Source organism: Aeromonas enteropelogenes (genome assembly GCF_000819845.1).
GTDB lineage: Bacteria > Pseudomonadota > Gammaproteobacteria > Enterobacterales > Aeromonadaceae > Aeromonas > Aeromonas enteropelogenes.
Genome location: NZ_CDCG01000018.1, coordinates 1 through 56,028 on the forward strand (window position 1 = coordinate 1; position 56,028 = coordinate 56,028).

General features: G+C 59.1%; 56 protein-coding genes and 6 tRNA genes (1 of these 62 only partly in view). 28 read left to right on the forward strand and 34 right to left on the reverse strand.

What is annotated here, in order from left to right; all coding sequences use genetic code 11:
• The coding region (gene mnmD / locus BN1123_RS20780) for a tRNA (5-methylaminomethyl-2-thiouridine)(34)-methyltransferase MnmC2 (protein ID WP_197064461.1) at window positions 1-603 on the reverse strand (603 nt) is incomplete at its 3' end.
• Between the two features lie 90 nt (window positions 604-693).
• Here mnmD and fabB point away from each other — a divergent pair.
• Window positions 694-1,905: a beta-ketoacyl-ACP synthase I gene (gene fabB, locus BN1123_RS06815; RefSeq protein ID WP_026457872.1), complete on the forward strand. Its 1,212-nt coding sequence runs from the start codon at window positions 694-696 to the stop codon at window positions 1,903-1,905.
• Between the two features lie 41 nt (window positions 1,906-1,946).
• Window positions 1,947-2,102, forward strand: a complete 156-nt coding sequence (locus tag BN1123_RS20785) for a hypothetical protein (protein WP_197064464.1) — start codon at window positions 1,947-1,949, stop codon at window positions 2,100-2,102.
• Window positions 2,103-2,215: 113 nt separating this feature from the next.
• Here BN1123_RS20785 and BN1123_RS06820 read toward each other — a convergent pair whose 3' ends face one another.
• On the reverse strand, window positions 2,216-3,901 hold the full coding sequence (locus BN1123_RS06820; RefSeq protein ID WP_042026458.1) for an aspartate:alanine antiporter: 1,686 nt from the start codon (window positions 3,899-3,901) through the stop codon (window positions 2,216-2,218).
• A gap of 536 nt (window positions 3,902-4,437) precedes the next feature.
• Here BN1123_RS06820 and BN1123_RS06825 point away from each other — a divergent pair.
• A complete protein-coding gene (locus BN1123_RS06825; protein WP_052449247.1) occupies window positions 4,438-4,620 on the forward strand; it encodes a hypothetical protein in 183 nt (60 codons plus the stop codon).
• Between the two features lie 54 nt (window positions 4,621-4,674).
• On the opposite strand, the gene BN1123_RS06830 is transcribed toward BN1123_RS06825, so the two are convergent.
• Window positions 4,675-4,750: transfer RNA gene (locus BN1123_RS06830), tRNA-Asn, on the reverse strand.
• 133 nt (window positions 4,751-4,883) lie between these two features.
• Here BN1123_RS06830 and uvrB point away from each other — a divergent pair.
• From uvrB to BN1123_RS06845, 3 genes are all read left to right on the forward strand, one after another.
• Window positions 4,884-6,896: an excinuclease ABC subunit UvrB gene (gene uvrB, locus BN1123_RS06835; RefSeq protein ID WP_042026038.1), complete on the forward strand. Its 2,013-nt coding sequence runs from the start codon at window positions 4,884-4,886 to the stop codon at window positions 6,894-6,896.
• Entirely contained in the window at window positions 6,893-7,150 is a 258-nt protein-coding gene (locus BN1123_RS06840) for a YkvA family protein (protein WP_042026039.1), read from the forward strand. Before uvrB ends, BN1123_RS06840 begins: the two co-directional genes overlap by 4 nt.
• Before the next feature lie 152 nt (window positions 7,151-7,302).
• Complete coding sequence (locus BN1123_RS06845) at window positions 7,303-7,953, forward strand: DedA family protein (RefSeq protein ID WP_042026040.1); 651 nt, start codon at window positions 7,303-7,305, stop codon at window positions 7,951-7,953.
• 104 nt (window positions 7,954-8,057) lie between these two features.
• Here the strand turns inward: BN1123_RS06845 and dsbB are convergent, their stop codons facing one another.
• Window positions 8,058-8,579, reverse strand: a complete 522-nt coding sequence (gene dsbB / locus BN1123_RS06850; RefSeq protein ID WP_042026041.1) for a disulfide bond formation protein DsbB — start codon at window positions 8,577-8,579, stop codon at window positions 8,058-8,060.
• Between the two features lie 99 nt (window positions 8,580-8,678).
• Window positions 8,679-10,259 carry a sodium/proton antiporter NhaB gene (gene nhaB, locus BN1123_RS06855; protein WP_042026043.1) on the reverse strand — a complete coding sequence of 527 codons (1,581 nt, stop codon included), beginning with the start codon at window positions 10,257-10,259 and terminating at the stop codon, window positions 8,679-8,681.
• Between the two features lie 332 nt (window positions 10,260-10,591).
• On the opposite strand from nhaB, the gene fadR reads away from it, so the two are divergent.
• From fadR to BN1123_RS06875, 5 genes are all read left to right on the forward strand, one after another.
• Entirely contained in the window at window positions 10,592-11,305 is a 714-nt protein-coding gene (gene fadR / locus BN1123_RS06860) for a fatty acid metabolism transcriptional regulator FadR (RefSeq protein ID WP_042026044.1), read from the forward strand.
• Between the two features lie 275 nt (window positions 11,306-11,580).
• The gene (locus tag BN1123_RS20790; protein WP_082037484.1) at window positions 11,581-11,721 is read left to right on the forward strand and encodes a TIGR02808 family protein; all 141 of its coding nucleotides are present in this window, start codon (window positions 11,581-11,583) and stop codon (window positions 11,719-11,721) included.
• Between the two features lie 179 nt (window positions 11,722-11,900).
• The gene (locus BN1123_RS06865) at window positions 11,901-12,458 is read left to right on the forward strand and encodes a YaeQ family protein (protein ID WP_042026046.1); all 558 of its coding nucleotides are present in this window, start codon (window positions 11,901-11,903) and stop codon (window positions 12,456-12,458) included.
• 12 nt (window positions 12,459-12,470) lie between these two features.
• On the forward strand, window positions 12,471-13,355 hold the full coding sequence (locus BN1123_RS06870) for an AEC family transporter (RefSeq protein WP_042026047.1): 885 nt from the start codon (window positions 12,471-12,473) through the stop codon (window positions 13,353-13,355).
• 180 nt (window positions 13,356-13,535) lie between these two features.
• Entirely contained in the window at window positions 13,536-15,368 is a 1,833-nt protein-coding gene (locus tag BN1123_RS06875) for a sigma 54-interacting transcriptional regulator (RefSeq protein ID WP_042026048.1), read from the forward strand.
• Between the two features lie 130 nt (window positions 15,369-15,498).
• On the opposite strand, the gene BN1123_RS06880 is transcribed toward BN1123_RS06875, so the two are convergent.
• From BN1123_RS06880 to BN1123_RS06910, 7 genes are all read right to left on the reverse strand, one after another.
• Window positions 15,499-15,575: transfer RNA gene (locus BN1123_RS06880), tRNA-Val, on the reverse strand.
• A 31-nt stretch (window positions 15,576-15,606) separates the two neighbouring features.
• Window positions 15,607-15,683: transfer RNA gene (locus BN1123_RS06885), tRNA-Val, on the reverse strand.
• Window positions 15,684-15,715: 32 nt separating this feature from the next.
• Window positions 15,716-15,792 (reverse strand) — tRNA-Val (locus BN1123_RS06890).
• Between the two features lie 17 nt (window positions 15,793-15,809).
• Window positions 15,810-15,886: transfer RNA gene (locus BN1123_RS06895), tRNA-Val, on the reverse strand.
• Between the two features lie 11 nt (window positions 15,887-15,897).
• Window positions 15,898-15,974 (reverse strand) — tRNA-Val (locus BN1123_RS06900).
• 171 nt (window positions 15,975-16,145) lie between these two features.
• Window positions 16,146-17,525: an MATE family efflux transporter gene (locus BN1123_RS06905; protein ID WP_042026050.1), complete on the reverse strand. Its 1,380-nt coding sequence runs from the start codon at window positions 17,523-17,525 to the stop codon at window positions 16,146-16,148.
• 154 nt (window positions 17,526-17,679) lie between these two features.
• Window positions 17,680-17,886, reverse strand: coding sequence for a YaeP family protein (locus tag BN1123_RS06910; protein WP_026457486.1), 207 nt, complete (start codon window positions 17,884-17,886; stop codon window positions 17,680-17,682).
• 132 nt (window positions 17,887-18,018) lie between these two features.
• Here BN1123_RS06910 and BN1123_RS06915 point away from each other — a divergent pair, with 132 nt between their 5' ends.
• A complete protein-coding gene (locus BN1123_RS06915) occupies window positions 18,019-18,636 on the forward strand; it encodes a riboflavin synthase (protein WP_042026051.1) in 618 nt (205 codons plus the stop codon).
• A 144-nt stretch (window positions 18,637-18,780) separates the two neighbouring features.
• Here the strand turns inward: BN1123_RS06915 and BN1123_RS06920 are convergent, their stop codons facing one another.
• From BN1123_RS06920 to BN1123_RS06935, 4 genes are all read right to left on the reverse strand, one after another.
• On the reverse strand, window positions 18,781-18,984 hold the full coding sequence (locus BN1123_RS06920; protein WP_026457488.1) for a CPXCG motif-containing cysteine-rich protein: 204 nt from the start codon (window positions 18,982-18,984) through the stop codon (window positions 18,781-18,783).
• A 241-nt stretch (window positions 18,985-19,225) separates the two neighbouring features.
• Complete coding sequence (gene hxpB / locus BN1123_RS06925) at window positions 19,226-19,885, reverse strand: hexitol phosphatase HxpB (protein ID WP_042026053.1); 660 nt, start codon at window positions 19,883-19,885, stop codon at window positions 19,226-19,228.
• A 127-nt stretch (window positions 19,886-20,012) separates the two neighbouring features.
• Window positions 20,013-21,191, reverse strand: coding sequence for a formate-dependent phosphoribosylglycinamide formyltransferase (gene purT, locus BN1123_RS06930; protein ID WP_042026054.1), 1,179 nt, complete (start codon window positions 21,189-21,191; stop codon window positions 20,013-20,015).
• A gap of 88 nt (window positions 21,192-21,279) precedes the next feature.
• A complete protein-coding gene (locus tag BN1123_RS06935; protein WP_042026459.1) occupies window positions 21,280-22,167 on the reverse strand; it encodes a DMT family transporter in 888 nt (295 codons plus the stop codon).
• Window positions 22,168-22,392: 225 nt separating this feature from the next.
• On the opposite strand from BN1123_RS06935, the gene BN1123_RS06940 reads away from it, so the two are divergent.
• On the forward strand, window positions 22,393-22,980 hold the full coding sequence (locus BN1123_RS06940; RefSeq protein WP_042026056.1) for an FMN-dependent NADH-azoreductase: 588 nt from the start codon (window positions 22,393-22,395) through the stop codon (window positions 22,978-22,980).
• Between the two features lie 138 nt (window positions 22,981-23,118).
• Here the strand turns inward: BN1123_RS06940 and BN1123_RS21655 are convergent, their stop codons facing one another.
• From BN1123_RS21655 to BN1123_RS06955, 4 genes are all read right to left on the reverse strand, one after another.
• Complete coding sequence (locus BN1123_RS21655; protein WP_167335313.1) at window positions 23,119-23,292, reverse strand: hypothetical protein; 174 nt, start codon at window positions 23,290-23,292, stop codon at window positions 23,119-23,121.
• A gap of 169 nt (window positions 23,293-23,461) precedes the next feature.
• The gene (locus tag BN1123_RS06945; protein WP_042026057.1) at window positions 23,462-23,650 is read right to left on the reverse strand and encodes a DUF4250 domain-containing protein; all 189 of its coding nucleotides are present in this window, start codon (window positions 23,648-23,650) and stop codon (window positions 23,462-23,464) included.
• A 2-nt stretch (window positions 23,651-23,652) separates the two neighbouring features.
• Window positions 23,653-24,117, reverse strand: coding sequence for a MarR family winged helix-turn-helix transcriptional regulator (locus BN1123_RS06950; protein ID WP_026458376.1), 465 nt, complete (start codon window positions 24,115-24,117; stop codon window positions 23,653-23,655).
• Between the two features lie 170 nt (window positions 24,118-24,287).
• Window positions 24,288-25,502 carry a UPF0149 family protein gene (locus tag BN1123_RS06955; RefSeq protein WP_042026058.1) on the reverse strand — a complete coding sequence of 405 codons (1,215 nt, stop codon included), beginning with the start codon at window positions 25,500-25,502 and terminating at the stop codon, window positions 24,288-24,290.
• A 231-nt stretch (window positions 25,503-25,733) separates the two neighbouring features.
• Here BN1123_RS06955 and BN1123_RS06960 point away from each other — a divergent pair, with 231 nt between their 5' ends.
• Together BN1123_RS06960 and BN1123_RS06965 are read left to right on the forward strand one after the other, a co-directional pair.
• Entirely contained in the window at window positions 25,734-26,588 is an 855-nt protein-coding gene (locus BN1123_RS06960; RefSeq protein WP_042026059.1) for a CvfB family protein, read from the forward strand.
• Complete coding sequence (locus BN1123_RS06965) at window positions 26,589-26,900, forward strand: DUF1289 domain-containing protein (RefSeq protein ID WP_042026060.1); 312 nt, start codon at window positions 26,589-26,591, stop codon at window positions 26,898-26,900.
• Between the two features lie 48 nt (window positions 26,901-26,948).
• Here the strand turns inward: BN1123_RS06965 and BN1123_RS06970 are convergent, their stop codons facing one another.
• From BN1123_RS06970 to minC, 6 genes are all read right to left on the reverse strand, one after another.
• Window positions 26,949-27,272 (reverse strand): HI1450 family dsDNA-mimic protein, encoded by a 324-nt coding sequence (locus tag BN1123_RS06970; RefSeq protein ID WP_026457797.1) that lies wholly within the window; start codon window positions 27,270-27,272, stop codon window positions 26,949-26,951.
• 278 nt (window positions 27,273-27,550) lie between these two features.
• Window positions 27,551-28,327, reverse strand: coding sequence for a monofunctional biosynthetic peptidoglycan transglycosylase (mtgA, locus tag BN1123_RS06975; RefSeq protein ID WP_042026062.1), 777 nt, complete (start codon window positions 28,325-28,327; stop codon window positions 27,551-27,553).
• A complete protein-coding gene (locus BN1123_RS06980) occupies window positions 28,312-28,638 on the reverse strand; it encodes an HI1450 family dsDNA-mimic protein (protein ID WP_042026064.1) in 327 nt (108 codons plus the stop codon). The genes mtgA and BN1123_RS06980 overlap by 16 nt, the downstream gene beginning before the upstream one ends.
• Before the next feature lie 193 nt (window positions 28,639-28,831).
• Window positions 28,832-29,098, reverse strand: a complete 267-nt coding sequence (gene minE / locus BN1123_RS06985; RefSeq protein ID WP_042012553.1) for a cell division topological specificity factor MinE — start codon at window positions 29,096-29,098, stop codon at window positions 28,832-28,834.
• Window positions 29,099-29,100: 2 nt separating this feature from the next.
• Window positions 29,101-29,913 carry a septum site-determining protein MinD gene (gene minD, locus BN1123_RS06990; RefSeq protein WP_042026066.1) on the reverse strand — a complete coding sequence of 271 codons (813 nt, stop codon included), beginning with the start codon at window positions 29,911-29,913 and terminating at the stop codon, window positions 29,101-29,103.
• A gap of 18 nt (window positions 29,914-29,931) precedes the next feature.
• On the reverse strand, window positions 29,932-30,639 hold the full coding sequence (gene minC, locus BN1123_RS06995) for a septum site-determining protein MinC (RefSeq protein ID WP_042026068.1): 708 nt from the start codon (window positions 30,637-30,639) through the stop codon (window positions 29,932-29,934).
• A 107-nt stretch (window positions 30,640-30,746) separates the two neighbouring features.
• On the opposite strand from minC, the gene BN1123_RS07000 reads away from it, so the two are divergent.
• Window positions 30,747-31,025 (forward strand): YcgL domain-containing protein, encoded by a 279-nt coding sequence (locus BN1123_RS07000; RefSeq protein WP_042026070.1) that lies wholly within the window; start codon window positions 30,747-30,749, stop codon window positions 31,023-31,025.
• A 614-nt stretch (window positions 31,026-31,639) separates the two neighbouring features.
• On the opposite strand, the gene BN1123_RS07005 is transcribed toward BN1123_RS07000, so the two are convergent.
• From BN1123_RS07005 to ppnP, 3 genes are all read right to left on the reverse strand, one after another.
• Window positions 31,640-33,010 (reverse strand): L-serine ammonia-lyase, encoded by a 1,371-nt coding sequence (locus BN1123_RS07005; protein WP_042026072.1) that lies wholly within the window; start codon window positions 33,008-33,010, stop codon window positions 31,640-31,642.
• A 274-nt stretch (window positions 33,011-33,284) separates the two neighbouring features.
• Complete coding sequence (locus BN1123_RS07010) at window positions 33,285-34,670, reverse strand: L-serine ammonia-lyase (RefSeq protein WP_042026074.1); 1,386 nt, start codon at window positions 34,668-34,670, stop codon at window positions 33,285-33,287.
• Between the two features lie 150 nt (window positions 34,671-34,820).
• Window positions 34,821-35,105: a pyrimidine/purine nucleoside phosphorylase gene (ppnP, locus tag BN1123_RS07015; protein WP_042026075.1), complete on the reverse strand. Its 285-nt coding sequence runs from the start codon at window positions 35,103-35,105 to the stop codon at window positions 34,821-34,823.
• Window positions 35,106-35,376: 271 nt separating this feature from the next.
• On the opposite strand from ppnP, the gene BN1123_RS07020 reads away from it, so the two are divergent.
• Entirely contained in the window at window positions 35,377-36,618 is a 1,242-nt protein-coding gene (locus BN1123_RS07020; protein WP_042026077.1) for a dicarboxylate/amino acid:cation symporter, read from the forward strand.
• A gap of 431 nt (window positions 36,619-37,049) precedes the next feature.
• Here BN1123_RS07020 and BN1123_RS07025 read toward each other — a convergent pair whose 3' ends face one another.
• From BN1123_RS07025 to elyC, 4 genes are all read right to left on the reverse strand, one after another.
• Entirely contained in the window at window positions 37,050-37,337 is a 288-nt protein-coding gene (locus tag BN1123_RS07025) for a hypothetical protein (RefSeq protein ID WP_042026078.1), read from the reverse strand.
• A 719-nt stretch (window positions 37,338-38,056) separates the two neighbouring features.
• The gene (pfkA, locus tag BN1123_RS07030; RefSeq protein WP_026457843.1) at window positions 38,057-39,028 is read right to left on the reverse strand and encodes a 6-phosphofructokinase; all 972 of its coding nucleotides are present in this window, start codon (window positions 39,026-39,028) and stop codon (window positions 38,057-38,059) included.
• 147 nt (window positions 39,029-39,175) lie between these two features.
• A complete protein-coding gene (gene tpiA / locus BN1123_RS07035; RefSeq protein ID WP_026457842.1) occupies window positions 39,176-39,931 on the reverse strand; it encodes a triose-phosphate isomerase in 756 nt (251 codons plus the stop codon).
• 135 nt (window positions 39,932-40,066) lie between these two features.
• A complete protein-coding gene (gene elyC / locus BN1123_RS07040; RefSeq protein WP_082037486.1) occupies window positions 40,067-40,852 on the reverse strand; it encodes an envelope biogenesis factor ElyC in 786 nt (261 codons plus the stop codon).
• Window positions 40,853-40,936: 84 nt separating this feature from the next.
• On the opposite strand from elyC, the gene cmoM reads away from it, so the two are divergent.
• The 6 genes from cmoM (at window position 40,937) to BN1123_RS07070 (ending at window position 49,432) form a co-directional block, all read left to right on the forward strand.
• Window positions 40,937-41,713, forward strand: coding sequence for a tRNA uridine 5-oxyacetic acid(34) methyltransferase CmoM (cmoM, locus tag BN1123_RS07045; RefSeq protein WP_042026081.1), 777 nt, complete (start codon window positions 40,937-40,939; stop codon window positions 41,711-41,713).
• A gap of 76 nt (window positions 41,714-41,789) precedes the next feature.
• Window positions 41,790-43,109 carry a chromosome partition protein MukF gene (mukF, locus tag BN1123_RS07050; RefSeq protein ID WP_042026082.1) on the forward strand — a complete coding sequence of 440 codons (1,320 nt, stop codon included), beginning with the start codon at window positions 41,790-41,792 and terminating at the stop codon, window positions 43,107-43,109.
• The gene (mukE, locus tag BN1123_RS07055) at window positions 43,090-43,809 is read left to right on the forward strand and encodes a chromosome partition protein MukE (RefSeq protein WP_042026083.1); all 720 of its coding nucleotides are present in this window, start codon (window positions 43,090-43,092) and stop codon (window positions 43,807-43,809) included. Before mukF ends, mukE begins: the two co-directional genes overlap by 20 nt.
• A gap of 3 nt (window positions 43,810-43,812) precedes the next feature.
• Complete coding sequence (gene mukB / locus BN1123_RS07060; protein ID WP_042026085.1) at window positions 43,813-48,240, forward strand: chromosome partition protein MukB; 4,428 nt, start codon at window positions 43,813-43,815, stop codon at window positions 48,238-48,240.
• A 156-nt stretch (window positions 48,241-48,396) separates the two neighbouring features.
• Window positions 48,397-48,786, forward strand: a complete 390-nt coding sequence (locus BN1123_RS07065; RefSeq protein ID WP_042026087.1) for a septal ring lytic transglycosylase RlpA family protein — start codon at window positions 48,397-48,399, stop codon at window positions 48,784-48,786.
• A gap of 199 nt (window positions 48,787-48,985) precedes the next feature.
• On the forward strand, window positions 48,986-49,432 hold the full coding sequence (locus tag BN1123_RS07070; protein WP_042026090.1) for a GNAT family N-acetyltransferase: 447 nt from the start codon (window positions 48,986-48,988) through the stop codon (window positions 49,430-49,432).
• A 363-nt stretch (window positions 49,433-49,795) separates the two neighbouring features.
• Here BN1123_RS07070 and BN1123_RS07075 read toward each other — a convergent pair whose 3' ends face one another.
• The gene (locus BN1123_RS07075) at window positions 49,796-49,999 is read right to left on the reverse strand and encodes a hypothetical protein (RefSeq protein WP_026457241.1); all 204 of its coding nucleotides are present in this window, start codon (window positions 49,997-49,999) and stop codon (window positions 49,796-49,798) included.
• A gap of 619 nt (window positions 50,000-50,618) precedes the next feature.
• Between BN1123_RS07075 and BN1123_RS07080 the strand changes: the two genes are divergently transcribed.
• From BN1123_RS07080 to hydA, 5 genes are all read left to right on the forward strand, one after another.
• Window positions 50,619-51,611, forward strand: a complete 993-nt coding sequence (locus BN1123_RS07080; RefSeq protein WP_042026091.1) for a Wadjet anti-phage system protein JetD domain-containing protein — start codon at window positions 50,619-50,621, stop codon at window positions 51,609-51,611.
• 370 nt (window positions 51,612-51,981) lie between these two features.
• On the forward strand, window positions 51,982-53,169 hold the full coding sequence (ygeW, locus tag BN1123_RS07085) for a knotted carbamoyltransferase YgeW (RefSeq protein ID WP_042026092.1): 1,188 nt from the start codon (window positions 51,982-51,984) through the stop codon (window positions 53,167-53,169).
• Between the two features lie 128 nt (window positions 53,170-53,297).
• Window positions 53,298-54,497, forward strand: coding sequence for a diaminopropionate ammonia-lyase (gene dpaL / locus BN1123_RS07090; protein ID WP_042026094.1), 1,200 nt, complete (start codon window positions 53,298-53,300; stop codon window positions 54,495-54,497).
• A 116-nt stretch (window positions 54,498-54,613) separates the two neighbouring features.
• Window positions 54,614-55,831 (forward strand): YgeY family selenium metabolism-linked hydrolase, encoded by a 1,218-nt coding sequence (locus BN1123_RS07095; protein ID WP_016350809.1) that lies wholly within the window; start codon window positions 54,614-54,616, stop codon window positions 55,829-55,831.
• A 98-nt stretch (window positions 55,832-55,929) separates the two neighbouring features.
• Window positions 55,930-56,028, forward strand: the 5' portion of a protein-coding gene (gene hydA / locus BN1123_RS07100) for a dihydropyrimidinase (RefSeq protein WP_042026096.1). It continues 1,314 nt past the right edge of the window; 99 of the gene's 1,413 nt are visible here — the first part of the coding sequence; its start codon is at window positions 55,930-55,932; its stop codon lies off the right edge, out of view.

A 56,028-nucleotide genomic window follows, 5' to 3' on the forward strand; every position in this document is an offset into this window, starting at 1 on the left:
GCCGTCGAACAGCTCCTGGGTCCACATTTCCGGATTTTTGGCCGGCGAGAAGCCGTCCAGATACCAGGCATCCACCAGACCGTCAGCCTGATGGGGCACCTGCGGCAACATGTCCTTGATATCGCCGAACCAGAGATCGAGACGGATGCGGCCGCTGGCAAAGTGCAGGCGGTGGCAGCCGGATACCGGTAGGGGCCACTGTTTGACGAGATCCTGGCTGAAGTGTGCCAGCTCGGGCCAGGCATCCAGGGCCTTGCGCAGATCGTCCCGGGTCAGGGGGTATTTTTCGAAACTGATGAAGTGAAGACGCAGGGCGTTACCGGATTGGGACGTCTGTTCCAGGAAGGCTTTCATTGTCGCCAGAAAGTTAAGACCTGTACCGAAACCTGTTTCACCGATCACGAAAGTGTCACCATCATGGTGCGAAAATCGCGCTGGCAGCTGATTTTGCTGCAAAAAGACGTAGCGGGTTTCACTTAGACCGTTATCATTGGAAAAGTACACATCCCCGAAGTCACTGGAGACTGGAGTACCCGCCTCGTTCCAGTCCAATCGGGCATGATGTAAGGATGTTTGACTCACGTTTTCCTCGGCTCGCGTCACAAAATCGCGGGCATTCTACGTGAAAGCAGACCAGTTTGGCAGCCGAAAGCGGGTAGACTTGGCGCCAGTTTTTCCAGACGAGATGAATTAATGAGAAGAGCAGTGATCACCGGTATCGGCGTCATCTCCAGTATCGGCAACAACAAGGAAGAAGTGCTGGCCTCCCTGAAAGCAGGCAAATCCGGCATCACCTATTCCGAGCAGTTCGAGCAACACAACCTGCGCAGCCGTGTCTGGGGTAACATCAAACTCGATCCGTCTGAACTGATCGACCGTAAAGTCATGCGTTTCATGGGTGACGCTGCGGCCTATGCCTATCTCTCCATGCAGCAGGCCATCGCAGATGCCGGCCTGCCGGAAGATCAGGTCTCCAACGAGCGCACCGGCATCGTGACCGGCTCCGGCGGCGCCTCCGGCAAGAACACCTCCGAGTCTTGCGACATCGCCCGCGAGAAAGGGGTCAAGCGCGTGGGTCCCTACATGGTGCCGCGCACCATGTCCTCCACCACCTCCGCTTGCCTGGCTACGCCGTTCAAGATCAAGGGTGTCAACTACACCATCAGCTCCGCCTGCGCGACCTCTGCCCACTGCATCGGCCACGCTCTGGAACTGATCCAGCTCGGCAAACAGGACATCGTCTTCGCCGGTGGCGGCGAGGAGCTGGACTGGTCCTCCACCATCCAGTTTGACGCCATGGGCGCGCTGTCTACCAAATACAACGACTCCCCGGAAAAAGCGTCCCGTACCTATGATGCGGATCGCGACGGTTTCGTCATCTCCGGTGGCGGCGGCATCCTGGTGGTCGAGGAGCTGGAACACGCCCTGGCCCGTGGTGCCCACATCTATGCCGAGATCACCGGTTATGGTGCGACCTCCGATGGTTACGACATGGTGGCCCCGAGCGGCGAAGGCGCCGTGCGTTGCATGAAGATGGCGATGCAGAGTGTCGGCAAGGTGGACTATATCAACACCCACGGTACCTCTACCCCGGTCGGTGACACCAAGGAGCTGGAAGCCATCCAGACCCTGTTTGGCAGCAACGCGCCCAAGCTTTCCGCCACCAAGGCGATGACCGGCCATGCGCTGGGTGCCGCCGGTGTGCACGAGGCCGTCTACTCCCTGCTGATGCTGCAACATGGCTTTATCGCCCCCAGCATCAACATCGAGAACCTGGACGAGAAGGCCGAAGGGCTGCCCATCGTGCGCGAGTACGAAGAGGCTGACCTCGACACAGTGATGTCCAACAGCTTCGGCTTTGGCGGTACCAACGCCTCCCTGGTGTTCAGCAAGTTCAAAGCCTGATCATCCGGTTGATATAAAAAAAGCGCCTCAGGGCGCTTTTTTTGTGGCTGCGATTTGTTTGGCTGTTGCAGAGCAAGCAGAGCAAGCAGAGCAAGCAGAGCAAGCAGAGCAAGCAGAGCAAGCAGAGCAAGCAGAGCAAGCAGAGCAAGCAGAGCAAGCAGAGCTTGTCATATGCCGAGCTGGGCGGGGAGTTGTGAGTGGTCCTGCTCAGGCGGCATCACCCCACAGTGCTAAGGGGAGACGATGACAAGAAGGGGACCACTGGCTCCCCTTCTTACGCTAATTGGTTGCAATGACAAGATAAGGGCGGCTAGAACCAGAAGCCGATGATAAAGGAGCCCGCCAGGGTCAGCATCACGTTGGCCACCGCATAGGTGCCGGCGTAGCCGAGCGCCGGAATGGAGCTGTTGGCCGCTTCGTTGACCACATCCATGGCCGGGGCGCAGGTGCGGGCCCCTGTGATTGCGCCGAGCAGCAGCGCCGGGTTCATCTTCAGCACCCAGACCCCGAACAGATAGCCCACCAGCACCGGGAGGGTGGTCACCAGCATGCCGGATAAGAGCACCACGCCACCGACTTCGCTCAGGTGGTCCAGAATGCCGCCACCGGCCTTGAGACCCGTGCTCACCATAAAGACGGCGAGGCCGAGATCCTTGGCCAGACGCAGGGCGCCCGGCGGCACATAGCCGACCGTGGGGTGGTTGGCCCGCAGATAACCCATCAGGATCCCGGCCAGCAGCAGGCCGACGGCGTTGCCGAGGCCAAACTCGATCTGGCCGAACACCAGTGAAACGGAGCCGATCAGCAGGCCGAGGACGAAGAAAGTGGTGAAGGCCACCAGATCCGTGGTCTGACTGTGGATGCTGATAAAGCCGATCTTGTTGGCCAAGAGCTTGACCCGCTGCTTCTCGCCGCTGATCTGCAGCACGTCGCCTTTTTGCAGCATGATGTTGCGATCGAACGGCATCTCGATCTGGGAGCGCACCACCCGGTTGAGGAAGCACCCCTTTTCGGTGAGATTCAGCTCCACCAGATGGCGACCCACCACGGCGTCGTTCTTCACCACTATCTCTTCGGTGACGATTTGGAGATCAAGCAGGTTGCGGTCAAACACCTCCTTGCCGTTGCGGTAGTTGACGTCGAGCTTCTCGTGGCTTTCGGGGTAGCCCACCAGGGCGATCTCGTCCCCTTCCTGGATGACGGCGTCACCGTCGGGACTGGCCAGAATACCGTTGCGGCGGATCCGCTCCACATAGCAACCGGTATGGGGATAGATGCCGGTCTCGCGCAGGGTGCGCCCCCCGATCCAGGCGGCGAGCTCGGGGCCGACCCGGTAGGCGCGAATGATGGGCAGATAGGTCTTGCGATTGTCGCTGTCGGAGAGGCCCCGCTCGCGGGCAATCTTTTGCGCCTCGGTATTGAGGTCGAGGCGTGCCAGCGAGGGGAGATAGCGCACCACCAGCATCAGGCCCACCAGTCCCACCAGATAGGTCAGGGCGTAGCCGATGCCCATGTTGTCGAGCACCGACTGCATGTCGGTCTGGTGAGGGAGGTTGAGCAGGCCGCTGCGTAGGGCATCCTGGGCACCGACCAGCGCCGGGGTCGAGGTGAGCGAGCCCGCCAGGATGCCGGCGGCCATGCCTGGCCCCAGATTGAAGAATTTGGCCAGCCCCACGGTCAGCAGCAGGGCGCTCAGCAAGATCACCAGGGTCAGGGTGATGTAGTGGATGCCGTCGCGCAGGAAGACGCTGAAGAAGTGGGGTCCGGCCTCGATACCCACACAGAAGATGAACAGCATGAAGCCGACGTTTTCGGTGGAGGTGGAGAACTGGAAGCCCATCTGGCCAAACAGCAGGGCGGTGAAGAGCACCCCAATGGTGTTGCCAATCTGGAAGTTGCCGAGGCGCACCTTGCCCAGCAGCAGGCCGAAGGCCAGCACCACGAACAGGAGCAGGGAGTCGCTTTGATGTAGCAGTGTCACGAAATCTATGGTCATGCCCGGAAAAACCGAGGAAAAAAGTGGGGCGGACATTGTGCCGGATCTGTCACCAATAAAGAAGCGCAAGGAACCGATTAATCAACAGTTACGAGGGGCTGTGACGGCTTGCCAGAGAGGGATCGGGAGCGTATCGGTGCAAAGGTGGCGATTTTTGCTGTTCAGACCCGTGTCAATGAGTGAAAAATGCTGACGCAAGGGGGAGCTGGACAGTGAAGAGGATAACTTTAGATTCTGCTGTTGGCCCGCTTTGGAAGGAGCGGTTTCAGCAGATTCAACCGGTAGCGAAACAGGGTGACCTGGGAAGCAAACGACCATCATGTTGGCTGCTCGCCCAGCACTGCTGGGGTAGACAAAAGATATCTGCAAAAAGGAACAAAAGTGTCGTTTGGGCAGGGGAGATAGGGGCATGTACAAAACAGCATAAAATCAGGTTGCCCCTCGGAGCATGGCCCGAAAAGCCGTGATAACGGGTGAACCCGCATCGGGACAGGGTTTGCTGCAGTTACCCACAGAATCTGTGGATAACCCTGTTTATGAATCCTGTTCATCGGCCCGAAAGCCGCGCCAATACTGGGCTGCAAGGGCTGTACAAAAAATACCGCATGAAAAATGTTTACATTAAAATCAAATACTTAGATGCAACAGAAGAAAACTCTGAAGAGCTGTGCGCGGTGAAAAAGGGGATCGTCAGCAGCAAGAAGGATCTTGTGCATTAAAATTGGCAGAAGAGAGCACTAAAGTGGATAACTTGCACCGAGATGGTGAGGAATTGGCTCCCCCGACTGGACTCGAACCAGTGACATACGGATTAACAGTCCGCCGTTCTACCGACTGAACTACGGGGGAACATCAGGCAAGGAGGAGCATCATACAGAAGGTGTCTTCACCGGTCAAGCCACCGACGGCATCATGGTGCGGGTGTACCGGTGCGGATCACTCGGTTACACTGCTCTCTTGCTGTTTCGTGTCGGGAGTCTCCATGAGCAAGTTGTTCAAATTAGCCAGCCAGTTTCAACCCGCCGGGGATCAACCCAAGGCCATTGCCCAGTTGCTCGACGGTATCGAGTCCGGCCTTGCCCATCAGACCTTGCTCGGGGTGACCGGTTCGGGCAAGACCTTCACCATGGCCAATGTCATCGCGACTCTCAACCGCCCGACCATGATCCTGGCTCCCAACAAGACTCTGGCGGCCCAGCTCTACGGCGAGATGAAGGAGTTCTTCCCCGACAATGCGGTGGAGTATTTCGTCTCCTACTACGACTACTACCAGCCCGAGGCCTATGTGCCGACCACCGACACCTTCATCGAGAAGGATGCCTCCATCAACGATCACATCGAGCAGATGCGGCTGTCGGCCACCAAGGCCTTGCTGGAGCGGCGTGACGTGGTGATTGTCGCCTCGGTGTCTGCCATCTATGGTCTGGGAGATCCGCAGGCCTACCTCAGCATGATGCTGCACCTCAAAGTGGGGGATGTGATCAACCAGCGGGACATCCTACGCCGTCTTGCCGAGCTGCAATACACCCGTAACGACATGGCCTTCCAGCGCGGCACTTTCCGGGTAAGGGGGGAGGTGATCGACATCTACCCCGCCGAATCGGACAAGCTGTCCCTGCGAGTGGAGCTGTTTGACGAGGAGGTGGAGCGCCTCTCCCTGTTCGACCCCCTGACCGGCGCCATCGAGCAGACGGTAGTGCGCTACACCATCTACCCCAAGACCCACTACGCCACTCCGCGCGAAACCATCCTCGGTGCCATTGAACATATCAAGGAGGAGCTTAAAAGCCGTCGTGAGCAGCTGTTGTCGCTCAACAAGCTGGTGGAGGAGCAACGGATCAGCCAGCGCACCCAGTTCGACATGGAGATGATGCAGGAGCTGGGCTACTGCTCCGGCATCGAGAACTACAGCCGCTACCTCTCCGGTCGTGCGCCGGGGGAGCCACCGCCCACCCTGTTTGACTACCTGCCGGGGGATGGTCTGCTCATCATCGACGAATCCCACGTCACGGTGCCGCAGATCGGCGCCATGTTCAAAGGGGACAGATCCCGTAAGGAGACCCTGGTGGAGTACGGTTTCCGGCTCCCTTCCGCGCTCGACAACCGCCCCCTCAAGTTCGATGAATTCGAGGCGCTGATGCCGCAGACGGTGTTTGTCTCGGCAACCCCCGGTCCCTACGAGCTGGAGAAATCCGGCGGTGATGTAGTGCAGCAGGTGGTGCGTCCTACCGGTCTGCTCGATCCCGAAGTGGAAGTACGCCCGGTGACCACCCAGGTGGACGACCTGCTCTCCGAGATCCGCCAGCGGGTAGCGGTGGAGGAGCGGGTGCTGGTGACGACGCTCACCAAACGGATGGCCGAAGATCTGACCGAATATCTGGCGGAGCACGGCGTCAAGGTACGTTACCTACACTCGGACATCGACACCGTGGAGCGGGTGGAGATCATTCGCGATCTGCGCCTGGGTACCTTCGATGTGCTGGTGGGGATCAACCTGCTGCGCGAAGGCCTCGACATGCCAGAGGTGTCCCTGGCGGCCATCCTGGACGCGGACAAGGAGGGTTTCCTGCGCTCCACTCGCTCCCTGATCCAGACCATAGGGCGTGCGGCCCGCAACCTCAACGGTAAGGTCATTCTCTACGGGGATACCATCACCAACTCCATGAAGGTGGCCATCGAAGAGACCGAGCGGCGCCGCGCCCTGCAGCACGCCTACAACCTCGAGCACGGCATCACCCCCAAGGGGCTCAACAAGGCCATCGGCGATGTGATGGACATGGGAGGCAGCCGCAGCGCTGGCAAGGGCGGCAAGGGAAGTCGCAAGGCGGCCGAACCGCAAGGGGAGTACCATGCCCGCTCCGCCAGCGAGATCGCCAAGGAGATCAAGCGGATGGAAGAGCAGATGTTCCAGCATGCGCGGGATCTGGAGTTCGAACAGGCGGCGGCACTGCGGGATCAGATCCAGCAACTGCGCAGCGAGCTGATCGAATCATGAGTACTCGACGCTGGCTCATCTGGCGGCGCGTGCGCCGCCTCTATCTCGGTTTTCGCCACCCCGCAACTCCCTTGTGGGCCAGGGGGTTGGTGATCCTCATCCTGCTCTATGGCTTGAGTCCGGTGGATCTGGTGCCGGATCTGGTACCGCTGGTTGGCTGGCTCGACGATGCGACCCTGCTGCTGCTCCTGTTGTGGGGCTGGGAACGCTGCTTGCCGGCCTCGGTACGTGATGGTCTGGAGGAGGGCTCCTGAGGGGCTTGTAACCCGCATCAACGCGGCTTGGGAGCCGAAAACGGTTTTGTCTGGCTTTTTTGCGGAAGGGGAAGAATGAGACCTGTCTCGTGATTGTGACCCTGCATGGGTTGGCGTAGACTCCACGCCGTTCACCTCACGAGTATCAAAAAATGGATCTGATCCTGTTTGCTATCGACTTTATCCTGCACGTCGACGTTCATCTGAAAGAGCTGTTTGAAAACTATGGCATCTGGGTATATGCCATCCTGTTCCTGATCATCTTCGGTGAAACCGGACTGGTGGTCACCCCTTTCCTGCCGGGGGATTCCCTGCTGTTTGCCGCCGGAGCCCTCACCGTCGACAGCGTGCTGGATGTGCATACCCTAGCCGGTGTGCTGACTCTCGCCGCTGTGCTCGGCAATGTGGTCAACTACACCATTGGTCACTTCTTCGGCGAGCAGCTGTTTCGCAAGCCTGATTCGAAAATCTTCAGGCGCGACTATCTGGAGAAAACCCGGGGCTTCTATGCCAAACATGGCGGCAAGACCATCATCATCACTCGTTTCCTGCCGATTGTGCGTACCTTTGCTCCCTTCGTGGCAGGCATGGGGGCCATGACTTATCCGCGCTTCCTGGCATTCAATCTGGTGGGCGGACTGCTGTGGGTGTTGTCGTTTGTCTATGCGGGCCACCTCTTTGGCAACCTGCCGCTGGTGCGTCACAACTTTACCCTGCTGATCTTCGGCATCATAGGCATCTCCCTGCTGCCCATGGTGGTCGGGGTGATCCGCGCGAAAATGAGCCCGGTGCAGGCGAGCTGAGTCGCCTCATCATAGTGCCTGGGCCAGAAAGACAAACAAAATAGGGGAGCCATAAAGGCTCCCCTACTTCTGTGGTACTTGTTCTGGCGTGCAGGCCGGATGCCTCAACTACAGCAGCGACCCTTCACCAGATTGCCGATGGCCACTACGGTAAACACCAGCAGGTAGGCGGCGAAGATGGCCACCAGCCACTGGGGCATGGAGAAGCTCAAGAACTGCCAGGTGATCTCGCCGCAATCCCCATCCGGGAAGAAGAGCCAGGGGATCCATTGATCGAGCGGCGCCCAGCTCGGGAAGTCGGCATAAGGGCTGCAGACGTTGAACGGGGAGGGGTTGACCTGATAGTCGACATGTTGCAGCGCCAGCTGGAGACCGCGAAAAGCGCTGTAACCCCATAGCAGCATGGCGCTCCAGCGCAGGTACCACTTCTCGGGGGCAATCATGCCGAGCAGGCCGGCGCAAAGGACACCCAGTGTCGCAAGCCGTTCGTAGACACACATCACGCAGGGATGCAGTCCAAGTATGTGCTGGAAGAACAGCGCACACAGTTCGAGGAACAGGGCGGAGGCCGCCAGCAGTCCCCAGGCCAGGCGGTTGCTGGCCAAGCGGCGGAGAAACGCGATCATCTCATTGATCTCACAGAAGAAACAGTGGCTGAATTAGAGCAGAGCAGGGGACAAAAGAAAAGGGCCCTGGCGGGCCCTTGTCATTGGAGTACGACAGGATCAGTGTAGCGCCGGGGCGACTACGGCAGCCCCCTGCGGAACAATCAGCCAGCCCTGCTGGTAAAACCACTCGGTCAGGGGCGCCAACACGGTTTCCACTGCGGCGAAACCGACCAGACCCAGCACCAGGGTGTAGGGCAATGCCATCCACACCATGCGGCCATAGGAGAGGCGAAGCAGGGGGGCCAGCGCCGAAGTCAGCATGAACAGGAAAGCAGCCTGACCGTTCGGGGTGGCCACAGATGGCAGGTTGGTGCCCGTGTTGATAGCCACCGCCAGCAGATCGAACTGTTCGCGGCTGATGGCTCCATTGAGCAGGGCCGTTTTCACTTCGTTGATGTAGACGGTGCCGACGAAGACGTTGTCACTGACCATGGAGAGCAGGCCGTTGGCCATATAGAAGAGCGCCAGCTGGTGATCCGGATCTGCCGAGAGCACCCACTGGATCACCGGCTTGAACAGCTCCTGATCGATGATCACGGCCACTATGCTGAAGAAGACGGCGAGCAGGGCGGTGAAGGGGAGCGCCTCTTCAAACGCCTTGCCGAGGGCATGCTCTTCGGTGATGCCGGTCAGGGAAGTGGCCAGCACGATGACGGTGAGACCGATAAGGCCCACGGCCGCCAGGTGGAGCGCCAGACCGACGATCAGCCAGACAGCGATCACCGTCTGGGCGATGAGCTTGGCTCTGTCCTGTTGGCTGCGTTTTGCCTCTTCATAACGGTTGTACTCCTCCATGATCTTGCGCACGTTGACGGGCAGGCGGGTGCCGTAGCCAAACAGGCGGAAGTGCTCGACCAGCACACAGGTGAGCAGACCACAGATGAAGACCGGCAGCGATACCGGCGCCATGCGGATGGCAAATTCGCCGAAGTGCCAGCCGGCCTGTTCGCCGATGATGAGGTTCTGCGGCTCACCCACCAGGGTGCAGACGCCCCCCAGTGCCGTACCGACGGCGGCATGCATCATCAGGCTGCGCAGGAAGGCGCGAAAATCGTCGAGATCCTGGCGGTTGAGTTCAGCCACTTCCTGATCATCGGTATGGTCGTGATGATGACCAAACTCCTTGCCGGAGGAGACCTTGTGATAGATGGCGTAGAAACCGGTGGCCACGCTGATCACCACGGCAATGACCGTCAGGGCGTCGAGGAAAGCGGAGAGGAAGGCAGATACCAGGCAGAAGGAGAGGGAGAGCAGTATCTTGGAGCGCACACCGATCAGCAGCTTGGTAAACACGTAGAGCAGCAACTGTTTCATGAAGTAGATGCCCGCTACCATGAATACCAGCAGCAGCAGTACCTCTATGTTCGCGACCAGCTCATGCTTGACCTGGTCGGCTGATGTCATGCCGATCAGCACGGCCTCGATGGCCAGCAGACCGCCCGGTTGCAGGGGATAACACTTGAGGGCCATGGCCAGGGTGAAGATGAACTCGACAACCAGCAACCAGCCTGCCATGAAGGGGTCGAAATGGAAGGCGATGGGGTTGATGATCAGAAACAGCAGGATGGCTTGTTTATACCACTGTGGCGCATTGCCCAAGAAGTTCTTGGCAAATGCCTGCCCTAGGCTTATTGGCATGATGATGGGTCTCAGGGTTGTTGTTAGGATCTGCGTCTATGCAGTCAAGGGTACTTGACCTGTACGTCCGGATGTTGGCCCGTATCTATATAATTACACGTGATTTTAATCAAAAAGCGGAACGATTATATACAAAGGTTGGGCCAAGATCTTGGAAGTGATGGTTTTATCACCACATAACCAGCGCTGACTGGCACCGCTATCGATTTTTAACACAAATTAATAACATTTTCTTTGCCATATGTGAGCAGAGGACTGACCTTCTGCTTGCCAGCCTTCCTTGCTTTGATATGATTCGTGGGCCTTTTTACGTATTACAACAGAGTCATTTCATGGTCATAAAAGCGCAGAGCCCTGCAGGGTTTGCCGAGGAATACATCATCGAGTCCATCTGGAACAATCGCTTTCCTCCCGGATCCATTCTGCCTGCAGAGCGTGAATTGTCCGAGCTGATCGGGGTGACACGCACAACCCTGCGGGAAGTGTTGCAGCGTCTGGCCCGTGACGGCTGGTTGACCATACAGCATGGCAAACCGACCAAGGTAAACAACTTCTGGGAAACCTCCGGCCTCAATATTCTGGAGACCCTGGCCCGTCTGGATCAGGACAAGGTGCCGGATCTGGTCGCCCAGTTGCTGTCGGCACGCACCAACATCTGCACCATCTTCATCCGTGGTGCCATCCGTAACAATCCGGAGCAAGCCGCCGAGATCCTGCGCGGCGCCGCCGAAGTGGAGAACACGGCCGAGGCTTATGCCGAGTTCGACTACCGTCTCCATCACCAGCTGTCGTTTGCCTCCGGCAATCCCATCTATGCCCTGATCCTCAACGGATTCAAGGGGCTGTATAGCCGGGTAGGGCGTTACTACTTCTCCGACAAGCAGGCGCGCGAAACTGCGGACACCTATTACAAGACCTTGCTAAACCTGGCCGAGACCCACGATCACGAAGCAGTCTTCATGACGGTTCGCCAGTACGGCATCGAATCCGGCAAGCTCTGGACGCGCCTGCGTCAGGACATGCCGATCGACCTGTGTGACAACTGAGTCGCCTTGTCAGCCTCTCAAGAACGCGCCTTTGGCGCGTTTTTTTATGCCCTTTTCCGGTTTCCGTCTTCTTGTCAGGGTTGTCAATGGCAACTAATCCCTTGAGTTGAAAGGAAATACACCCTAAAAATTGATCTGGCGCAAATATACCCCGCATTTATTACTTTGGTGGCATAGGACTCAGCAACGGGTTAGGGTCAAATAGACTTATCAAGAGCGGAGATATTATCCGCCGAAAAAGGAACACGCATTTCACAGGACGAAAGGACCACATTATGAGTCTGCTTGAACACACTATCTGGACCGTATTGGGATATGGGGTCATGCCCTTTATCTTCCTGAGTGGGTTTGTAGCCGTGGCAGTCACCTGCTGTGTGCTGCTCAACGCCTTCGGGGTCGAGTCCGCCGAGAAGTGAGTCGCTTCTGCAATGCCGCCAAATGCCAGTCTTCGGACTGGCATTTGTTTTTTCAGCGCCTTTTGAAGCCGGTGTGGCCAAATCTTTGATTTCTGTGGTCGAACCCTGTCGCCAATTTGATTACACTGGCGCCCGTATCTCCATTCACGTGTCTCTTACCCAGGTTTTCAAGGTTTTTTATGGCTCTCAAGGCAACCGTATTCAAGGCCCAGATCAGCTTGTCTGACATGGATCGCAATCTGTATCAGGACTTCTCCCTCACCCTGGCGCGCCACCCTTCCGAAACGGACGAGCGGATGATGATCCGGCTGGCGGCGTTTGCCTGGCATGCCGCAGAGCGACTGGAATTTACCAAGGGGCTGAGCGCCGACGATGAACCCGAACTCTGGGAAAAGAACTACTCGGACGAGATTGAGCTCTGGATTGAACTGGGACAGCCCGACGAGAAGCGCCTCAAGAAGGCCTGCAACCGGTCGCGCCAGGTCGTGCTCTATCTCTACGGCGGGCGTGGCACCAGCGTCTGGTGGAAGCAAAACCAGGGCAAGCTGAGCCTGCATGACAACCTGAGCATCATCGAACTTGCGGAGAGCCAGACCCTGGCGCTCACTGCCATGGTGGAGCGTACCATGCAGCTCACCTGTACCATCTCCGACGGCCAGCTCTGGATCAGCAATGGTGCCCTGGAAGTGACCCTGGATCCGCTGCTGCTGATGGGCAAGCCGGCCCGCGAACTGTAACGGAATCCGCCCGTGTTCAGCGCCCTGCTCAATATCGTCATTCCCGTGTTCGGTGTGATCGGGCTCGGCGCCCTCTATGGCAGGCTGCGACCGGGCGGGGCGCTTGGCTATGTCAACCTGGCCAACATAGAGTTGTTTACTCCGGCGCTGGTCTTCTCGGCACTGGTCAAGTACCCGCTGGCGCTGGGGGACAATTTGCCGCTGATTGGGGCTGGGGCCCTGGTGATCCTGCTGCCCGGGCTGTTGCTCGCTCTACTCAGGCTCGACGGCGTCGAGCGGGCGGCCCTCATTTTGCCCGCCATGTTTCGCAACACCGGGAATTTGGGTATCCCCCTGATGGTGCTGGCCTTTGGCGAACAGCAGTTGGGGGCCATCGTCATCCTCTTTGTGCTCTCCAACCTGCTTCACTTCTCGGTCGGCATGTTTATCCTGTCGGCCAATACCTCCCGCTGGCTCTGGCTGCGCAGCCCCGTGCTATGGGCGGCTCTGGCTGGCTTGCTGGTGGCCAACCTGCAGATCCCGCTGCCTGAATATCTGGTGACGACGGTGTCGATGCTCGGCCAGATCTCGGTGCCGCTGATGTTGTTTGCCCTCGGGATCCGCCTGATGGAGGGGGAGCTGGATCACTTGGGGCTGGCCCTGCGCTGCAACCTGCTCTATCTGCTGGCCGGAGCCCTGTCGCTCTTGCTCGCCATCTGGCTGTTACCCCTCAAAGCTGAATGGATCCCGCTGCTGATGCTGTCGGTCTCCCTGCCCCCAGCGGTGCTCAATTACATGCTGTGCGAGCAGTACCGCTGCCAGCCGGAGAAGGTGGCCAGTATCGTGCTGGGGGGCAATCTGCTCTCCTTGCTGGTGATCCCGCTTTCGGTTTGGCTGGCGCTGCACTTGCCATCATAAGCAGAATACAATTCTGATAATTCACCATTTTGTCGATTTTATGGCTGTTTTTTAGGCGCAAGTTCGGCCCCTTCATTTTACTTTTCGTGATCCCCTCCCAAGTTGTGTCCGTTGAAATCCCTTAGTATCTGGCCAGCATGACTCCCTTTAGGGGGAGCTAATTAAAAAAGGGAGCAATGGATGCGCGTCGTGAATACCCCCTGTCTGCTGATGCAGATCCAGCCAACCATCTTGCGCTTTGCCAAGATGCTGGCCAGCGTGCTGCAACTGGAAGTCGAGATTGTCGACGACAATCTGGTGCGGGTGGCCGGAACCGGCCCCTATGGCAAATTCTTCGGTCGCCAGCTGGAGGGCGACTCCAGGCTGCTGCGCTACGTGATTGAAAACCAGCGGGAAAAGATCGTCACCCATACCAGCGACGACCCCGTGTGTGATGGCTGCAGCTGCAAGGAGAGTTGCCGGGAGCGGGCATTTCTCGGCATCCCCATCATGGTGGAGGAGCGCTGCATCGGGGTGATCAGCCTGGTGGCTTTCAACCCCGAACAGCAGGAGCGGCTCAGCAACAATCTGCAGGATGTGTGCGACTACGTGCGCCACATCTCCGCCATCTTTGTGGCCAAGCTGTTCGACTCCCATGGCCTGTCGGACGGGGTCAACAAGGTGTTTCTCGATCTGATGGCCAACATGGATCAGGGCTGTCTGCTGCTCGATGACAAGAGTCAGGTGCGCTATGCCAACGAGGTGGCGCTCAAGCAGCTTGGCTGCAAGCAGGAACAGTTGCTGGGGCGCGAGCTCGGCATTCGGCCGCTCACCTTCGCCCAGCACGGGCGAAACGGCCATCTGCAGCACATTATCACCCTGGAGGATCGCCAGGAGCTGATCATCGGTCAGTTGCACCATGTGCAGGGGCAGCAGCTGTTCCTGATGGCGTTTCATCAGTCCCACTCCGGCCAGGTGCGCGAGCCGGATGCCGATCACTGTATCGAGCAGCTGATCGGTGAGAGCAAGCCGGTGCGCACCCTCAAGCGGCTGCTGCACCGGATCGCTCAAAGCCCCTCCAGTGTGCTGATCTGCGGTGAGAGCGGGACCGGCAAGGAGGTGGTGGCGCGCGCCGTGCATCGGCTCAGTCCGCGTAATGGCAAGCCCTTTATCGCCATCAACTGTGCCGCCATCCCCGAACAGCTGCTGGAGAGCGAATTGTTTGGCTATGTGAAGGGGTCCTTTACCGGTGCCGCCAGCGGGGGCAAGCAGGGGCTCATCCAGGCAGCACATCAGGGCACCCTGTTTCTCGACGAGATAGGGGACATGCCCCTCACTATGCAGGCCAAGCTGCTGCGGGTGCTGGAGCTGCGAGAGGTGACTCCCATCGGGGCCAGCCGCCCGGTGCCGGTGGATATCCGCATCATCGCCGCCACCCACCAGCATCTCGATCAATACATCGCCGAAGGCAAATTTCGCGAGGATCTCTACTACCGGATCAACGTGATCCCGCTCAATCTGCCGCCACTGCGGGAGCGGGAAGGGGATGTGGAGCTGCTGACCCACTATTTTCTCAACCTGCACACCAGCCGGATCGGTATTGTCTACCCGGGTTTGACCCCCGAGGTGATGGCCCTGCTCAAGGGCTATCGCTGGCCGGGCAACGTGCGTGAATTGAGCAACCTGATGGAGTATCTGGTCAACGTCACCCAGCCGGGGGAGGTGATCGATGCCACCCTGCTGCCCCCCAACATCATCCGTAACCAGCTGGGGTCGCTCCCGGCCGAAGAGGGGCATATCCCCGTCACCGTGGTGAGCCCGTCCGCCAGCCTGCTGATGCCGGCGAGCGTGGATGCTGCATCAGTGGCTGCCCCGCAGCCTGCGGAGAATGGTCTTGAAAATATGGAGAAGCAGATGATCGAGGAGACCCTGCTGCGTCTTGGCAACAAGAAGCTGGCCGCCCAGGCCTTGGGGATAGGGATTGCCACCCTGTATCGCAAGATAAAGAAGTACGAGATCACCGTGCAGGCCTGATGGTTAGGCACGGTGCAACGAGCCCGCGTCATGACATGGATGGCGCGGGCTTTTTCTTGGGTACACGAATGACGCAATGGAAGGGCAGGGAATGCAAAAAGCCCGCTCGATGAGCGGGCTTTTCAGAAAATGGTGCGTCCTAGTGGATTCGAACCACCGACCCCCACCATGTCAAGGTGGTGCTCTAACCAGCTGAGCTAAGGACGCAGAGTGCGCAAGGCGACTTTTTGCAGGGGAGTGGTGGGTTTAATTGGATTCGAACCAACGACCCCTACCATGTCAAGGTAGTGCTCTAACCAACTGAGCTATAAACCCACATCTGAGTCTGCAAATTTTTCAAACTGTTATGGTGCGTCCTAGTGGATTCGAACCACCGACCCCCACCATGTCAAGGTGATGCTCTAACCAGCTGAGCTAAGGACGCATAACAGTGTTTCATGATGGTGCGTCCTAGTGGATTCGAACCACCGACCCCCACCATGTCAAGGTGGTGCTCTAACCAGCTGAGCTAAGGACGCATCATGAAAAGTGGTGGGTTTAATTGGATTCGAACCAACGACCCCTACCATGTCAAGGTAGTGCTCTAACCAACTGAGCTATAAACCCACTTTGCGAACCGGGTCAGGAACCCGTTTCACCACACCAGCACTGCTGGCGTGGTCGGCATACTACCCATGCCCCCCAAGGCTGTCAACAGGCCGCACTCACAAAGGAGACTGTTTGCCCAGTTCTTGCGCAGCCTGTTGATTTTGCAGGCGAGTTTCGCCTTATCTTCCCTTATTGGGCCCGGGACAGGCTGGTGCAGGCCTCCGGAGTGGCAAAGCGCCCGTAGATGTAACGCAGCCTGGTTCCCAGCATCAGGGCTGCGCTGGTGAGGCCGACAATAAAGCCAATCCAGAAACCCTGCGGCCCCATCTTGGGCATCACCCAGTCGGTCAGCCCTAGGATCATGCCGGTGGGCAGCCCAAGTCCCCAGTAGGCGACGATGGTGACGTAGAAGATGGCCTTGGTGTCTTTGTAACCGCGCAGCGCGGCGGCGGCCACCACCTGCACCGAATCGGAGACCTGATAGATGGCGGCGAAGAACAGTAAGGTGGCCGCCAGGGTGATCACCTGCAGATCCTCGGTGTAGATGCCGGCAATGGGTTCGCGCAGCAGTACGGTAAGGGCGGCTGTCGCAGCGGCCACGCTCATGCCCAGCATCAGACCAGTGCGGGCGGCGACCCTGGCGTGTTCCGGCAGGCCTTCTCCTATGCTGTGACCGACCCGAATGGTGACACCAACGCCAATCGACAATGGCAGCATGAAGACCAGGCTGGAGAAATTCAGGGCGATCTGGTGACTTGCCACTATCTCGGCCCCGAAGGGTGCCAGCATCAGGGCCACCACGGTGAACAGGGTCACTTCGCAGAAGATGGCCATGGCGATGGGGAATCCAAGCCGGAACAGGCGCCAGATCCGGCTGCCATTGGGAGCGCACAACTGGGAGAAGAGGCGGATTTCGGCAAAGTGGCGGGAGAGCTTCACATAGAGGATCATCGCCAGCAGCATGGCCCACAGCACGATGGCGGTGGCGACGCCGCAGCCGACCCCGCCGAGGGCCGGCATGCCCAGATGACCGTAAATGAAGACGTAGTTGGCGGGAATATTGACCGCCAGCCCGACGAAGCCGATCACCATGGTCGGCATGGTGTGGGAGAGCCCCTCGCTGAAGTTGCGCAGCACCTGGAACATCACGAAGGCGGGCAGACCCCAGAGGATGGCGTGCAGGTAACCTGTGGTCTTGGCCGCCATCACGGGATCCACGTCCATGAACTGCAGCGCCAGCGGGCTGAAGTAGAGTGCCACCATGGCGACGGGGGTTACCATCAGGGCCAGCCAGAAGCCCTGATGCACCGCCGGGCGCACCTCGTCCCGTTTGCGGGCCCCGTTGAGCTGGGAGACGATGGGGGTGAGCGCCATGATGATCCCCTGTACCAGCAGGATGATCGGCAACCAGAAGCTGGAGGCAACCGAGACGGCCGCGAGATCCACGGCGCTGACCTGTCCCGCCATGACGGTATCGACAAAGTTCATGGCGATCTGGGCCACCTGGGCGACCAGAATGGGGCTGGCTAGACGAACGAGTTGCTTCGCCTCGGACCAATAACGTTGCACTGACACCTCCGGGTGGATCAGAAATAAAAGGGAAAGAACGGGTATCGGAAAGGGCCCCTGCATACCAGGACGCGGCATGCAGAGGGAAAGAGGGTCATTCTAGCCTGAAATCGGGCGTCGGAGAAACGTTTGGCGCTCCGGCTTGACGGGCAGATCAGGCGTCTTCGTGATCGCTGATCAACAGGTTGGCGGCAGCATAGGCGGCTTGCTCACGCAGCTCGGCCGGTACCCGCTCATCGGAGGCGACGGCGTCGAGGGCCCGGATGGCGGCGGCGATGGCCTTGGGCACATAACCCTGTTCGCCGGAACCTATCTGGTTGTAGGCGATGCGGATAGCCTCACAGCATTGATATACCTGCATAAATTTTCCTTGTTGAGCCTGGGATGAATGGCCGCCACTATAGCGAGCCCGGGCCGCCTTGTCAGCCGGTGCGCTTGTCTGGCGACCAACACGAGGTTACCCTGCCATTTTTGTTGTAGCAGGAGACGAGACATGTTCACCGGCATAGTGCAGGGGACCGCCGAACTGGTGGCCATCGACGCCCAGCCCAACTTTCGCACCCATGTGATCCGCATGCCAGACCCGGCCTGGGGGGAAGGGCTGGCGCTGGGGGCATCCGTGGCCCACAACGGCTGCTGCCTCACCGTCACCCGGGTGGAGAGGGAACTGGTCAGCTTCGATCTGATGCAGGAGACCCTGCGCTTGACCAATCTTGGCGCCTTGCAGGTAGGGGACAAAGTCAACGTGGAGCGGGCAGCCCGCTTCGGCGACGAGATCGGTGGTCATGCCATGTCCGGCCACATCATGGGCATGGCGGAGGTCACCTCGGTGATCGACACCCCCAACAACCGCCAGGTGTGGTATCGCCTTGATCCCGCGCTCATGAAATACGTGTTGACCAAGGGCTATATCGGCATCGACGGCATCAGCCTGACCGTGGGCGAGGTGAGGGGCAACGAGTTCTGTGTGCACCTCATCCCCGAGACCCTGGCCCGCACCAACCTCGGCTGGGTCAAGGCGGGCTGGCGCACCAATATCGAGATCGATCCCCAGACCCAGGCCATCGTCGATACGGTGGAACGGGTGCTGGCGGCCCGTGAAGGCCAGTGAAGAGCGTGTTGCCACAGCAATGAAGAAGGGCCTGCATGATGCAGGCCCTTCTTGTTGGTGTTCATTTCTGACAAATCTTGGCGGACAGGGCCTGCGCCGCGCCGTCGGTTGATACAACGGCAGCGTCCTTGACGTCACAGCCAATCAGAACAGCTGTTCGTCGTCGGCATCCACAAACAGTTGCAGGCAGTTGCGCGCCTCATCCCGGTGCAGCCGCAGATGGATGGGGTTGCAGCAGGCCATGCAATCTTCATAGAACTCCTGATCCCCCTGGCTGGCATCCAGCTCGACCCGGGTGTGATGACCACAGTGGGGGCAGACGATGCGCTTGCTGGTGTACTCGATCATGATGACCTCCTCGGGCCCGTGGGCCGCCTCTTCTTGAGTTGATTCTAGCCCTCCGGGAGGGCGTTGACCGCGAGCAAGCGCACGTTTATGACAGGGATCAAACACAGGTGAGGGGTCTGCTCAGCAGAGGCGAAAGAGAGGGGAAGTCTGGTCAGTTAAGGCCCCTTCTTTGGAAGCGAAGGGGCGGGAAAAAGCGCTTTGCGAGCGTATGCCACTTAATTGGCCAGCGCCCCTTTGTGACTTATTTGACCCAGCGGGCCAGCATGTCGGCATCCAGCTCGGTGAGAGAGCGCAACTGATGGTCGGCAATGGCCAGACGCGGATCGCCCACTAAAGCCGGATCCGGCACGATCAGCGCCTTCATGGAGGCCGCCTTGGCCGCCAGCAGACCGGTGAAGCTGTCTTCGATGGCGAGACAGTGCACCGGCTCCACCCCCAATTTCTCGGCGGCGTGGATATAGACATCCGGGTGCGGCTTGCCAAAACGCTCCACCTCGGCGGAGTGGACCGCCAGGAAGCGATCGCGGATACCGAGCTTGCCGAGCACAGCCTCTACCATGGCAAAGGGCGAGGAGGTGGCAAGACCCACTTTAAGTCCTTGCGCCTCGATAATATCGAGCGCTGCCAGCACGCCGGCCTTGGCCTGGCCTTCGCTCAGGATCAGGGCGTTGACCCTGTCCAGGATGCGCTGTACCACCTCTTCCTGGCTGGGGCCGCTCCAGGGACGCAACCGATACCAGTGGGCCACCAGCTGATCGATGCGCACGCCTATGGTCGATTCGCAATCCTCGACCGAGTGGGGATGGCCCAGCTCGGAGAAGACGGCCATCTGGGCCCGTTGCCAAAAGGGTTCCGAGTCGATCAGAACACCATCCATATCGAAGATCACGGCAGCTAACATCTTGTACTCCAGACAAAGGTGAAGGGGGGATTATAAGGCGGACTCGCAAATGAAAAAGGGGCATTGCCATGCCCCTTGCGCTGGATCATGTCGGCAAACGTTTGATTTCGTGTGCCAAAAAGTGGGCTTAGAACAGCACCTTTACCCCGGCCGCGACCGCTTTGGCTTTTTCTACCGCTTGGTCGCACTCTTCGGCACGCGCCAGCGCCACGCCGAGCCGGCGGCGACCGGCGATCTCCGGTTTGCCAAAGAGACGCAGCTGGGCACCCGGCACCAGAGCCAGCGCCTCGCCAATCCCCTGATAGCGGATGTCCTGGCTGTGACCTTCGCGCAGCACCACGGCGGAGGCGCTCGGCCCGTACTGGGTGATGGTGCCGATGGGCAGCCCCAGAATGGCGCGCACGTGCAGGGCGAACTCGGAGAGATCCTGGGAGATGAGGGTCACCATGCCGGTGTCGTGGGGGCGCGGCGAGACCTCGCTGAACCACACCTCGTCACCCTTGATGAAGAGCTCGACCCCGAACAGGCCGTAGCCGCCCAGCGCCTCGACCACCTTGGCTGCTACCTCCTTGGAGCGGGCCAGAGCCAGTTCGCTCATGGCTTGCGGCTGCCAGGATTCGCGGTAGTCGCCATCTTCCTGGCGATGGCCGATGGGTTCGCAGAAGTGGATGCCGTCCACCGCGCGTACCGTGAGCAGGGTGATCTCGTACTCGAAGGGGACGAAGCCCTCGACGATCACCTTGCCGCGACCGGCGCGACCGCCCTCCTGGGCATAGGTCCAGCTCTCCTCCAGCCTGGCGAGATCGCGCAGCACGCTCTGGCCCTTGCCAGACGAACTCATCACGGGCTTGATCACGCAGGGCAGACCGATGGCATGCACCGCGGCGTCAAACTCTTCCCGGCTCTGGGCAAAGCGGTAGGGGGAGGTGGGCAGACCCAACTCTTCGGCGGCGAGCCGGCGGATCCCCTCCCGGTTCATGGTGAGCTGGGTGGCGCGGGCGTTCGGCACCACCTTGACCCCTTCCTGCTCAAGCACTGCCAGGGTATCGGTAGCGATGGCCTCGATCTCGGGGATGATGAGGTCGGGCTTTATCTCGGCGACCAGCTCTCGCAGGGCGGCGCCATCCAGCATGTCCAGCACGCGGGCATGGTGGGCTACCTGCATGGCGGGGGCATTGGCATAACGGTCGGCGGCGATCACTTCGATCCCGAACCGCTGCAACTCGATGGCGACTTCCTTGCCCAGTTCGCCGGAGCCCAGCAGCAGGGCACGGGTGGCGCCGGGGCGGGTTGCGGTTCCAAACATACGATCTCTCCTGATGTCGATGGTCACATTGTTGCGGCCACTATTGGCGACCAATAGCGGACAAAAAAAGAGGCACGCATGGCGTACCTCAGGAAACGGATTTGCTGGCGCGCTGCTCCAGATGAGTCAGCAGCGTGACGGCACCAATGATGATGGCGGCGCCGAGCCACAGTCGGCCCGGAGGGGCCCAGCCAAATACCAGCCAGCCTGCCAGCACGTTCATGGGCAGCTTGGCAAAGTCGAAGGGCTGCACGAAGGAGGCCTCCGCCACGCTATAGGCGCGGGCGATGGACATCTGGGCCAGCGCCGACAGCACTCCGGCCAGGGCGACCAGTTGCCATTGATCGGCCGTGGGCCATTGCCATTCCGGCAGAGCCAGCATGGCATTGAAGGGGGTGCTGAAGATAAGCAGGTAGACCACTATGGTATGGGACGACTCGCTCGCCGCCTGATAGCGCACCAGCAGGGAGTAACCGGCCCAGAACAGGGCGGCGGCCACTGGCAGCAGGGAGGCACAGCTGAAATCGTCGGTCCAGGGGGCCAGGATCACCATGGCCCCGGCAAACCCCGCCAGGGTCGCCAGAATGCGGGCCCGGCTCACCTGCTCCTTGAGCAGCAGGGCCGACCCCAGGGTGGCAAACAGGGGAGAGGTCATCAGCAGCGCTATGCCCTGCCAGATGGGGACGGGCACGGCCAGCGCCCACAGCCAGAACTGGATGCCGATCACCGCCAGGGCGACACGCAACAGGTGCAGCCGGAACTGGTTGGTCATCAGGGACTGGCGCAAGCCGTGGCGAACCAGCCAGGGCAGCAGGCAGATCAGGGCGATCAGATACTGGTGAAAGGCGACCTGGGTGGAGGCAAGGCCGAGTTTGAAGCTGACATACTGGCTCAGGCTGTTGACGGCGGCGAAACAGAGGCCAGCCACCATCATCCAGACTGCACCGGCAATGGGAGAGTGCCGTGAGGGTGCCATGGGGTCCGGGTCACTGAAAAAAGTGCGGCGGATCATAACGGCAATCGTTTGTTATGCCAAGGCGTGCGGCCCGGGAAGTGCGCTCTTTGGCGAGGAAGTGGGCCAATATCAAAAATTTTGAACAAGTTGAGCATCTATTTTCGCTATCTGTATAGAAGCCCAATGTTTAGAGTGACCTCCATCGACAGCCACACTGTTCAACTGACAAGCAAACGGAGCGTCATCATGGCCAACATCCTCGTACTCAAATCCAGCATCCTGGGTCAATACTCCCAATCCAACGCCCTGATCGACGGCTTCCTCGCCGATCATCAGGATGATACCGTCACAGTGCGTGATCTGGCGGCCCTGAACCTGCCGGTGCTGGATGGTGAGCTGGCCTCCGGCCTGCGTGGTGGCGAGAACCTGAACGAGCGTCAACTGGCCGTGCTGGCCCAGTCCGATGAGCTGATCGCCGAATTGAAAGCAAGCGATCTGGTGGTGATTGCCGCCCCCATGTACAACTTCAACATCCCGACCCAGCTGAAGAACTGGATTGACCTGGTGGCTCGTGCCGGCGTGACCTTCCGCTACACCGAGACCGGCCCGGTCGGTCTGGTGGAAAACACCCGGGCCCTGGTGATCAGCCCCCGTGGCGGCATGCACGTCGGCAGCGCCACCGATCTGGTGACCCCCTACATGCGCACCGTGCTGGGTTTCATCGGCATCAAGGAGGTGGACTTCATCTACGCCGAGGGGATGGGGATGGGGCCGGAAGCCCAGAGCAAGGGGATGAAAGCGGCCAAGGCGCAGCTGGAGAGCCTCGCCGTCTAAGCCGACCTGCCCGTCGCGATTTTCGGATAATGACCAACGCAGCCATCTGGCTGCGTTTGTTTTTTAAAGGAGGCGGGTGACACAAGGGTTGGGAGAGAAGAAAAGCCCTTTAACGCCAGAGGCAAGAGAGTCGGGCCGTCAATCCATGATAAAGCGGCGACAGCCGCGGATCAGCACCAGGAATACGGCCACCAGCAGGGCGCAGAGCAGGGTGGTCAGCCACTGTTCACCATCTTGCGGCAAGTAGGGAATAAACAGGCTGATCATCAACAAGGCGGCGAGGCTGATCAGCAGGTTCTGTCGGGTCATCATCTTGGGTCATCCTTGGTTTGCTTGCCTGAAACGAATCTAATGCCCTCTTGTGACAACCTGATGTATCCATCCATCAAGCCGTCGGGGCTTCCCTCTGTTGGGGGTCCTCCGACCATATCAGGTTTTGGCCATGGAGCCAGCGCCGCGGCCGGCTCTGAGATCCCGATCCCTATCTGAACTGCTTCTGATCAGGCTGGTAGTGGAAATCGCCGCTGGCGAGTTTGGCCTCGAGGGCCGCTTTATCGAGATCCTGCGCCTTGCAGAGATCATCCAGATCGTCATAGCGATCGCGCAGCTGCATATTGATCAGGCTCAGCAGCATGTTGACGTCCATGGTGGCGAATTTTTTCAAATCCATGGTTATTGCTCCTTGTCCAGGGATTGCAGCTGCTCGATGGCGGCACTGACGGTGTGCAGATGCTGGCGGATCGCCTCGCGAGATTCGCTGGGCAGGTAATCGGTCAGGGTGTGCTGCCAGCTTCCCGCCTCGCTCTTGAGTTGCTGGAAGAGGGAGAGGCCCGCATTGGTGAGGGAGACCAGGCTGATGCGTTTGTCCTGCTCGCTGCTCTCGGTAAAGATGATCCCCTTCTCGGCCAGACGGCGGATCTCGCGAGAGATGCGCACCTTGTCCATGCCGCTTGCCTCTACCAGCTCTTTCTGGCTGATGGGGTAGTGGGGGCCGAGCACCATCATCAGGCGCCACTGGGGCACGGTCAGTTGATAGCGCTGTTCGTAAAACTGCTCGAAGGTATCCCGTAGCATCTCGGCGGCGTGAACCAACTGATAGGGCGGGTAGTGGGCGAGTAAAGCGATGATTTTTGACATATTACACCCTGCTGTGACAGCTGCATCTGGTGCAGTTTCTTTTGATACTTTGACAATGATGATACGAGACTAACGCGGATTTGTCTGACCCGGCAGCGATGAAATGTGCGGTGGCGCACGACATCCTGCGAAAGCCGGGTCAGTCAGGCGGGTTTTTAATCCGGGTTTGTTCAGCCTTTGCGCAACCAGAGCAGGGCCTGGTGCTTGAGCCAGGCATCGCGGGTATAGAGGGCGTAGAGCGCCGCTTCGTCACGGCTGCCCGCCTGCCAGCTGCCGGGCTCCTGCTTTGGCAGCTTGCGCTGACCGAGCAGGCAGGCCGGGATGTGCGGGTTGGCATTGATGGCCGCCAGCAAATGCTCCCTGGCCGCCTCGGCGCCTTTTGTGGCAAACACCATCAGTGCCTTGTTGTAGAGCAGCCAGCTGGAGGCTTCGTCAAAGCGCACCAGCAATCCGGCCAGCGCCTGCCAGTCTCCCTGGCGGGCATAGAGAGTGGAGAGGTGATAGCGACAACCCGGCTCGTCGGCCTGGCAGAGGGTGAGCAGATCCAGGTATTCGGCCCTGGCCTCAGCCAACTGGCCCAACTGCAGCAAGCAGTCGGCGCGGCCGGCTCTGGCCGCCAGCAGCGGCCTGGCTTCGTGTGAACTCCAGCCATGGCCGGCGGTCTGTTGCCAGAAGGTATCGTCAAACAGCGGGTTGGCGTCGGCGATGATCTTGTCGAACCAGCCCAGGCGCACCTTGTGATCCCGGCTGGCATCGGCCAGGGCGAACCACTTTTGCCACTGCTCGGCCTGTTCGCTGTCCAGTGCCACCTCGGCGCTGGGGGCGGCCTGGTACTGCTCCAGATTGAGCAACTGGTTGAGGGCGCTTTTCATGTGCTGGCGCTGGCGCTTGCAGAATTCGGCAAACGGCAGATCGCTGGCGGCGGCGCTGTAGAGCATCTGCGCCATGGGTTTGTCACGAAACAGACAGAGCTCGGCTGCGAGGCTGAATCTGTGCTGGGTGGTGAGATCGTTCAAATCCTTTGGCTTGGGCCAGGTGGCAAACCCCTGACTGAACCCGTAACACCACTGCCCGAGGGGGTGCTGTTTGTCGAACACCTGCTCGGGATCGTCACTGGGCAGGCGACACTGGCTGGGCAGGGCCAGCTGCTCTTCATCGGCCAGGCTCTCCAGCTCCGCGATCAGATGGTGCAGCGCTTCGGCGCACTTCTCATCCAGCTCGGCATCCTGCTCCAGCAAACCGGCCAGCGGCTGCTGCCAGTCGGGCTGCTCCGGCCCCACCAGGCGGGCGCACAAAAAGCCGTGCAGGGCAGGGTAGGTCATGTCCTGTGCGCTGTGTTGCTGGATCCATTGATTAAGATGGCGGGTACGAGTGGATGGGTTCATCGACAGCTCCTCTGGATTTGAACAGCCGCGAAGTCTACCTAAATGTGGGGTTATTTGCAGTAAAAGCCCGCCTGCATGGCGATTTTATCGCCTGTCTGGTGGCGAAATGCACCAAAGGCGAGGCCCTGCGTTGCGATGGGGACTAGGCCGGATCGCCGGTTTTGAGGTAACATGCGCGGCCATCAGGGCCCTGATCCAGCTGGCCCATCCGGTAAAGAAAAAGAGAGCACCATGATACAGATTGGCAAGATGAACACCCTCAACGTCGTTGAACTCGAAGACCGTGGCGCCTGGCTCGCGGCCGGGGAGTACGGTGAACTGCTGCTGCCCAGGCGCCAGCTGCCGGAAGGGGTCAAAGAGGGGGACGATGTGCAGGTCTTCCTCTATCTGGATGCTGACTGCGAGCCGGTGATCACCACTGACAAGCCGTTTGCCATGGTGGACGAATTTGCCGGCCTCAAAGTGGTCAACGCCAACAAGATCGGCGCCTTCCTCGACTGGGGCATGAAAAAGGATCTGTTCGTGCCAAGCCGCGAACAGAACAAGCCGATGCAGGTGGGCCATACCTATCTGGTGCGCCTGATGCTAGATCACGAAGGGCGCATGGTGGGCACCAGCCGTCTGGAGCGTTTCCTCAGCACCGCGAAACCGCCTTTCAAGGTGGGGGACGAGGTGACCGCCCTGCCAGGTGAACACTCTCCCTTGGGCATCAAGGTGATCGTTAACGGCCAGTACCCGGGCATGCTGTTTCGCAACGAGATCTTCGGCCGGGTGATGACGGGGCGTCCCCAGACTGCCTGGGTCAAGCAGGTGCGCGAGGATGGCAAGCTGGATCTGACCCTGCAAAAGCCGGGGATGGCCAAGGTGGATGACGCCGGCGAACGCATCCTGGCGCGAATGAAAAAGCAGGGCGGCAGCCTGGCGGTGGGCGACAAGAGCGAGCCCGAGCTCATCTACAAGCTGTTTGCCATGAGCAAGGGCACCTTCAAGAAGGCCATCGGCGGCCTCTACAAGCAGGGCAAGATCGTCATCGAAGACAACTGCATCACCCTGACTGACGCTGCCCAGGACGGGGAGCAGGAGTAAGTGCCGAGCCCCTGCATCGGTGCGTGCCGGGCGAAAGATGGCCTCTGTCTCGGCTGTGGTCGTACCCTCACCGAGATAGGTCACTGGTCGGCGATGGAGAGCGAGGCCCAGCTGGCGGTGATGGCCGAGCTGGATGGTTCGAAAAGCACCCATCTCTGCCCGGGCTGCGGAGAGCCGGCCTACTGCGCCGTCTCCGCTGGCGCCACCATAGATGAGTGTTGGTGCAGCCAGCTGCCGGCCCTGCCCATGAGCGAGGCCGGCGCCTGCTGGTGTCGCCGCTGTCTGGCCAAGGCCATCGCGGCCCAACCCTGAATGTGAGGGTTGACAGTAAAAACGAGAAAGGCGCCGAGGGCGCCTTTTTTATGCCTGTTGCTGGCGATGCCAGCGTATATGAACTTCATTTTCCTGCATCAGCCGGGGCAACAGGAAGGTGGCGAAGATCACCTCGAATTCATCCTGATGATCCAGCAAGCCGACCCACACCTCTACCCAGCGTTCCATGTCGACCGGCTCGCCCAACTCTGTGGACCAGTCTGCATTGGGCAGCGTCGCCTCGACGGCGCCACGCTTTTCAAACTCCAGGGTGATATCGACAATTTGCTCAGGGGCCAGCATGTCTGCAGCCTGTTCGAGAAACTGATCATAGGCCCATTCGACCAGCTGATCCGGGGTACGCTGTTCCATGAAATCACTCCAGATTCGTCGGGGTTCGCTACTGTAGCAAGGATTGGCACCGGCGGCCAGACCAGTGCGCCAGCAGACGGGCGGGTCTGTCCAATTGGCCCCGGTAGGGGTATGGTTAACACGCAGCCATGCAGGGGAGTCAGAGGATGAAACCGCGAGGACGACGACGGCAGATCAAGCGACGGCGGGAGACCTGGTGGTGGCACTATTTGCCGCTTCACCGCGAGACGGTGGGTGGCCATCTCGGTCCCCCGGCGCCTCCCGACGCCAGTTAATCATCAATCAGCCTGCTGGACCCGGGTCAGGGTGAGCTGGCCGAGCTGACTCATCTGGCGGCGGATCCAGGCCGAGCGCTGCTGCACATAGGGTGAAGGGGGATTGACCTTGTAGCGCCAGGGGTTGGGCAGCGCCGCCGCCAGCAGGGAGGCCTCATAGCGAGTCAGCCTTGCAGCCGGTTTGCCGAAGTAGTGTCTGGCCGCCGCTTCGGCGCCATAGATCCCCGGTCCGAACTCCACAATATTGAGATAGACCTCGAGGATGCGGGACTTGTCCCAGCCCAGCTCCATCAACAGGGTAAACCAGGCCTCCAACCCCTTGCGCAGGAAGCTGCGATCGCTCCACATGAAGAGATTCTTGGCCGTCTGCTGGCTAAGGGTGCTGGCACCGCGCACCCGGCTGCTCTGCTGATTGTGCTTGAAGGCGGAGCTGATGGCATCGAGATCGAAACCGTGGTGCTCGGCAAAATGCTGATCCTCGGCGGCGATCACCGCCAGCTGCAACTCGCGGGAGATCTGCCCAAGTGGCACCCAGTCATGTTTGACCTCAGCCACCTTGGCTGGGGGAAACAGCGCACGCTCAATGCGCCAGCTCCACATGGGCGGATCGATAAAACGCATCAGCGCCACCGAGCCGACCGACAACAGCAGGGCGGCCAGCAGCAGCTTGCCCACCCACCTCAGCAGGCGTTGCACCAGTGTCGGCCGCACGGGATCAGGCTCTGATCCCCAGTCGTAGTGATCCGGATCATCGGGATTCGGAATTATTGGGGGAGCCATTCGATGTGGCAGAACTTCTCGTCGACACGGCGGGAGAGCAGCATACGGGCGAACAGGTGTTCGTACTCTTCTTGCTCGTTGCCAAGGCCGACCCAGATCTCGGCATAGTCGGCATCGCTGACCTCAAATCCCACGTCCGCTTCCCAGTCGTCGGCCGGATCGGTTTCCGCCAGCAGGCCCCGGTTGTTGAACTCCTGGTTGAAGAGGGTGATCTCCTGCTCCGGCAGGTTGTCGGACGCCAGCTCCATGAAGAGTTCGAGGGCGGTGTCGAGCAGTTCCTCGACGCTGTGCATTTCGGCATTCAAAGACATAAACGGTCGATTCCAGAAAAGGGGGACAAGTGACCGGACGGGGCAAACCCGATGGTCGCGGCTATTCTAGCGATCGTGCGAGCGGTTGGCGAGACGGGGTGGGTCATGAGGGGGAAATAGTGATGATAAAAGACCGGATCCCGCCAAGGATCCGGTCTTTATTTGGGAAAAAGGTCACGCATAGGGCGTCAGCTCATCCCTTCTTGTCATCGGCGAAGGTGATGTTGAGCTCGAGGACCGACAGCTCATCACTCTTCTGATCCAGCTGGACGGTGATCTTGTCCGGATCGATGTTGACGTATTTACGGATCACATCAAGGATATCCTGCTTGAGCTGGGGCAGGTAATCCGGCCCCCCTCTGGATGAACGCTCGTGTGCAACGATGATCTGCAACCGCTCTTTGGCCAGTTGTGCGGTGTTCTGTTTCTTGTTGGAACGAAAATAATCCAATAATGACATGCTTAACTCCCGAACAGTCGGCTAAAGAAGCCCTTCTTCTCTGCTTCCAAAAAACGAAATTCCTTGGTGTCGCCCAGCAGGCGGGACACCGCATCTTCATAGGCCTGACCGGCATCGGACTCTTTGTCCAGAATCACCGGCTCGCCGGAGTTGGAGGCGCGCAGCACCGCCTGGGACTCCGGGATCACCCCGAGCAGGGGGATGGCCAGGATCTCCTGCACGTCCTGCACGCTCAGCATGTCGCCGCGGTTGACGCGGGTCGGGCAGTAGCGGGTCAGCAGCAGGTGCTCCTTGATGGGGTCTTCTCCGCGCTCGGCACGGCGGGACTTGGAGGCCAGGATGCCGAGGATCCGGTCCGAGTCACGCACGGAGGAGACTTCCGGGTTGGTGGTAACGATGGCCTCGTCGGCAAAGTAGAGGGCCATCAGGGCGCCCGCTTCGATCCCGGCAGGGGAGTCGCAGACGATGTAATCGAACTTCATCTCAGCCAGCTGATCCAGGATCTTCTCGACCCCTTCACGGGTCAGTGCGTCCTTGTCCCGGGTCTGGGAGGCGGGCAGTATGAACAGGTTCTCGCAACGCTTGTCTTTGATGAGGGCCTGGTTCAGGTTGGCCTCGCCATTGATGACGTTGACGAAGTCATACACCACGCGGCGCTCGCAGCCCATGATGAGATCCAGGTTTCTCAGACCGATGTCAAAATCGATGACCACTGTCTTGTGACCACGCTGGGCTAAACCTGTGCTCAGGGCCGCACTGGTTGTGGTCTTGCCAACGCCACCTTTACCCGATGTAACGACAATAATTCGCGCCATTCTCGCTTCCTTGTAACTCTATTTGATACGGTCTATTCGGAGTTGTTCATTGTCCAGCCGGATATGTACCGCTTGCTGGATCAGGCCTGCCGGCAGGGCATCGCTCAACTGGAAAGTACCCGCGATGGAGAGCAGCTCGGCCTGCAATTGCTGACAATAGATCCGGGCCCGGGTGTTGCCACGGGCGCCGGCAATGGCCCTGCCACGCAGGGTGCCATAAATATGAATGCTGTCATCGGCGAGCACTTCGGCCCCCGGACTGACTGAGCCCAGCACCACCAGGGAGGTGCCGGCGGCATAAATCTGCTGGCCGGAGCGCACCGGCCCCACGTGTACCCTGGTCGGGATCAGGGGGGTTGGCTCAGGCTCGGGGGCGGCCACGGTGACTACCGGCTCCGGGGCCGGTTCACTCTTGCGGTGCTTGCCGGAGGCCATCACCGCCAGCCCTGCCGCCTTGGCCGCCGTCTTCATCTCTTCATTGCGCGCCCCGGTCACGCCCACCAGCACGAACTCCTCGGATTCCACCAACTCCTTGAGCTGCTCAAAATCCGGGATATGTTCCAGCCGGGAGACATTGATCACCAGGGGAGCACAGTTAAAAAAGTAGGGGGCCTGGGCCACCTTTTCGGCCAACAACTGACGGATCCGCTCTGGCTCGCCATCGCTGATATGCAACACAGAAATAGTGAAGGTGGACCCTTTCAATTCGTTATCGCGCTCAACCATGAATCTTCCCCGAGGCAGAGATGCTAATCCGTTATTGTTATTCAATTCCTGATGTTATAGTTTGCCCCCATCAGAGGCAATAAACTCGTCGGATTATATCAATTTCCATGTTGTGTGCAGTCTATAAAAGTCGCAAAAAAGCCGAGACCTATCTTTTTGTTGAAAGAAGAGAGGATTTTTCCCGCGTACCCGAGGCGCTGATGACCACCTTCGGCCGTCCCGAGCTGGTGCTGATGACCAAGCTGGACCCCGCCAAGCCTCTGGGGCTGGCCAATGTCAGCAAGGTGATGGCGGCGCTGACGACCCAGGGCTTCTATCTGCAGGTGCCACCTCCTCCGGAAAATTTGCTGGAACAGCACAAGGCGCAGCTGAAAAAGTCTGGTTAAATATCCAGTACCCAATCGCCGAGAATGGATGGCGAACCGGCTATTTGTATTTTTAGCGCCCCATTTCGGGGCGCGTCATCTCATGGCAAGGATGCAGATAATTCCGGCAATAATAGGTACGCCGAATTAATCAGTGCGTTGAAATATTGCCCAATACATCCAAATTAAAAGTCAATCCGGCCCGGACACAATATCATCAACTTTTGCGACCGCTCACAAAATAGCGTGAGTGGCCACCCCTGATACTTATTTCAGCGCGGGCTTTTTGCCCCTTGTCCATATTTGCAACTCCCTGTTGCGGCTGAACTTCTCTTGTCTGGGCAAGCGCTTTCGTACGCAGACCCGCGCAGGCAATGAGACGGACTGCCTCATGCCGTGATACTGAGGGTGGCTGGCGAGGGCCGATAACGGACGTCTGGAGCAGTGCCAGGAGAAAAGGAAGGGCGCTGTGAAAGAGAGTATTAAAGCGAGTCTAAAAAGAGGGTTAGCTGCACGAGCATAGCGGTACTGGCCGGCGCTATTGGCTTGCGTGATCCAAAAAGCTTGGCGCTGGCGTGGCGAAAAACGGCAATAAAAAAGGCGGGATAACCCGCCTTTTTTATATTCTGGACTGCTTATTCGCAGGCAACCTGCATCACCTTGATGGCCAGGCCACCGCGAGAGGTTTCGCGGTACTTGGAGTCCATGTCCTTGCCGGTGATATACATGGTCTCGATGACCTTGTCCAGGGAGACGCGGGGCTTGGAGGTGCGGCGCAGGGCCATGCGGGAGGCGTTGACCGACTTCATGGCGGCGATGGCGTTGCGCTCGATGCAGGGTACCTGCACCTGGCCGGCCACCGGGTCACAAGTCAGACCCAGGTTGTGTTCCATGGCGATCTCGGCCGCTTCACACACGTGCTCCGGGCTACCACCCATCAGCTCGGTCAGACCGGCTGCGGCCATGGAGCAGGAGACGCCCACTTCACCCTGGCAACCCACTTCGGCGCCGGAGATGGAGGCGTTCATCTTGTACAGGATGCCGACGGCACCGGCCGCCAGGAAGAAACGGGTGTAGTCGTCGCGGCCAACCGGCTGGATGAACTTGTCGTAATAGGCCAGCACGGCGGGGATGATGCCGGCGGCGCCGTTGGTCGGTGCAGTCACCACACGACCACCGGCCGCGTTCTCTTCGCTCACCGCCAGGGCAAACATGTTGACCCAGTCGACGATACCCATGGGATCGTTGGAGAGGTTCTCGTTGGTGCTCAGCTGACGGAACAGGGGAGCTGCACGACGGGGCACGCGCAGCGGACCGGAGAGCACACCCTCGGTGCGGCAGCCGCGATCGATGGCTTCACGCATGGTGTTCCAGATCTTGCCGAACTTCTTGTAGATCTCTTCCGGGGTGTTGAAGCACTTCTCGTTCTCCATCATCAGGGAGGAGATGGAGAGACCGGTCTGGCTGCAGTGGGCAACCAGTTCGGCGGCACTCTTGAACGGGTAACGCACGGCCATGTCGCCGCTGTCGGCCTTGCCGAAGTTCTCCTCGTCGACGATGAAGCCGCCGCCGATGGAGTAATAAGTCTTGCTGTAGATGACGTCGTCTTCGATGAAGGCGGTCAGCTTCATGCCGTTTTCGTGCAGGGGCAGGGCTTCATCGTGGAACACCATGGCATCGCGCGGGAAACTGACGGTATGGCAGTGCAGACCGATGGGCAGACGCTCGGTCTGCTCGACACGGGAGATGAACTCGGGGATAGCGTCGATATCAACATTCTCCGGCAGGTTGCCGGCCAGACCCATGATGATGGCGGTATCGGTGTGGTGGCCCTTGCCGGTCCAGGAGAGAGAGCCGTAGACGTCGACCTTGATCCGGGTGATATCGCGGATCTTGCCGCCTGCGCGAAGCTCGTCAACAAACTGTTTGGCAGCCTTCATCGGGCCAACAGTGTGGGAAGAGGAGGGGCCTACACCGATTTTGAAGATATCAAAAACGCTGATCATGTCACTATTACCTCAGGGTAGAAGGGGGCGGCATGCCCACTCACTTGAATTGGGGAGATCCATGGTGCGCACAGATTGCGCGGGTCATTGAACCAGATAACCGCAGTGTAACGGTTCAAAGCCTAAAAAAAGTTGAAATAGATCTATTTTTGTTGAATCTGAGGCGCGAGTATAAAATTTATTTTGGTACTTATCCATTTTGTTAAGCCGATAAGCAAAAAAATACCCGGTCAGGCCGGGTAGTTGAGGGCTGAATGAAGCTCGCATCGGCTTATTAACATTCTGTAATGTTAACAGCCAGGCCACCACGGGCCGTCTCCTTGTACTTGGTCTTCATGTCGTTGCCGGTTTCCCACATGGTCTTGATCACCTTGTCGAGCGACACCTTGTGCTCACCGGTACCGCGCAGCGCCAGGCGCGCCGCGTTGATCGCCTTGACCGCCCCCATGGCGTTGCGCTCGATGCAGGGGACCTGTACCAGCCCGCCGATGGGATCGCAAGTGAGCCCCAAATTGTGCTCCATGCCGATCTCGGCGGCGTTTTCCACCATGGCGGGGCTGCCACCGAGCAGTTCGGTGAGGGCTCCGGCGGCCATGGAGCAGGCGACCCCCACTTCCCCCTGACAGCCCACTTCGGCCCCCGACAGAGACGCGTTCTTCTTATAAAGGATGCCGATGGCGGCGGCGGTGAGGAAGTAGCGCACCAGGATCTCGTCATCCACCTTGTGAACGAAGCGATCATAGTAGTGCAGCACCGCCGGGATGATGCCGGCGGCGCCGTTGGTGGGGGCGGTGACGACCCGGCCGCCAGCCGCGTTCTCTTCATTGACGGCGAGGGCAAACAGGTCCACCCACTCCATCACCATCAGGGGATCCTTGTTGAAGTTGGTCTCGCAGCTGAGCTGGCGAAACAGCCCGGGGGCACGGCGACGCACCTTGAGTCCGCCCGGCAGCACCCCCTCGCTCTTGCAACCCCGCTCGATGCAGCTTTGCATGGTGTGCCAGATCTTGCGAAGTCCCGCCTTTATCTGTTCGTCGCTGCGAAAGACCCGCTCATTGGCGAGCAGCAGGCCCGAGATGGAGAGGCCGCTCTCCTGGCAGTGGGCGAGCAGTTGGGCTCCGCTGTCAAAGGGATAGGGGATGGGGTGCTCGGCATCGAGACGGGCCGCGTCCTCCTTGGCGGTGGCGAACTGGCTCTCCTCTATGATGAAGCCGCCCCCGACCGAGTAGTAGGTCTGGCTCGACACCATGGCATCGTCGGCAGCAAAGGCGCGCAGGGTCATGCCATTGGTATGGGCGGGCAGGGTGGTACGCCGGTTGAAGATGATGGCGCCGCTGCGGGGGAAGCGGCTCGGTTGCTCGCCTGCCAGCAGCAGGGTTTGTTCTTGGTCGACCCGGGCTAGCATGGCCGGGATGGCGTCGATGTCGACGGATTCGGGTTCGAATCCTGCCAGCCCCAGAATGATCGCCTTGCCGGTGCCGTGCCCCTTGCCGGTCTGGCCCAAAGAGCCGTAGCACTCCACCTCGACCCGGGTGATGTGGGGTAAATGGCCCTGCAGCTTGAGTTGTTGAACGAAGGCATAGGCTGCACGCATGGGGCCCACCGTGTGGGAAGAGGAGGGGCCGATACCTATGGAAAAAAGATCAAACACGCTGATCATGTCATCACTCCGGTGATGGTTTATGTCTGTTTATTCTAGGATTTTTCCCATGGATGAAAAGCGGTGATCTGCTGCGCTGTGACCTGGACAGCGATATGGGAGCCGGTAGGCAAACCGGGTTGAAGGGGAAACCCCCTTCAACCGGCAGGATCAGGAGAGAAACTCGCAGAGGTAGGCGGTGGGGGTGGCCACTTGCAGCTTGAAGGAGGAGTGTCCCGCGACCACGAAAGAGTGGCCCTGGCTGTAGGTGTGCCACTCCTCTTCACCGGCCAGTTGAATGGTCAGGGCGCCCTTGATCACCGTCATGCGCTCGGGGGCGGCAGTGTTGAACAGGTAATCACCCACGTTCATGACGCCAACCGTGGATTTCTCGTCATTTTGCTCAAAACCGATGGATTTTACATTTCCGTCGAAATATTCGTTAACTTTCAGCATCTTTACATCCTTGTTTATTCGTTGATAGGGTCAAACTAGCACACTCTTTCGCCCGTTGTCATGGCAAGATGCGGGAAAAACCGACAAGACCGTATTGAATCTTTACTTTTTAGCAAAATTATTAATAGCTTCGGTTAACGATTTGCTGATTTAAAACAGCAATTAAATATGAGATAAAGCGCCCAAACAGGGGAATGAGCGGATGCTCATTCCCCTGTTTGGTTAATTGCACTGGGAAAAGTGTGAATTTTGCTACATAAAGGAACAGATTGTGTTAACTAAAGGACTCATTAGAAATATCGGCTTCCAGGTGATGGTTGCCATGGTACTGGGTGTGCTGGCCGGGGTGTTCATGGGTGAACAGGCGGCCATCTTCGCTCCACTCGGTAGCCTCTTCATCCAGCTGATCAAGATGCTGGTGATCCCCCTGGTGGCTGTGGCCATTCTCTCCGGTGCCGCCAACCTGGGGACCAGCCCGGCGGCCGGCAAGATAGGTGCCGCCACCCTGGGCTTCTTCCTGTTGACGTCTGCACTGGCCGTCTCCTTGGCGCTGGTGATGGGACAACTCTTCAAACCCGGCATCGGTGTCGACTTCGGTGCCATGTCCACCCTGTTTAGTGGTGACTACTCCGACAAGGGCGCACTGCCCGATGCGGTGGCTACCGTGCTCGGGATGATCCCGACCAACGTGTTCCAGTCTTTGAACGAGGCCAACATACTGCAGATCCTGGTGTTCTGCATGTTCCTCGGCATCGCGCTGGCCAAGCAGCCCCGTGAACGGGCCAAGCCGCTGGTCGATGGCCTCAATACCTTGGTGGATGCTTTCGTCTGGATGATCAACAAGGTGATGCTGATTGCGCCCCTGGGGGTCTTCGGCCTGATGGCCGACGCCATCGGTACCTATGGTTTCGATGTGCTGACCCTGGTGCTCAAGCTGTTCCTGGTCTATGTCGGCGCCATCCTGATCTTCGGTTTCGTGGTCTATCCGCTGCTGGTGGCGATCTTCTCCAACACCCCGGTGATGAAGTATCTCTCCGCCATGAAGAAGCCGCAGATCGTGGCCTTCTCCACCGCCTCTTCCATGGCGACCCTGCCGGTCAACATGGAAACCTGCGAGCGGGAGTTGAAGGTGAGCAATGCTACGGCCTCGTTCGTGCTGCCGCTGGGTGCCACCATCAATATGAGCGGTAACGCCATCTATTACGGTCTGGTAGCCATCTTCTTCGCCCAGATCTACAACATCGATCTGAGCGCCGGTGCCTGGGCGGCCATCATTGTGACCTCCACCCTGGGGGCCATTGGTCAGGCCGGCGTGCCGGGCCCGAGCTTCCTGGTGGTGGCCGTGCTGCTGGCAGCCGGCATTCCCATTGAAGGCTTGCCGCTGCTGTTTGCCCTGGATCGCCTGTTCGACATGATCCGTACCGCTCTCAATATCACGGGTGATGCGGCCTGTGCAGTCATCGTCGACCGCTTCAGCCCGGAATATGACCCACAGCGCTGGAACAAGGCGTAACGGCGCCATCTGCCAGCCTGATTGCATAGCTTGAAAGACAAAGCCCCCACCTCGCGGTGGGGGCTTTTTTGATCCCAGCTGGCAGGCAAAAGTTCATTCAGACGAGGTGAGCGAGCATGGTCAGGCCAGGGGAGGGAAATTCAGATTAGGGGGGCAGGCCGCGGGGGGATGGCAGCTCCCATGGTCATTCAGGATTGAAGATGACGTGAGCAAATAACGGGCAGCAAAAAGGGGAGTCATGCTCCCCCGGATATGATTGGACACTTCGTCCTGCTGTCCTGTCACCCTGGCGGTGAAAAAAACGACGCCAAGATGATGAAATCATATTTAAGTGGCTTGTGATGGCATCAAGGCTGAAAAATGCCTGTTAGTGGCGATTTATCAGGCTTGGCTGTCACAAGCGTGTCCGGATTGATGTCTCCCTATCCGGCTCAGAACTGTGACAGTGAGGGCAGAGAGACAGCAACCAGGGTGAAAAAGACGGTGAATACCGCAGTCACAACAAATTCTTTCATTTTTTTCTCCCCAAGTCGTTGATTGATGATGTCAAGATACCATACACCAGCCTTAAAACAAGGGTTAAATTTGAGAAAATGATGTCTTTTGTCGTATGTGGTGATGAAGGCCATATTTTTACAATATGGAGCTCGTTTAATGGGCATGGGGATAGTTAGGGAACATCTTTCTTGTTTAATGATATTTAATTCTTTTAAATTCATATAGTTATGCGCTCATTTATCCTTCTTTTTTGTGGGTTTTATATGATTCCCATTCGTTAAATGGCACTTATCTGACTGAAAATGAGTGCTTTTGGTTGACTAAAAGTGCGTATGAACTGGATTTGACAGGGTGTGACATGGATATCTCATCCACTGGATATCACCGAGCGTCATTTCACGGTCAGGCCTTGTCATATCAGGCTTCTATTCGTAGTGAACTGCATCCGAATTTGCAGAAAAGGGCCCGTTTTCAGGTGCGTTGACCGCATAACAGAGACTGTAGAGGCGTAGGTGTGCATTTTATCGCCACCAATATAGTGGTGCGACCGGCTAGTCTGTCTAGTGTGTCAGGGCAAGTCGCTGGTAGTGACGGATTGGCACGGGAGGCCAGGCTGGAATGCGCTTGCCTTACATTACTCGGCTTGAGGTCGGTATAAGCAAGGTGGGCGTCTTGGCTGTCGTACACAGCGGTACGCAAGAGAGCAGGGGGAGACAAGGCTGGTCGATGGCGACCGCGTCTTTGTTGAATCGAGAATGTTGAGTCGCGAGCCTGACAGGTACAAGCGCTTGGCGCTTGACGTTTCTCCTGAGCAGAGGCAGGCACATGTTGTGCGGATAAGAGCTCTGGTGCAACGAATGAGGTTGTCCATCAGGCAGAAATAAAAAAACCCTCCGGGTGGAGGGTTTTTATCAGACTGGCCTGTTTGGGCTGATATGCCTTAGAACAGGGTGGTGGAGAGGTTGTAGAGCTCCTGATCGAAGGGGCGCTTCATATTCTCGATACAGTCGATGATGTCGTGGTGAACCAGCTCGTTGCGCTGGATACCGACGCAGCGACCACCGTGGCCGGCCAGCAGCTGTTCGACGGCATAGGCGCCCATACGGCTGGACATGATGCGGTCACGGGCCGTCGGGGCACCGCCACGCTGGATGTGGCCCAGAATGGTGGCGCGGGTTTCGCGGCCGGTCATGGCTTCGATATCCTTGGCCAGTGCATTCACGTCGGTAACGTGTTCACAGATGGTGATGATGGCGTGCTTCTTGCCTTTGACTTCACCTTCCTTGATCTGTTGCAGCAGCTTCTCTTTGTCGAAAGCCACTTCCGGCACGATCACGTATTCGGCACCACCGGCAACGGCGGCAGACATGGCCAGATCGCCACAGTGGCGGCCCATGATCTCGACCACGGAGATGCGGTGGTGGGAGCTGCAGGTATCGCGCAGACGGTCGATGGCGTCTACGACCACGTTCAGGGCAGTATCAAAACCGATGGTGAAGTCGGTGCCGGCGATATCGTTGTCGATGGTGCCCGGCAGGCCGATGCAGGGGAAACCCTCTTCGGTCAGTTTCTTGGCACCCATGTAGGAGCCGTCACCGCCGATCACCACCAGGGCGTCGATGCCGTGCTTTTTCAGGTTCTCGATCGCTTCGGCGCGAACGGCCGGATCTTTGAAGGCAGGGAAACGGGCAGAACCCAGGAAAGTACCACCACGGTTCACCACGTCGGAGACGCTGTGGCGCTCCAGCTTGACGATGCGATCCTGGTGCAGACCGAGATAGCCATCATAGATGCCGTACACTTCCAGGCCATGATGCAGGCCGGCGCGCACCACGGCGCGGATGGCTGCGTTCATACCCGGCGCGTCGCCACCACTGGTCAGAACACCAATACGTTTGATTTGTTTGGTCATGAGTGCCTCTGGATCTGAGTTGTCAAATACGAATGTTTGGAAATAGACAAGCCATTTTTACTATATCGGCTTTCGTATGGGATGCGGGGGCCACCATAGGAAAAGCGATACGCAGGAGGGGGCAAGCGCCCCCTCCATGGCAGCCGATTACTTGGCCGCGCCAGCGATGATCTGGGAGAAGTCGTCCACTTTCAGGGACGCACCACCCACCAGGCCACCGTCGATGTCCGGCTGACCGAACAGGTCGGCCGCGGTCGCGCCAGTCACGGAACCACCGTACAGGATCTGTACCTTGGCAGCCACGTCTGCGTCAAAACCGGCCAGGTACTGACGGATGTGAGCGTGCACGGCCTGAGCGATTTCCGGGGTGGCAGTCTTGCCGGTGCCGATGGCCCATACCGGCTCGTAAGCGATGACGGCGTTGGCGAAGGAGGCGATACCGCAGCGGTCGATAACAGCCTTCAGCTGGGTCTCAACCACCTGGTTGGTGGTGCCGGCCTCGAACTGGGCCAGGGTCTCACCGATGCACAGAACCGGTACCAGACCGCCTTTCTGGATGGCTTCGTACTTGGCAGCAACCACGTCGTCGGTCTCTGCGTGCAGGGTGCGACGCTCGCTATGGCCGACCAGGGAGTAGGTGCAACCGAAGGCTTTGAGCATGGAGGGGGCGTTTTCGCCGGTGAAGGCACCAGACTCGTGCACGTCAGCGTTCTGGGCGCCATAGGCGATCTTGGTGCCGGCAGTCAGCTGCTCAACCATACCCAAAAAGATAACAGGGGGGCAGACGGCGACTTGAACAGAAGGATGAGCGGCAGCCGCCGGGGTCAGTCCTTTGATCAGTGCTTCGACGGAAGCCTTGGTGCCGTTCAGTTTCCAGTTACCCATTACCAGGTGCTGTCTCATCTTCTATATCTCCTAGGCATTTGATTGCGCGACATTATATGAATTGAACCGAGCCCAAGATAGCTGACCCGGCGGCAAATGACGTAATTTTTTTTCGCTTTCCTGATCCAAATCAGGAATGAAACGCTTGATCGCTCATTCGTTAACCTGCCCCCGCAAGCGTGCCCACCATACCCCAATCCATTCGTGAATGGCAGCCTCGGAATACATCAGATAACGCCCCTTGGGCAGATAACTATAGAGAGGCTGGGGCTCCTGGCTCTGCTTGGCGGTGTAATCGGTGGGGGCCGGCACGGCATTGAGTCCCTGTCCCTGATAGAGGGCCATGGCGCGGGGAAGATGGGTGGCTGAACTCACCAGTGCGACCCGTTTTCCCTTGAGATGGCGGCTGATACTGACTGCTTCATCATGAGTATCTTTGTTGTTTTCAAACAACGTGATCCGTGTACGCGGTATGCCGAGGCTCTGTGCCATGCGGGCATTGACCTCGGCGTTGGAGAGGGGATCCCCCGACACATAGCCTGAGAAGATCAGCTCGGCATCGGGATAGGCCTGGGCCAGGCGTACTCCTTCCAGAGTGCGGGCCAGGGCAATGTTGTTCTGCCAGGAGCGCTCGGGGATCGCCGGATCGCTGACATGACCGTTACCCAGTACCACGATGGCCTGGATGTCCGGATGCTGGCTCACCTCGAAGGGGGGGAAGGTCTGCTCCAGCGGGCGGGCCAGCTCATAGCTTATTGGGCGCGAGCCCATCAGGGCGACGATGAGCAGGGAGAGGGTTGCCAGCAGCTTGCCGGTTTTCTGAAAGCGTGTGAACCAGAGCAGCAGCAGGGCCAGCAGCAACAAGGAGAGAGAAAAGGGGAGCGGCATCAGCAGCTGGCCAAGCCACTTCTTGATGGCAAAAAAGTTGAGCGCAAACACGGCACTATCGTCCTTGAGTTTTCAGCAAATTCGGGATGTGACAGAATACCTTCCTTTTTTTGTATGGCCAGAGTTGAGTTTCTCTTGAAGCAAGATCAGAGTTTTGACGGTCGCGCCGACAAGTTCGCCCGCAATATTTATGACTCCACCAAGGGGCGCATTCGTACCACTATCGTCTGGAGTGACATCGAGGCCTGTCTGGCCCGTCTTGGCAACCGGCCCCTGCGCATCCTGGATGCGGGGGGCGGATTTGGCTACTTTGCCCAGAAGTTGGCGGCCATGGGCCATCAGGTGGAATTGTGCGATCTCTCCGCCGAGATGCTGGCGCTGGCCCGCAGCCAGATCGCCGAGAAGGGGCTGGAAGACAGAATCCGTCTCATCCATTGTCCCATTCAGGATCTGAAGCAACACGTGACCGGCACCTTCGATCTGGTGCTCTGTCACGCGGTGCTGGAGTGGCTCGCCGAGCCGCGCCAGACCTTGCTCGGTCTGTTCCCTTTCGTCAATGCCGGGGGCATACTGTCGCTGCTTTTTTACAACCGCCATGGCCTTCTGTTTCAGAGCTTGGTGGTGGGCAACTTTGACTATGTGCGCCTGGGTCTTCGCAAGAAGCGCCAGACTGCCCTGACCCCCACCAATCCCCAGCTGCCGGAGCAGGTCTATGACTGGATTGGGCGGGGTGGGCTCAAGATAATCGGCAAGACCGGGGTGCGGGTGATCCACGACTACATGCGCCACAAGCAGGATCAGGTGGAAAAATTCGACGATCTGCTGGCCATGGAGCAACAATATTGCCGCCAGGAACCGTTCGTTGCCCTGGGGCGCTATATCCACGTGATGGCGCAGAAACCCGCTGGCTGAGCCCCTTTTTTCGATGCTACCGGATGTAGCCGCGCGCAAGGCTTTGCGCCCAATACAACAACGAGATGACAACGTCATGATGAGTACATCCCGTACCCTGCCAGAGATGGTGGGATGGGTCAGGCAGGAGGGGCTGGCGTTGAGCCTGCCCACCGACCGGCTGGCCTTTCTGATTGCAATCAAGACCCTGTCCGAAGATGAGTCGGATCTGTCGGAGGCGGCGTTGCACGACGCCTTTGGCTACGTCAGCAGTGCTTTTGGCCAGATGGACGAGACCCTCACCGGCCGCGCCAACAACGCCATCAACGATCTCATTCGCCAGCAGTTGCTGTCGCGCTTCAACACCGACATGGTGGCGGGGGAGAGCCTCTATCGCCTGTCGCGCCTTGGCATGAGCATCGTCGATTTCTTCCTGGATCAGCGTCAGGTTGACTCCATCAAGCTCTCCATTTTGCTCGAACACCTGGCGGCCGAGCTCGATACCGCCCGCAAGGCGGCGCTCGAGACCAACACCCGCGAGCAGTGGGATGCCGAGGTGTTGCCGCGCCTCACCTTCTCCCTGGAGGAGACCCTGGGGCGCATCGATCTCACCCAGCGCGCCATGGATGAGCAGCAGAATCAGGTCAAAAACGAGATCGCGGCCCTGCTGACCCAGAACTGGGTCGATGCCATCCATAGCTGCGAGAAGCTGCTGCACGAGACCGGCCAGACCCTGCGCGAGTTGCAGGATACCCTGGACGCCGCCGGCCACCGTCTGCAGGCGGGGCTCCTCAACATTCAGGAAGCCGCCCAGGGGCGCGAGGATCTGTTCCACGTCGAGGAGCTGACTCACGCCTTGCAAGGACGGCTCGACGTCATCACCTCCTGGGGCCAGCAGTGCATCGAGCTGTGGGCCCGCTACGACAGGCATGTCCACAAGTTCATCCGCAACGCCATCGACATGGACAAGAACCGTGCCTTCAGCCAGCGGCTGCGCGAATCCATCCGCAACTTCGATCAGCACAACTGGCAGTTGCGGGTGGCCGAAGAGCCGCGTTTGCTGGAGCTGCGCGACGAAACCATCGCCATCCACGATGAGGAGGTGACCGGCGAAGTGCCCCTCGAGATGGAATACATGGAGATGGTGGACATCAACCAGGAGCTGGCCGAGCGTATCGAGCGCTACCTGGCCCGCTATCCCGAGCAGGGTCAGCAGCTGGATTTGGCCGACGTGCTGCGGGAATACCTGCTGGACTACCCGGCCCACGCCCACTTCGACGTGGCGCGTCTTCTGATTGACCAGGCCGTGCGCCTGGGCCATGCCAGCGGCGAGCGCGAGCTGCATCGCCAACCTGCATGGAAACCCATTAACCAAGCTGGATCCAAGGTTCAGGCCTATGTCATTGATCAATACTGAGTTTCCCTTGCCGCTGCGGCTCGCAGAGGCCATTGCCAACCCCTTGTTTCCGCGCATCGACACCGCCCTGCGCTCCGGCCGTCACATCAGTGCCGACGAGTTCGAACAGCACTCGGCGCTGGTGGAGTATCACCAGGAGCTCGAGATCTTCTACGGCCGCTATCAGGTCGAACTCATCAAGGCGCCGGAAGGCTTCTTTTACCTGCGCCCGCGCCCCAGTGCCGACATCGGCACCACAGTGCTCTCCGAGCTCGATATGCTGGTGGGCAAGGTGCTTTGCTACCTCTACCTGAGCCCTGATCGTCTCGCCTCGGAAGGGGTGTTTGCCATGTCCGAGCTGCAGGAGGAGGTGCTGAGCCTCGCCGACGAGAAACAGCTGCTGCGCATGGTCAACAGCCGCTCCGGCGGTACCGATCTCGACAAGAAGAAGCTCTTGGAGAAGATCCGTACTTCCATGCGCCGTCTGCGCCGCCTTGGCATGATCACCGCCCTTGGCAACGGGGATAAATTCCGGGTCAACGAATCTGTATTCCGTTTCGCCGCCGATGTGCGTTCCGATGAGGATCCGCGCGCGGTGCAGCTGCGGATGATCCAGGAAGGGGAGGCCATCTTCCACGACGACGAAATGCCGAGCAGCGACTCGCTGTTTGACGATATCGAGGCGGACCTCGATGAAGAACAACTGGATCTGGAGGTATAAAAGGTGCGAGGAAAGTTCAAATCCCTGACCATGGTCAACTGGAACGGCTTCTTCGCCCGGACCTTCGATCTCGACCAGCTGGTCACCACCCTCTCCGGCGGCAACGGTGCGGGCAAGTCCACCACCATGGCGGCCTTTATCGCGGCCCTCATCCCCGACCAGTCCCTGCTCCACTTCCGCAACACCACGGAAGCAGGCTCATCCAGCGCGTCCCGTGACAAGGGGCTCTACGGCAAGCTGCAGCGCGGTCACTGCTACTCGGTGCTGGAAGTGATGAACAGCCGCGAGCAGCGGATCTGGGTCGGCGTGCACCTGGAGCAGGTGGCCAACCGTGACAACAAGGTCAACATCACCCCGTTTGCACTGGTGGATGTGCCGGAGAATCTGGCGCCCACCGATCTGCTGCTGGAGAAGCTCGACGACGGCAAGGGCCGGGTACGTGCCTTCGCCGATCTGAAAGGGGCGGCGGCCGAGCTTGGCGCCATCAAGGTCGCCAAGTTCAATACGGTGACCGACTATCACAACTTCATGTTCGAGTTCGGCATCACCCCGAAGAAGCTGCGTGATCAAAAAGATCGCGGCAAGTTCTACCGTCTGATCGAGGCCTCCCTCTACGGCGGTATCTCTTCGTCCATCAGCCGCTCCTTGCGCGAATACCTGCTGCCGGAAAACTCCGGGGTGCGCAAGGCGTTCCAGGACATGGAGGCGGCCATCTACGAGAACCGCCGCACCCTTGAGGCTATTAAAGAGACTCAGGGTCAGCGGGATCTGTTCAAGAACCTCATTACCGAGACCACCCACTATGTGGCGGCGGATTACGTGCGCAACGCCGCCGAGAAGAACCGCCTCTCCGAGCTGGCCCTCAAGGCCCGCCAGGAGCTTGCCGGCAAGCGCCGCCTGCTGGCCGAAGAGAAGCAGCGTGCCATCTATCTGGCCGACGAGGTGGAGCAGCTCACCAACCGCGAGAAGCTGCTGACCGACGAGCTGGAGTCCGCCGCCGAGCACTTGGCCAAGGTGCTGGCCGCCGTGGCACTGCAAAAAAAGATCGAGATGTATCGCGCCGATCTGGCGGATCTCTCTGACAAACTCGAACAGCAGCAGGCGGTAGTGGAAGAGATCCACGGCCAGTTGCTGGAGGTGGAAGAGCGCAAGGAGCTGGCCCAGGCAGAAGTAGACAGCCTCAAGACCCAGCTGGCCGACTATCAGCAGGCGCTGGATATCCAGCAGACCCGCGCCATCCAGTACCGTCAGGCGGTGCAGGCGCTGGAAAACGCCCGCGAGCAGTGCGAGCTGCCGGGGCTGACCGCCGAACAGGCGAGCGACACCCTGCACCAGTTCCGCGCCGCCGAGCAGAGCCTCACCAGCCGGGTGCTGGGGGCCGAGCAGCAGCTGGCGCTGGCCAAGGCGGCGGTGGCCGAGCACGAAGCTGCGCTGGCGCTGCTTTTGAGCATCGCCCCCGAGACAGTGCGCGAGGCCGCCTGGCCCACCGCACAGGCGCTGCTCAAGCGTCACATCGAAGACAAGGCTCGCATCGCCCAGGGGCAGGGGCTGCGCGCCGCGCTGGCTCGCCTCGAGAAAGAGAGCGAAAGCCAGAAGAGTCTCTTCAAGCTGCGTGACGAGCTGCAGCAGGCCTCTGGCCAGCTGATTGCCAGCAGCGATGAGCTGGAGATCTTCCTCGAAGCCCAGCGCACCCGTCAGGAGGAGCTGGCCGAGCAACAGGCCGAGGTCAATCAGCGCCGTGCCAGCCTCGAGCATCAGGGCACTCAGCTTGGCCGCGATATCGCGGAGCTCACCAAGCTGGCCCCGCGCTGGCTGAAATCCTTCGAAAAACTTGAGCAGCTGCGCGAGCAGAGTGGGCTGCCGCTCGCCACCGCCGAAGAACTTTCTTCCGGCATGCAGAGCGTGCTCGACAAGGAGCGCGAGTTCGAGCAGGAGAGCAACCGTATCGCGGCGCAGAAACAGGCGCTGGAGCTGCAAATTCGCAACCTGCAGCTGGGGGCCGGTGAGGCGGATCCCCGTCTTGCCCGCATCGCCGAACAGGTGGGGGGCGTGCTGCTCTCCGATGTCTATGACGACATCTCCATCGACGATGCCCCTTACTACTCCGCCCTCTACGGCCCGGCTCGCAACGCCCTGGTGGTGCTCGACCTGGAAGGCGCCATCGAGCGGCTGAAAAAGCTGGAAGATTGCCCGGAGGATATCTACCTCATTCAGGGCAACCCCGACTCCTTTGACGAGGATCTGGTGGAAGCGGACGAGCTGGGTGACGCCGTGTTGGTGCGCACCAGCAAGCGTCAGGTGCGCTTCTCCCGCTACCCCGAGCTGCCGCTGTTTGGCCGCGCCGCCCGGGAAAAACGGATCGAACAGCTCGACCTTGAGCGCGAAGAGCTTATCGAGGGTTACGCCAAGGCCGCCTTCGAGCAGCAGAAGTACCACCGCCTCTACGGTCACTTCCGCGACTTTATCGGCCAGCATCTGGATATCGCCTTCCGCCCCGACCCGGAAGCGGAAGTGCAGGCCAAACAGGCCGAGCAGCGCAAGCTGCAAGAGACCATCGCCGAGTGCAACAAGCAGCTGACAGAGGCCAAAGCGGCCGCCGCCCAGCTGACCCGCCATATCCAGCTGGTGCAGGGGATGCTGCCCTTTGCCCACCTGTTTGCCGAGACAGAGCTGGCTGCCCGCCTCGAGGCGGCTCACGCCGACGTGGAAGCGTTGAAACAGGCCGAAGCCTTTATCGCCAAGCACGGCAAGTCGCTCGAGAAGCTGGAAACCATGGTGCAGGTGCTGCGTCAGGATCCGCAGGATCTGGCCGCGTTGCAGGCGGCCTACGATGAGGTGAGCGACCTGCTGGCCGAGCAGAAGCGCCGTTGCTACGCCCTCGATCAGCTGGTGGCCCGCCTGCCGCACTTTGCCTATCAGGATGCGCAGGACCTGCTGGGCAAAGCCTCCGAGATGAGCGAGCGACTCAAAGAGAAGCTCAAGGCGGCTGAGCTTGCGGCCCGCACCGCTGGCGAGCAGCACAAGCAGATTGCCCAGCGCCACACCGAGGCGTTGCAGCTGCGCACCGCGCTCAACTCCAGCGTCGAGGCCAAGCGCCAGACCCTGACCGAGTTCGAGCAGGAGCTGGCGGCCATGGGGCTGACCCTCTCTGACGACATGGAAGAGAAGGCGCGCGCCCACAAGAAAGAGATCGAAGAGCTGCTGATCCGCACCCGTTCCCGTCGCACCAGCGCCGAGGCCCAGCTGCAGGTGACCAAGCGCGAGATCGAATCTCTCGGCGGTCGTCTCAAGCTCGAAGGTAAGGATTACTACGGTGCCCGTAAATCCCTGGTGGGTCACAAGGCGAGCTGGTCGCGGGTGGTGCGGCTGGCGCGGGAGACCGACGTCGAGAAGCGCCTCAACAAGCGCGAGCTGGCTTATTTGGACAGCGACGAGCTGCGCTCCATGTCGGACAAGGCCCTCGGCGCCCTGCGGGTGGCGGTGGCCCACGACGAGGCCCTGCGCGATGCGCTGCGACTGTCGGAGGGCAACCGCAGCACCGAGCAGAAGGTGGCCTTCTACGTGCAGGTCTACCGTTACCTCAAAGATCGCATTCGCAACGACATCATCCGCTCCGATGATCCGGTCGAGGCGATCGAGGAGATGGAGATCGAGCTGGCCCGTCTTGCCGACGAGCTCAAGCAGCGGGAAACCCATCTGTCGCTCTCCTCCCACGAGGTGGCGGCCAAGATCACCAACATCATCCGTCGCGAGCAGAACCGCATCCGGGTACTCAACCAGGGCTTGCAGAACATCGCCTTCGGTCTGGTGCGCGGGGTGCGCCTCAACGTCAATATCCGCGAGGCCCACACCCGTCTGCTGACGGCGCTGGCAGACCAAACCGCCATGCACAACGATCTGTTTGCCGACAAGGAGCTCAGCTTCTCCGAGGCGATGGCCAAGCTGTTCCAGCGCCTCAACCCGCAAGTGGAGCAGGGGGATCGCAGCTATCAGGTGATGGGCGACGTGCTGCTCGACTATCGCAACTACCTAGAGCTGGAGATCGAGGTGCAGCGCGGTGCCGATGGATGGCTGCGGGCCGAGAGCGGTGCGCTCTCCACCGGCGAGGCGATCGGTACCGGTCAGGCCATCCTCTTGATGGTGCTGATCAGCTGGGAGGAGGAGTCCCGCCGTCTGCGCGGCAAGGACATCGCCCCCTGCCGCCTGTTGTTCCTCGACGAAGCGGCGCGGCTTGATGGCAAATCCATCGCCACCCTGTTCGAGCTGTGCGAGCGGCAGGATATGCAGCTGCTTATCGCGGCGCCGGAGAACATCAGCCCCGAGAAGGGCACCACCTACAAGCTCATCCGTAAAGTGCAAGGCAAGCACGAACACGTGCATGTGGTGGGACTGCGCGGCTTCGGCTTTAGCGATGACAAGCTTATCGCCTGACAAAGCCTGACGGGTGAATAAACAAAACGGGAGGCTTGGCCTCCCGTTTTTTATGGAAAATATGCGAAAGTGGGCGACTCGTGCGCGAAAGCCGCATTTTGGCAACGAAGCGCCAGCCTGCGAGTCGGGTGGCGCCATCAATATCGGGGAAACAGGATGAAGAGGGGAGTGCAAAAAGGGCTGCTGTTATCGCTTAGTCTGCTGCTGGCAGCCTGCAGCAGCCAGCCTGATGCCGGTCGTAGCGGCGACTGGCAAGGTTATACCGAGACGGGGCTCGCCTCCTACTACGCCGACCGCTACCACAACAAGCGCACCGCCAGCGGCGAGCGCTATCAAACCAATCTCAACACCGCCGCCCATATGACGCTGCCTTTTGGTTCCATGGTGCGGGTCACCAATCTCGCCAACGGCAGGAGCGTGGTGGTCAAAGTCAATGACAGAGGCGCCTTTAAGCGCGGGCGCATCATCGATCTCTCCCGCTCCGCGTTCAGCGCCATCGGCAATACGCGCGCTGGCCTTATCAAGGTAAAGATCGAGGTGATGTAGCGAGTGGCGTGAGCCCAAAAATGGCTCCGCCCCCTGCCTTTGACCAACTTTCTCCATTTCCCGTGGAGTTTACTGGCGCCGGTTATGTCAGTTTCGATGGCTCTCGGGTATCGTCCTGATGGGCTCGTTCTCTGACTGATAAAGAGGACGGAGTACCCGATACCGATTTTGATGATGTTTCTGGGATGGAGCAGAGTTGATGGAAATTATCAGGGCCGGCATGGATGATCTGGATATCATCAGCCCCTTATTTAACGCATACCGGATCTTTTACGGCCAACAAGAGGATATGACCCTGGCTCGTCATTTTCTGGCCGAGCGCCTGTCACAACAGGAGTCAGTGATCTTTTTTGCCAGAGATAAGCAGGGGGCCGGCATCGGTTTTACCCAGCTCTACCCCTCATTTTCATCCGTCGCCGCCAAACGGATATGGGTTCTGAACGACCTGTATGTCGCGGCGCAGGCCAGGCGCTTGGGAGTTGCCAAAAAATTGATGGATACGGCAAAGGAGTTTGCCATGGCGACAAGCGCCAGGGGGCTGGCCCTGGAAACCGCGAGAGACAATACGATCGCGCAAAGATTGTATGAGTCCCTGGGGTATAGGAAGGAAGATGGGTATCACTATTTCCTGGCGCTCGATAAATAGCCGTTCGCAGTCGAGTAGAACAGAATACGGGGCCGCCTCTCCTCAAGGTGAATGGGGAGGAAAACAGAGCAGGGGATCAGAGATGAGACGATGGCCGGGGATATCAATTCACCAGCGGCCCTTATCGCTATGATTGTGACGTGACCGTGATAGGAGAGCCTGATAGCTCGCTCGGGATGCTGGTGGTCTATAAAGACGACGTCGAGATAGTGCGCCAGCCGATGTTAAAGAGCGAATAGCCATCTCAATGCCATGACGGCGTTTCTCGCCATATCCCTGAAGCGGCCAACAGGCCGCTTTTCTATTTGCGTGGTTTGCGTGCGCGTCTGCTCGACAAGTTGTTTGATATGACCCACATGTCCGTCAGCCCTGTGGCACCCTGACTCCTTTATCGAGATAGAGACTGCTGTAGTGGGCGCGGTGGGTGATAAACATGATCTGATGGCGGCTGCCGTCGGAGAGAATGATAAAGTCCCCGGCGAGGGCGGGGCTTTGCAGGCTGATCTCTTGCTCCGGGGCGGTCAGGCGATCGGCTTCATCCTTGAAGGTGAGGGTGTAAGAGTACATATGGCGCTCCACAACAGGCTCATATCAAACACATCATCAAGGCTAGTTCGTGATAACGCCGTGCGCGGCGCCCGTTCGGCGCTCTTGCCCTTTATTTATGGGCAACCCGCGGCGGCTGGTGTTATTTGAGGATATGCGGCAATAAAAAACCGCCAGCTGGCGGTTTTTCTTATCGCGTAGCCCTTACTTCAGGGCCTTCTTCAGCTTCTTGATCTTGCTCTCGTGCTTGGCAATCTTGTCGAGGCGGGCGGCGATCTTCTTCTTGATCTCTTTCTTGCTGACTTTGGCCATCGGTGGCGCTCCTTTGCTGTGATGACACCTCGGTGTCGTGGTGGATCTTTCCCTGAGATTGGCCAGAGTGCCACAAGCGGGTTGCCCGGGCCACCCATAGCCGTTTCTTTTTGTTGAAAAAGTAGTCTATTTCGCAGCTGTGGGAGGATTGGGTCAGGGATGTTGATTGTCGCGTGCCTGTGCTTTTTCCGGTTGTCAGGGGGCGTTACGGCAGTGACCAGTTCAGGACATCGAAGGAACAGGTCTACCACTGCGAGGCAAGTCACGGTAACGGCCTGGAAAATCACATCTACTTCTTCATATGAAGCTGATGTGAGGGGGCTGCACCATGTCGTTATTTGCGGAAAAGCGTATACAAGGTCTCTGTGCCAGGTTGCTCGATAGCCATAACGAGAAGGGATGTTCATTTGATAGCAAGCATGGTCGTGAACTGCTGATCCGACTGCAGGCGGTTGACGGGATCAGGCCGGTTGGACGCAGTGCCCGTCATGTGTTGACAGAGGCAGGACGTGATTATCTCGTTAGACAACTGGCCCTAGTGGTCTCTGTGGCATCTGATAAACGTGAGCATTTGCAGACCCTTGGAGTGACACTGCCTTCGTATCTTAATCAGGCCAGTTTCCATGCCCTTTGGCATGGCGATAGCAAATATCCCCGCAGTGATAACTCGGCCAGCCAACTGCCCATCAACATGGTACTGACACAGGATGAGGTACTCCGTCTGCGTACGTTGGACCCGATAGTCTTTGTGGATCTCGTTGGCCTGCGCCACGACATGACAGAATCCATGAGGCTATTGGGTGAGCTGGCCTTGCCTGAGCGAGCGCTGGCAACCCTGACTGCCGTTGATTGGCTGGGGACGCAAGTTATCACGGTGGAGAACAAGGGGGCTTTTGTCGATTACCCGTTACAAAGGGGTCAACTGTTGTTGTTTGCGCCGGGCCGTAATACGAGTCTGGCCAAACGATGTATCCCTTTATTACCTGACTCTGTTCAGTGGGCTCATTTTGGCGATCTGGATCAGCGTGGCATTGATATTGCGGTGGAGTTGGCCCGGGATCTCAATCGCCCGGTAATGCTGTGGTTGCCCTGTCAGTTAACACTTTTCCTGCAACATTATGCTCGTCCGGTATGTGGTCTGTTAACCGGGGATGACAAGGTTCCCTGGCGTTCGTCGGATTTCGCCGTGGCTGCGAGCGAAGCGGACAAGGTTGGCACAGGTTGGTTAAACGAGTTGCGGCAACAAGATAAGTGGTTGGAGCAAGAGGTATTGATCGTGGCGTCACACTGGCGAGCCTGGCTCCTTGTGAGAGGGGAGTGATGAGGCTCGTATTCTCATAATGATAATGGCAGCCCCGCCCATATCATTTATGTTCCACATCGCGGGGCCCTGATGATAATTCCTGGCTGGCAGGAGGCGTTTTTATCAATCTTGATTCATGCACTATTCACGGCAAATGACAGAAGCCGCTGACGTGATTGGATAACTCTCTGAAATAATCGTTATTTTTGTGCTGTTCATCACATACTTTTTCCTTTTCTTATTATTCCCCCGCCTTTTTTTAATCTGGCACGCTTATTGATTATCTCTTGTCGACGCTAACCGATGAGCTCACCCACAACCGTGACGCTGGTGACATCGTGAGTGAAAGGGGAGCTATCCATATATCATCCAATGATTGGGGCGAACGATGAAAGCAGTTAACGATTTAATCAAAGAGATAAAGGCACTCAACTCCAACCTGCACGAAAAAGATTTTCTGCTGACCTGGGAGCAAACCCCGCAGGAATTGGAATTGGTATTGAAACTGGCCGAATCCCTCAAGACCCTGCGCGCCGAAAATATTTCCACCAAGCTGTTTAACAGCGGGCTCGGTATCTCGGTTTTCCGTGATAACTCCACCCGGACCCGCTTCTCTTACGCGTCCGCCCTGAATCTCCTTGGCCTGGCCCAGCAGGATCTGGATGAGGGCAAATCCCAGATAGCTCACGGTGAGACGGTGCGCGAGACAGCCAACATGATCTCCTTCTGCGCCGATGCCATCGGTATTCGCGACGACATGTACCTGGGGGCCGGCAACGCCTACATGCGTGAAGTGGGCGCCGCGCTCGACGAAGGGTTCGAGAAGGGGGTGCTGCCCCAGCGCCCGGCGCTGGTCAACCTGCAGTGCGACATTGATCACCCGACCCAGTCCATGGCTGATCTGGCCTGGTTGCAGGAGCACTTCGGCAGCCTCGAGAACCTCAAGGGCAAGAAGATTGCCATGACCTGGGCCTACTCCCCGAGCTACGGCAAGCCGCTCTCCGTGCCGCAGGGCATCATCGGCCTGATGACCCGCTTCGGCATGGACGTGACCCTGGCCCACCCAGAAGGGTATGACCTGATCCCGGACGTGATCGAAGTGGCCAAGGAGAATGCCAAGGCCTCCGGTGGCAGTTTCCGCCAGGTCACCTCCATGGAAGAGGCGTTCAAGGATGCCGACATCGTCTATCCCAAGTCCTGGGCGCCCTATCAGGTGATGGAGCAGCGCACCGAGCTGCTGCGGGCCAACGATCACGCCGGCCTCAAGGAGCTGGAGCAGCATTGCCTGGCGCAAAACGCCAAGCACAAGGATTGGCATTGCACCGAAGAGATGATGGCCCTCACCAAGGGGGGCGAGGCACTCTATATGCACTGCCTGCCGGCGGATATTTCCGGCGTCTCCTGCAAGGAGGGGGAGGTGACCGAAGGGGTATTCGAGAAATACCGTATCGCCACTTATAAAGAGGCGAGCTGGAAGCCCTATATCATCGCCGCCATGATCATGGCCCGCAAATTCTCGGCGCCTGCCGAAACCCTGGAAAATCTGATCAAGGAAGCGCAAAAGCGCGTCAAATAATGGCAAGTCGGGCAGGGTGGTTATTTCACCCTGCCCACTGCAACAGCGTATTTATTATCGCGAGTCTTCTCCCCGGATAGCCCCTTGAATAAGGTCTCTCCGGCGAGATGGCTCTTCGTGAGGTCACTATGTCCCAATTTTATCTGAAGATGGATATTGCGGATAACCGCTTTTTTACCGGAGAAACATCCCCGTTATTTTCCCGTGTCGAAGCACAAAAGGCCCGAGCATTTCATAAAAAACTGGCCGGATATGAACCGACACCGCTCTGTGATTTGAAAGCACTGGCGGATTATGTCGGGGTGAAAAATATATTGGTCAAGGATGAATCCAAACGCTTTGGTCTCAACGCCTTCAAGATGCTGGGGGGCGTCTACGCCATTGCCAACCTGCTCTGTGAAAAATACGGGGTGGCCATCGAGGATTTCACCTTCGATCTCATCAAGCGCACCATCAAGGAGCCGATGACCTTCGCCACCACCACAGATGGCAACCACGGTCGTGGCGTTGCCTGGGCCGCCAAGCAGGTGGGCCAGCATGCGGTGGTCTACATGCCCAAGGGCTCGGCCCAGGAGCGGGTGGACCACATCCTGGCGCTGGGGGCCGAGTGCATCGTCACCGACATGAACTACGACGACACCGTGCGCCTGACCATGAAGATGGCGGAGGAGCGCGGCTGGTACATAGTGCAGGACACCGCCTGGGAGGGTTACACCAAGATCCCGACCTGGATCATGCAGGGCTACGCCACCCTGGCCGACGAAGCGGTCGAGCAGATGCAGGCCATGGGCATCAAACAGCCCACCCACGTGCTGCTGCAGGCCGGGGTCGGAGCGCTGGCGGGCGGCGTGCTCGGTTATCTGGTGGACTGCTTCGGGGCGAAGAACCTGCACAGTATCGTGGTCGAGCCGGATCAGGCCGACTGCATCTACCGCTCCGGCGTGGCGGGGGAGATGGTCAACGTGGGGGGCGACATGCGCACCATCATGGCCGGTCTCGCCTGCGGCGAACCCAATCCCCTCGGCTGGCCGGTGCTGCGTGGCTGCACCACCCAGTTCATCTCCTGTCACGACAAGGTCTCGGCGCTCGGTATGCGAGTGCTCGGCAACCCCCTTGGCGATGATCCCCGCATCATCTCCGGCGAATCCGGCTCGGTCGGCACCGGCGTGCTGGCGGCGGTGCGCCACCACCCGGATCGCGCGGCGCTGATGGCCCGGCTAGGGCTCGATGAGCAGTCGGTGGTGCTGGTGATCAACACCGAAGGGGACACCGACGTGGCCCATTACCGGGAAGTAGTGTGGGAAGGCAAGCACCCTGCCTGCGGGTAATCCCGCCTGCAAATGAAAGAGGCACGAATTGAAAATGATGGTGCCCGGCGGGTGCCATGACGAGTAGCGTGCGGGAGGCGTACTCCCGCACCCCAGGTTGGTTATGGAGAGACACAATGAGCAAGCAAATTCCGTTTGAAATGGTGTTGGAGAAGGCCTACCAGTACAAGGCCGAGATGACTCAGTTCCTGCGCGACATGATCGCCATCCCGAGTGAGAGCTGCGATGAAGAGCGGGTGGTGCTGCGCATCAAGCAGGAGATGGAAAAAGTCGGCTTCGACAAGGTGGAGATCGACCCCATGGGCAACGTGCTGGGCTATATCGGCCACGGCCCGCACCTGATCGCCATGGATGCCCACATCGATACCGTGGGGGTCGGCAACATGGCCAACTGGACCTTCGATCCCTATGAGGGGATGGAAGATCACGAGATCATCGGTGGTCGCGGTGCCTCTGACCAGGAAGGGGGCATGGCCTCCATGGTCTACGCCGGCAAGATCATCAAGGATCTGGGTCTGGAAGACGAGTACACCCTGCTGGTGACCGGTACCGTACAGGAGGAGGATTGCGACGGCCTCTGCTGGCAGTACATCATAGAGCAGAGCAAGATCCGCCCCGAGTTCGTGGTCAGTACCGAACCGACCGACTGCCAGATCTACCGTGGCCAGCGTGGTCGCATGGAGATCCGCGTGGAGGTGCAGGGGGTGAGCTGCCACGGCTCCGCGCCGGAGCGCGGTGACAACGCCATCTTCAAGATGGGCCCCATCCTGGGCGAATTGCAGGAACTCAGCCACAACCTCGGCAACGACGACTTCCTCGGCAAGGGCACCCTGACCGTCTCCGAGATCTTCTTCACTTCGCCAAGCCGCTGCGCCGTGGCGGACAGCTGCGCCGTCTCCATCGACCGTCGTCTCACCTGGGGCGAGACCTGGCAAGGGGCGCTCGACGAGATCCGCGCCCTGCCTGCCGTCAAAGCCGCCGGTGCCGAGGTCTCCATGTACCAGTACGACCGTCCGGCCTACACCGGCCTGGTCTACCCGACCGAGTGCTACTTCCCGACCTGGAAGGTGGAAGAGGATCACATCACGGTCAAGACCCTCTCCAAGGCGTACACCCAGCTGTTCAACAAGGCGCCGGTGGTGGACAAGTGGACCTTCTCGACCAACGGGGTCTCCATCATGGGACGTCACGGTATTCCGGTCATTGGTTTTGGCCCGGGTAAAGAGCCGGAGGCCCACGCACCGAACGAGAAGACCTGGAAGGAGCATCTGGTCAAGTGCGCCGCCATGTATGCGGTGATCCCCATGCTCTATCTGGCGGAGCTGGACAAGTAAGCAAGGGTGCAGGGATGCCGGCATCCCTGCTACCAACGATATGCCCCGCCCAGGCGGGGCTTGCTGCGTGAAGGGCAACAGGAGTTGAGGAGGAACGGATGAAACGGCTCATCAAGAACGGCACCCTGGTGGATGCGCAGGGGGAATATCGCCAGGATCTGCTGATCGATAACGGGGTGATCCGGGCCCGCGCCGCC

Bases quoted from the DNA above. Each gene is read 5' to 3' on its own strand.
- fabB (WP_026457872.1), top strand. From the start codon at position 694: ATGAGAAGAGCAGTGATCACCGGTATCGGCGTCATCTCCAGTATCGGC.
- BN1123_RS06820 (WP_042026458.1), bottom strand. From the start codon at position 3,901: ATGACCATAGATTTCGTGACACTGCTACATCAAAGCGACTCCCTGCTC.
- BN1123_RS06825 (WP_052449247.1), top strand. From the start codon at position 4,438: ATGAATCCTGTTCATCGGCCCGAAAGCCGCGCCAATACTGGGCTGCAA.
- uvrB (WP_042026038.1), top strand. From the start codon at position 4,884: ATGAGCAAGTTGTTCAAATTAGCCAGCCAGTTTCAACCCGCCGGGGAT.
- BN1123_RS06840 (WP_042026039.1), top strand. From the start codon at position 6,893: ATGAGTACTCGACGCTGGCTCATCTGGCGGCGCGTGCGCCGCCTCTAT.
- BN1123_RS06845 (WP_042026040.1), top strand. From the start codon at position 7,303: ATGGATCTGATCCTGTTTGCTATCGACTTTATCCTGCACGTCGACGTT.
- dsbB (WP_042026041.1), bottom strand. From the start codon at position 8,579: ATGATCGCGTTTCTCCGCCGCTTGGCCAGCAACCGCCTGGCCTGGGGA.
- nhaB (WP_042026043.1), bottom strand. From the start codon at position 10,259: ATGCCAATAAGCCTAGGGCAGGCATTTGCCAAGAACTTCTTGGGCAAT.
- fadR (WP_042026044.1), top strand. From the start codon at position 10,592: ATGGTCATAAAAGCGCAGAGCCCTGCAGGGTTTGCCGAGGAATACATC.
- BN1123_RS20790 (WP_082037484.1), top strand. From the start codon at position 11,581: ATGAGTCTGCTTGAACACACTATCTGGACCGTATTGGGATATGGGGTC.
- BN1123_RS06865 (WP_042026046.1), top strand. From the start codon at position 11,901: ATGGCTCTCAAGGCAACCGTATTCAAGGCCCAGATCAGCTTGTCTGAC.
- BN1123_RS06875 (WP_042026048.1), top strand. From the start codon at position 13,536: ATGCGCGTCGTGAATACCCCCTGTCTGCTGATGCAGATCCAGCCAACC.
- BN1123_RS06910 (WP_026457486.1), bottom strand. From the start codon at position 17,886: ATGCAGGTATATCAATGCTGTGAGGCTATCCGCATCGCCTACAACCAG.
- BN1123_RS06915 (WP_042026051.1), top strand. From the start codon at position 18,019: ATGTTCACCGGCATAGTGCAGGGGACCGCCGAACTGGTGGCCATCGAC.
- BN1123_RS06920 (WP_026457488.1), bottom strand. From the start codon at position 18,984: ATGATCGAGTACACCAGCAAGCGCATCGTCTGCCCCCACTGTGGTCAT.
- hxpB (WP_042026053.1), bottom strand. From the start codon at position 19,885: ATGTTAGCTGCCGTGATCTTCGATATGGATGGTGTTCTGATCGACTCG.
- purT (WP_042026054.1), bottom strand. From the start codon at position 21,191: ATGTTTGGAACCGCAACCCGCCCCGGCGCCACCCGTGCCCTGCTGCTG.
- BN1123_RS06935 (WP_042026459.1), bottom strand. From the start codon at position 22,167: ATGGCACCCTCACGGCACTCTCCCATTGCCGGTGCAGTCTGGATGATG.
- BN1123_RS06940 (WP_042026056.1), top strand. From the start codon at position 22,393: ATGGCCAACATCCTCGTACTCAAATCCAGCATCCTGGGTCAATACTCC.
- BN1123_RS21655 (WP_167335313.1), bottom strand. From the start codon at position 23,292: ATGATGACCCGACAGAACCTGCTGATCAGCCTCGCCGCCTTGTTGATG.
- BN1123_RS06945 (WP_042026057.1), bottom strand. From the start codon at position 23,650: ATGGATTTGAAAAAATTCGCCACCATGGACGTCAACATGCTGCTGAGC.
- BN1123_RS06950 (WP_026458376.1), bottom strand. From the start codon at position 24,117: ATGTCAAAAATCATCGCTTTACTCGCCCACTACCCGCCCTATCAGTTG.
- BN1123_RS06955 (WP_042026058.1), bottom strand. From the start codon at position 25,502: ATGAACCCATCCACTCGTACCCGCCATCTTAATCAATGGATCCAGCAA.
- BN1123_RS06960 (WP_042026059.1), top strand. From the start codon at position 25,734: ATGATACAGATTGGCAAGATGAACACCCTCAACGTCGTTGAACTCGAA.
- BN1123_RS06970 (WP_026457797.1), bottom strand. From the start codon at position 27,272: ATGGAACAGCGTACCCCGGATCAGCTGGTCGAATGGGCCTATGATCAG.
- mtgA (WP_042026062.1), bottom strand. From the start codon at position 28,327: ATGGCTCCCCCAATAATTCCGAATCCCGATGATCCGGATCACTACGAC.
- BN1123_RS06980 (WP_042026064.1), bottom strand. From the start codon at position 28,638: ATGTCTTTGAATGCCGAAATGCACAGCGTCGAGGAACTGCTCGACACC.
- minE (WP_042012553.1), bottom strand. From the start codon at position 29,098: ATGTCATTATTGGATTATTTTCGTTCCAACAAGAAACAGAACACCGCA.
- minD (WP_042026066.1), bottom strand. From the start codon at position 29,913: ATGGCGCGAATTATTGTCGTTACATCGGGTAAAGGTGGCGTTGGCAAG.
- minC (WP_042026068.1), bottom strand. From the start codon at position 30,639: ATGGTTGAGCGCGATAACGAATTGAAAGGGTCCACCTTCACTATTTCT.
- BN1123_RS07000 (WP_042026070.1), top strand. From the start codon at position 30,747: ATGTTGTGTGCAGTCTATAAAAGTCGCAAAAAAGCCGAGACCTATCTT.
- BN1123_RS07005 (WP_042026072.1), bottom strand. From the start codon at position 33,010: ATGATCAGCGTTTTTGATATCTTCAAAATCGGTGTAGGCCCCTCCTCT.
- BN1123_RS07010 (WP_042026074.1), bottom strand. From the start codon at position 34,670: ATGATCAGCGTGTTTGATCTTTTTTCCATAGGTATCGGCCCCTCCTCT.
- ppnP (WP_042026075.1), bottom strand. From the start codon at position 35,105: ATGCTGAAAGTTAACGAATATTTCGACGGAAATGTAAAATCCATCGGT.
- BN1123_RS07025 (WP_042026078.1), bottom strand. From the start codon at position 37,337: ATGAATTTAAAAGAATTAAATATCATTAAACAAGAAAGATGTTCCCTA.
- pfkA (WP_026457843.1), bottom strand. From the start codon at position 39,028: ATGACCAAACAAATCAAACGTATTGGTGTTCTGACCAGTGGTGGCGAC.
- tpiA (WP_026457842.1), bottom strand. From the start codon at position 39,931: ATGAGACAGCACCTGGTAATGGGTAACTGGAAACTGAACGGCACCAAG.
- mukF (WP_042026082.1), top strand. From the start codon at position 41,790: ATGATGAGTACATCCCGTACCCTGCCAGAGATGGTGGGATGGGTCAGG.
- mukE (WP_042026083.1), top strand. From the start codon at position 43,090: ATGTCATTGATCAATACTGAGTTTCCCTTGCCGCTGCGGCTCGCAGAG.
- BN1123_RS07065 (WP_042026087.1), top strand. From the start codon at position 48,397: ATGAAGAGGGGAGTGCAAAAAGGGCTGCTGTTATCGCTTAGTCTGCTG.
- BN1123_RS07070 (WP_042026090.1), top strand. From the start codon at position 48,986: ATGGAAATTATCAGGGCCGGCATGGATGATCTGGATATCATCAGCCCC.
- BN1123_RS07075 (WP_026457241.1), bottom strand. From the start codon at position 49,999: ATGTACTCTTACACCCTCACCTTCAAGGATGAAGCCGATCGCCTGACC.
- BN1123_RS07080 (WP_042026091.1), top strand. From the start codon at position 50,619: ATGTCGTTATTTGCGGAAAAGCGTATACAAGGTCTCTGTGCCAGGTTG.
- ygeW (WP_042026092.1), top strand. From the start codon at position 51,982: ATGAAAGCAGTTAACGATTTAATCAAAGAGATAAAGGCACTCAACTCC.
- dpaL (WP_042026094.1), top strand. From the start codon at position 53,298: ATGTCCCAATTTTATCTGAAGATGGATATTGCGGATAACCGCTTTTTT.
- BN1123_RS07095 (WP_016350809.1), top strand. From the start codon at position 54,614: ATGAGCAAGCAAATTCCGTTTGAAATGGTGTTGGAGAAGGCCTACCAG.